The organism is Ruegeria sp. YTSA135 (genome assembly GCF_059610165.1).
Genome location: NZ_JBXWNC010000008.1, coordinates 56805 through 112433 on the forward strand (window position 1 = coordinate 56805; position 55629 = coordinate 112433).

The window sequence follows — 55629 nt, forward strand, 5'->3', positions numbered from 1 at the left end:
AGAAGTCGCAGGGTTTGGCGGTGGCGGCTATCACGGTTACAACGCGCTTGAAGGCTCGTTTCTGGGCGGCTGCATCTTTTCAGGCCGCAATGCCGGACGATCAAGAGCCATCGCGTAACCTTCAAGCTTTATTGGGTGCGGGTAAAGGTAGCAATTGGTTCGCCCGCTGCGTCCAGAAAAGCCATCGCATCCCCTTCCATTGCGTAGGTGGTAACCTCTTGCAGCAATGCAAAGAACTGGCGTTCGACCTCTTCAAGGTCCGGGGGGCAGGCCATAAGCGTCGCTGCCATATTGTCCGGGAATGAGATATTCGCGCCCGAGATTTCAGCCTGGCCATTGAATCGGTTGCACCCACCGCTACCGGAAAAAGCCCCGCCCTCGGCAAAGGAAATCTCGGGGCGGCGCTCTGCCTCAATCTTCGTGCCATTCATGGCGACGGCGGTCCATTGCGTGTTCTCAAGCATGGCGGCCCCTTGCACCTGCACCAAAACCAGATCGGTAGAGTTTCCCGCACCATCCGTCAGAACAGGATATGCCGTATCCGTGGTAAACAGCAGCTTGCCGCCCTGGTTGATTGAGGCGCGCACAACATAGCGGCGACCGTCCTTGATCAGGTTATCGTCGAAAACCAACTCGAACTGCGCAGGCACGCCGCTCATCGCGTAGCGTTTGGTGGCAAGCGACACTGCGGGCGCATCCGCCCGCGACACGTCCTGAAGTTCGACATACAGCGTGGCATCAGGTGGCACGGCGATCCGTTCGCGATAGGTCGCTGTCCCTTCGATTGTGCCCGCAGTTGCGGCGGCGCTTAGCGCAACCGAAAATGAGGCAACTGCCAATGCTGCCTTACCGGTTCCGAGCATGGGGGTGCTCCTTCCTTCAAAATCACTTGATGAAACATTGTATTTGCATGTGATTTTACAAGGACTGTGCCGAAAAACCAGCGGTTCCGCGCTGACGTCACAGCGGCCAGAGCAGCGGAATCAATAGCGATGCCAAAAACCCAACTGTAAGGTTCAGTGGAATTCCGACTTTCATGAAGTCTAAAAACCTGTAACCCCCCGGGCCATAGACCATCATGTTCGTTTGATACCCAATCGGCGTCGCAAACGAAGCCGAAGCCGCCACCATCACAGCAACCACCAGCGGGCGTGGGTCGATCCCTACCGCCTGCGCCAAGCCGATGGCAATTGGCGTTACCACCACGGCCACAGCGTTGTTTGAAACAAGCTCTGTCAGCACCGAAGTCAGCAGGTAAACGGCCCAGACAATCAGGAAAGGCGGCAGCTGACTAAGGCTTGGCGCAATCGTTTCGACGATCAGCGACACAGCACCTGATTTATCCAGCGCCGCGCCAATCGCCAGCATTGAAAAGATCAACGCCAGCAAGCGGCCTTCGATAAATGAAAACGCCTCATCCGCGTCAATACAGCGGGTCAGCAGTACAACTGCCACTGCCAGAACCGACAGCAAAAGGATTGGGGCTACCCCCAATGCGGCGAGCGCCACGATGCCAATAAGTGCGCCAATCGCAATCGGCGCATGTGAGCGCCGGAACGCGCGCGCCGACGGTTGCGTGACATCAACCATTTCCATATCGGCGGCCAGTTTCTGAATATCTCCCGGAGCGCCTTCCAGCAGCAGGGTATCACCAACCCGCACGACCAGTTGATCCAGCTGTCTTCCAATATTCTGGTTTCGACGGTGTACAGCCAGCACATAAACACCATAGCGACGCCGCAGGCGCATCGCACCCAACGTCCGCCCGACCATGCGACAGCCAGGCGTAATCAGGACCTCAACGGTCTTGGTCTCAACCGCGGAAACCTGATCGACACGTTTTAGTTCCTTATTGCGCTGAAGGCCCAGGAGTTCGGTCATTTCGGTACGCAGAACCACCCTGTCGCCCAACTTCAACTCCACACCCTTCAGGTTGCGGCGCAGCGACTCGTCCCCCCGGATCACGTCAATCAGGCGGACACCCGGGCGTTTGAACAGTTGAACGCCCGTCACCTCGCGCCCTATCAGGTTGCTTTCAGGGGGAATGACGGCTTCGGTAAAGAACTTCATTCTGGACCGGTCCGACAGAAGCGAGGCCATGCTATCGCGTTCCGGTAGCAGGCGCGGCGCGATGAACCGCAAATAGATCATACCGTAGATCACCAGCGCGATGCCCAAAGGGGTGACTTCAAATATCGTGAACGGCTGCATCCCTTGCGACCGGGCCACACCATCCACCAAAAGATTGGTCGAGGTTCCGATCAGGGTCAGAGTACCCCCCAGTATCGCTGCATAACTCAACGGGATCAGCAGTTTCGAGGCCGCCACGTTCAGTGTGCGCGCGATCTGCACAAATACCGGGATCATTACAACCACGACCGGAGTATTCGACACCACGGCAGAGGCCAGCACGACGAACGCCATCAACAATCCGATGGCAATCCGCGGGTTCACCTGCGCCTGTTTCTGCGCGACCGATGTAAACGCGTCCAGCGCACCGGTGCGGACGAGCGCACCCATGATGATGAACATCGCCGCAATGGTCCACGGGGCTGGGTTAGACAGCACCGCCAGAGCACTCTGATACGGCAAAATCCCCGTAACCAGCATAAACGCAACACCACCGATGGCGACAACCTCGGTTGGGTACACCTCGCGCAGGAACAGCGCAAACATGCCAGCGACCACCAAAAGCGCCAGAATTGCGCTGCCCGTTTCTGTCAGTAGAAGGAATTCCATTCTTGGTATTCTGTCCGAACCCTGGCCAGGCTTGCGCGCCCATCGGGCAGTTTCACGCATTGCGCGCGACAGAGCAAGCCTGACGTGACCCTATTGCAGTCGTGTCTCTTGCAAACGCCCACCAACGCGCACCATTTGTACGGATTTTGCCTGCCCACCGCGATCATCGGTCTCGACGAACACGCCGCTCAGCGTCGCCTCGCCATCAGCAGGAGAGAACCGTGCCTTGGGCATTCCCGTTATGAACCGGCGCATTGGTTCGACCTTGTCCATCCCGATGATCGAGTCATAATCGCCGCACATCCCGGCATCTGTCAGATAGGCCGTACCACCGTTCAATATCTGCGCATCCGCAGTCGGTATGTGGGTATGAGTGCCAACGACGAGGCTGGCGCGTTTATCGCAATAGTGCCCCATGGCCATCTTCTCGGACGTCGCTTCGCAATGCATGTCAACGATGATCGCCTGCGCCTGACCTCCGCGCGGATGGGATTTCAGGATCGGTTCGATCGCCGAGAACGGGTCATCGAAGGGCCGCTTCATAAAGACCTGCCCCAGCACCTGCACCACCAGCACCTTGCGCCCGCCCGGCGCTGTATACAGGCGATGCCCCCGCCCCGGTGCACCCTTGGCAAAATTCACCGGGCGCACAATCCGGGGCTCATTCTCGATGAATTGCAGCATGTCTTTCTGGTCGAATGCGTGATCACCCAGCGTCAGGCAATCTGCGCCTGCGTCCAGCAACAGCTTGGCGTGATCGCCGGTCAGACCCATGCCGTTTGATGCATTCTCGCCATTGACTACAACGAAATCCAGCCGCCATTCATCGCGCAGACGCGGCAGATGCTGTTGAACGGCCGTGCGTCCCGCACGACCCATGACGTCACCCAGAAATAGTATTCTCATTCCACCTGTCCTACGTGTGGCATTAACCGAGTACAAGCGCTTAAGCTGCCTGTACAAACCGCCAAAGCGAATTGAAGGAAGTTTCTTGATGAGCCGCGCCCTGATAGCCTTGATTGGACTGACTACACTCGCAGCCTGCGATGACACCCCGCCCCCCAATACAACCGCCGAATTGGCAAACCCTGCCGCTACTTTCTGCGTCGAAAGCGGCGCGCAATACGAAATCCGCGACGGCGAGAACGGGCAGTCAGGCGTATGCATCCTATCCGATGGGGGCGAAGTCGATGCGTGGGAGTATTTCCGTGAAAACAACCCGGGCTAAAGAGATCAGGCAGGAAAGGTCAGAACCCTACTTTCAGTAACGACCATATCCAGCGGTTGATCCGTCGGCTCAAGGGGCAGCCCGTCCGCCTCTTGCGCGTCAAAAGCAAACCCGATTGCCAGCGTAGGCCGCTTGGCGCGCAATCCTTCCAGCGTTCGGTCATAGAAGCCGCCGCCATAGCCCAGCCGCCCGCCCCGGGCATCAAAGGCAACCAGTGGGACGATCAGGATTTCAGGATCAAAATAATCATCGACCTCGGGAATCTTGGCGCCGAACGGGCCGTCTTTCAGGATGCCTTCGGGCGTCCAGCGAGAAAACTTCAATGGCTGACCTGCTGCCTGAATCACCGGCACGCCAACGGGCCCATAAGCCGAAGCTTCGGCCATCGCGGCCACGGGATCAATCTCGGTGCGGATCGGCATGTAGCCGGAAAGCGGCACGCCCCGGTGCCCTGCCAGCACCTCGGACAAACGTCCTGCCGCGCCAGGCGGGCGCGCGTCAAACGCGGCCTTGCGGCGCGCAAAGGCCGCCTTGCGCGCGGCGGCCTTGATTGCAGTCATATCGGTCACAAGAGTACCACGCTGGCAAGCCCAAGGAACAGGAAGAACCCCATGACATCCGTTGTGGTCGTCACAAAGGTACCGGACGCAAGCGCAGGGTCAGCACCCAGACGGTCCAGCACCACAGGTATTACCGTACCAACGAAACCCGCGATGACCATATTTACGACCAAGGCGGCCCCTATCACGACACCCAGCAGCGGAGAGTGGAACCAGAGCATGCCAACCACGCCCATCACGATTGCAAAACAAATCCCGTTCAGCATCCCAACCAGCAACTCCCTGCGGATCACGCGCAATACGTTTGCGCCCGTCAGGTCACGCGTTGCCAATGCGCGCACCGCGACCGTCAGGGACTGTGTCCCCGCGTTGCCGCCCATCGACGCCACGATCGGCATCAAAACGGCCAGCGCAACCAACTGATCAATCGACGCCTCGAACTGCGAAATCACCAATGAGGCACAAATCGCCGTGCACAAGTTCACCGCCAGCCACGGCAGACGCCGACGACTGGTTGCCGCCACGCTGTCCGAGATCGAGCTCTCGTCGCTTACACCCGCAAGGCGCAGGATGTCCTCTTCGTGCTCTTCATCCAGAACGACCATCGCATCGTCGATGGTGATCACGCCGACCAACCGCCCATCCGCGTCTACAACTGGGGCCGAGATCAGGTGATACTGGTTGAAGGCATAGGCCACGTCTTCCTCGTCCTGGTCGACGGGGATTGTGTGAAACTCATCTTCGGCGATGTCCCGCAATGCAACCTCGCGCCGTGTGGCCATCAGCTTACCCAGCGTGACCTGCGCGACGGGTTTGAGCCGCGGGTCCACCAGAACGACATGATAAAACTGCTCGGGCAGATCATCATTTGCGCGCATGAAGTCGATGGCCTGTCCGACCGACCAATGCTCGGGCGCCATGACCACCTCGCGCTGCATAAGTCGACCGGCTGAGTTTTCGGGATATGAAAGCGCCTGCTCGGCCGCGACCCTCTCGGAATCCTCCAGCGCGCGAAGGATCGCTTCTTGTTGCGGTTCCTCGAGATCCTCCAGCAGGTCGACAACGTCGTCGCTTTCCATCTCGCGCACGGCGTCGGCCAAAACGTCCGGACGCAGAACACCGATGACTTCTTCGCGAATGGCTTCATCCAGCTCTGACAGGATGTCACCGTCGAATTCCTTATCATACAGACGAATCAGGCGGGCGCGGTCGTAGGCATTGATCTGCTCCAGCAGGTCGGCGATGTCAGCCGGGTGCAACGGCTCCATCAGTTCGACCAGCTTGTCGCGGTCGTCTACATCGACCGCGTATAGAATGGCAGCCACGGTCCGCCGATCCAATGCGTAGGCGGCCTCGTCACTGGCGGACTCGGTTGCGGGTTTTTCATAGCCTGTCGTCATGTCCGCCCCCGTTTCTTTGGTCATTGCCCCCTAATTAGAGGAAGCAGCTACCGGAAAACAATGACAATGCACCGATTTACCGGCAGGTTTCGCGAGCCTATGCTGTTTCGCAGTCCCATACAGGCGGAGATGACGAAAAATGGCGCAAAAAACGCTGCTGAAAGGGCGCGTTCTAAGCTTTACGGGGTCCCCTTTCGAAGGCGAACCAACCGAAGCCGTAAAAATCCACGAGGCGGTTCTGATCAAGGACGGCCGCATATCCGCAGTTGCTGATATCGACAGTCTACGCGCTGTCTATCCAGACGCAACCGTTGTGGACCAGGGCTCGCACGTGATCATGGCCGGTTTCGTGGATGCGCATGTACATTACCCGCAAACCGCCATGATCGCCAGCTGGGGCAAGCGCCTGATCGACTGGCTGAATACCTATACCTTCCCCGAAGAGATGAAGTTTGGCGATCCCGACTATGCCTCTGAAATCGCCACCCGCTACCTGGACCTGACAGCGGCGCATGGCACCACAACAATGTGCAGCTTCTGCACCATCCACCCCGAAAGCGTCGACGCTTTTTTTACGGCTTCACAGCTCCGCAATCAGCGTGTCGTCGCGGGCAAAACCTGCATGGACCGCAACGCGCCCGATGGCCTGCGGGACACAGCGCAAACGGCTTATGACCAATCCGCAGCCTTGCTTGAGAAATGGCACGGCATCGACCGCCTGTCTTACGCCATAACGCCACGCTTTTCGCCCACCTCGACGCCAGAACAGCTTGAGGCGATGGGTGCGCTTTGGGCCGAGCATCCTCATTGCCTGATGCAAACCCATCTGAGCGAACAAACCGATGAAATCTCATGGGTTCGCGAGCTGTTTCCTGAGGCACGGGATTACCTCGACACTTACGAGAAATTTGGCCTTTTGGGTCCAAATGGCGTTTACGGCCACGTCATCCACCTTGAGGCGCGTGAGCGTCACCGCCTGCGCGAGGTTGACGCCGCGCTGATCCACTGCCCGACCTCGAACACCTTCATCGGCTCGGGCCTGTTCGACATGGACGGGCTGATGCGCGACGGGCACCGAGTCGGGCTGGCAACGGATACCGGTGGCGGGTCGAGCTTTTCGATGCTGCGCACAATGGCAGCAGCTTATGAGATCGGACAATTGCGCGGGGCACCGCTGCACGCTGCGCAATTGTTGTGGCTGGGAACTGTCGGATCAGCAAGGTCCCTGCGGTTGGATAATTGCATTGGCAACGTCGTACCGGGGATGGAGGCTGATCTGATCGCCCTCGACCTTGCCTCAACCCCCGCCATCGCCCAGCGCGAAGCCTGTGCGGAGGACCTGTGGGAGGCGATCTTTCCCACCATCATGATGGGTGATGACCGCGCTATCGCTGCCGTTTGGATCGGCGGAGAACGCGTCACGCTGTAAAGAGAGGGGCCGTCCAAGCCGCTGGGCTATAGTTTTAGCCCCATTTTTCGGGCCCTTCGTTTCTTCTGTGATTTGAACCTGTCGCCCTTCAGAAGGCCTCTGTCGCCAGACATCGACCACCACTCGGTTTCATCTGGCCAACTGCGCCAGATCGACCCGTCCGGCGCGACCACGTGTTCGATACAAACAACACCGTCTGACTTTGAACGTATGGACTCACCTTCAGGCCAGTGCCATGTGATTTCACGGCAAACGCGCGCGTTGCGATCAACTCGCCATGTCCCAAGGGCCACGATGTGTTTGTGTTTTCTGCACCATGCGCTCGCTTGGCCGTCGGTTCCGTAGTACAAACCGCCCCCGCAGACTTTCCAGATTTGTGTTTTTCCAAGATACAGTTCGATAACCCTATTGGGGTCTGCCGCTTTCGCGCCCCTTGGTTTCGGATCGGCCCACGCTATTCCGTGGGTGAAAACAGTCACAACAGCGGCATTCACTAAAAGAACTCGTAAAAACATCAAGCCACACCATCACTACAGAGCAGAAAGATACCATAAAGCGCGCCGTTTCCCAAAAACCACTGCAATTATGGCCAGAGCTCGCAGGTCGCGTGGCATCTTGCTTTGCAGGCAGGACATGGGCCAGCCACTTGGCCGGGACGACAAATCGCCCCTAGTGTTGGAGCGCGCGGGCCAGAGTGTTTTGGCGTTCAACCGTTTTTGGCAGGTCTATCGTTGCGATCTGTCCGTCACGCACGATCTGGCGACCTTCGACAAACAGGTGCTTCACCTTCATTGGCCCGGCAAGCAGTAGCGCTACCGGGTCCCAACTGCCCGCGCTTTCAACGCAACGTGTGTCCCAGATTGCAATGTCGGCGCGTTTTCCCGACTCCAAACGCCCGCATTCAGGGCGGTTTAGAACGTCAGCCCCGCCGCGCGTCGCAATTTCCAGTGCTTCCCGCGACGACATCGCGTCGGCACCATTCACAACACGCTGAAGCAGCATCGCTTGTCGTGCTTCGAGGATGAGACTGCCGTTGTCATTGCTTGCCGAACCATCCGCACCCAGCCCAACCGGCACACCCCGGTCGCGCATGGTTCTTACCGGTGCGATACCCGACCCCAGACGGCAATTCGAACACGGGCAATGGGCGACGCCGGTCTGCGTTCTGGCGAACAAGTCGATTTCGGCCCCATCCAGCTTGACGCAATGGGCATGCCATACATCTGAACCGGTCCATCCCAACTCTTCGGCATATTGTCCCGGCCGACATCCGAACTGCGCCTGCGAATAGGCGATATCCTCGTCATTCTCGGCAAGATGGGTGTGCAGCATGACACCCTTGTCCCGCGCCAGAACGGCCGCATCGTGCATCAGCTCGCGACTGACCGAGAACGGGGAACACGGTGCCAGACCAACCCGGCACATTGCGCCGTCTGACGGGTCATGAAACGCATCAACCACGCGGATCATGTCATTCAGGATTGCTTCTTCAGCCTCAACCAAAGCATCCGGGGGCAGGCCGCCATCGCTCTCACCTATGCTCATCGCACCGCGTGTCGGATGAAACCGCAGGCCGATCTCGGCTGCGGCGGCTATCGTATCATCCAACCTGGCACCATTGGGATACAGGTACAGATGATCGGAACTGAGCGTGCAACCGGACAACGCCAGCTCGGCTAGGCCAATTTGGGCCGAAACGAACATTTCCTCAGGCCCGAAACGCGACCAGATGGGGTAAAGTGTTTTCAGCCAGCCAAACAACAACGCATCCTGCCCACCGGGAACAGCGCGCGTCAGGGTTTGATACAGGTGATGATGGGTGTTCACCAGACCCGGCGTCACCACGCAGCCCGCGGCGTCATGCACCTCGCCCGTCGTTTGCAGACCTCGGCCCACCTTGTCGATCTGCCCATTGCGTATCAGAATGTCCGCATTGGACAACTCGCGGCGCGTATCGTCCATCGTCAGGATGGTGTCTGCATTTTTAATCAGGATTTCGGTCATTTCGGGCCCCTTGCAACAGCCCGTTTCGTGCAAGATGGCAAGGGCTGGCGGAAAACGGACGTAAGAACCAGCCGGTCAAAGCATATCTGACTGGCCTAAACCCGGCAACCAGTTTCAAGCGTCGCGCAATAGTGCCAGCGCAGCCGCGTGGAGGCTTGCGTTCGCTGCGGCAAGCACGCGCCCGCCTTCATGGGCCGGACCGCCTTGCCAATCAGTGACGATACCGCCTGCAGCATGGATCACAGCAATCGGCGCATGAATGTCATAGGCGTTCAGGCCAGCTTCGATCACAAGGTCCACCTGACCTGCTGCCAACAGAGCATAGGCGTAACAATCCATGCCGTAACGTGTCAGGCGTACCTTCTGTGCCACGGCTTCGAAGCCTGAGCGTTCGTCAGGCGTGCCAACTTCGGGGAAGGTGGTAAAAAGAATGGCCTCGTTCAAGTTCAGCGTCGGACGGGTTTTCAATGACATCGACCCTGCCGGGCCGATTGCTTTTGCGATATCCGCAGATCCCACAAAACGCTCACCGATGTAGGGCTGATCAATGACCCCCATCACAGGGCCATCACGGGTGCTAAGCGCAATAAGAACGCCCCACGTGGGCGTGCCGCTGATAAATCCACGCGTGCCGTCGATCGGGTCCAGTACCCAAGTCCGGCCAGAGCTGCCCTCGACCTGGCCAAACTCTTCCCCAAAGATACCGTCATCGGGGCGGTGCAAGGCCAAGACATCGCGCATGGCTTTCTCGGCATTGCGATCAGCGACCGTGACCGGATCAAAGCCTTTTGACAGCTTGTTGACTGTTTCGATGTTCGATTGTCTGAAAAACGGCAGAATGGCCGCCCGCGCAGCGTCGGCCATTTCTTCAGCAACTTCCAGATCGGTCAGAGTGGTCTCTTGCATGCGCTACCCGTGAGGTCCGCGCGCAGCAGAGTCAACCCCGTTCGCTTATGCAACGTCGCTGAGGACCCTTGCCAGTTCGAATAGGCGGCGGCGCTGGTTTTCGGGAATCGCATAGTAAGAGCGCACCAGATCCAACGCCTCTTTGTCGCCCATCAGATCCGCGGGAACCGATTTCTTTCCGGACGCGTCTTTCTCAGGCTCTTCAAGGCCCTCGAAGAAAAAGCTGACGGGCACATCCAAGGCTTCGGCAATGTCCCACAGGCGTGACGCGCTGATCCGGTTGGCCCCTGTCTCATATTTTTGAATTTGTTGAAACTTGATACCAACCTGTTGCGCCAACTGCTGTTGGGTCATGCCAATCAGCCAGCGGCGATGCCGGACGCGCTTGCCCACATGGACATCGACGTGATGGGTCATTGGTATTCTCCTCTAACTAAACACACAACCAATTCGGGCGTGCGACATGCATCTACTACCGCAACACTAGCAAGCCGCACTCTACCAATCCCTAATCAGGACGATGCCCCCCAAATTAGAACTTCACACAATATTGCGCTTTTTAGGTTTTTTTTCAAGAAGGTTGAATCTGTTTTGGCGAACAAAGGACTGCGGTTGTGTCAGATTGACATGTTGCACGTGGTTTCCGTCAGGGCAGCTTCCACGACTGGCCGGACCGACTTTTCAAGCCCCAAGAGGAAGTGATTGACATTCCCCAAACCGCACGAACCATTGCGAACCGTGACAGGAGCACGCGTATGCTGGCGTATCGAATTACTAACAAAGGCGAGGCACCCAGGCTTTGCGAAATCGACCTGCCCCACCCGCAGGACGGTCAGGTGCGGGTTGCAATCAAAGCCTGTGGTTTGAACTTCGCTGATCTGCTGATGCAGAAAGGGACGTATCAGGATACTCCCACCGCTCCGTTTACGCAGGGGATGGAGGTGGCTGGCGTGGTCGATGCCATCGGACCCGGCGTTGCGCATCTGAAAGCCGGAGATCGGATTGCGGTATATGCCGGCCAGGGCGGTCTGGCGGAGTATGGCGTTTTTGACGCCGAACGCGCGATTCCATTGCCTGATGCCGTGAGCTTTGAAGAGGCTGCTGCCATCCAGATCGCTTATGGCACCAGTCACCTTGCTCTGGATCACCGCGCCCACCTGCAAGCCGGGGAAACCTTGCTGGTCACAGGTGCGGCGGGTGGTGTCGGGCTAACGGCTGTCGAGATCGGCAAGCTGATGGGCGCGACCGTGATAGCGCAGGCCCGAGGCGCGGACAAACTGGCCGTCGCTAAAGCCGCTGGTGCCGATCACTTGATTGACGCATCTGAGGATCTACGCACGCGCGTCAAGGAGTTGGGCGGAGCAGATGTGGTCTATGACGCCATCGGCGGCGACGTTTTCAAGGCGGCCTTCCGCGCCACCAACCCCGAAGGTCGCTTGCTGCCAATCGGCTTTGTGGGTGGAGACGTGCCGCAAATCCCCGCCAATCACCTGTTGGTCAAAAACCTGACTGTCATCGGCTTTTACATCGGCGGCTATTTGACGTTCCGCCCTCAGATCGTGCGGGACAGTTTTGAAACGCTGTTTCACTGGTGCGCCGACGGACGGATCAAGCCCCATATTAGCCATCTACTGCCCCTGTCGGAGACCGAGAAAGGTCTGCAATTGCTGCGGGATCGCAAGGTAACCGGCAAGGTTGTGATTACGCCCTAACCTACGACGGCCTTCAGCGGTGAACTGCCCAGCATGCGGAAGTTCTGGCGGACTAAGGTCGCCAGCGCCTCAAGCAAAGGACCCCGGCCAGAGTCCCCTCCGTACAGGTTGATCACATGCGCGGGCAGCTTGGGCAACGCGCCGCCATCGTCAATCTGGACCAGATGCGCAGCTTCGGTTCCGTCCAACACGGCGTGAACGGCAAGGTCAGCGGCCACGGTGGCCTCGATGGTCCGGTCATTTTCGGTTTCCACCGCCAGCTCCCACGGGATGCCAGCCTCATCCAGCGCCGCGATAACCTGCGGCCGGAACATGCAACGGCGACCCATTGCAATTGGAATCGGCCGCTTACGCCACGCCGACCCACCCGGTGCCCCAATCCAGCGCAACGGTAGCTGGGCAACGGTTTCCGCCGCCTCACTGCTGTTGGCCTCGGTCGTCAGGATCAGATCGCATTCGCCGCGTTTGTACATTTCTTTCAATTGAAGCGAGTAGGAAGACACCAGCTGCACCCGCACCCGAGGGAAATCCACGTTGAAGCGTTGCAAGACACGAGGGATCGCGGGATAAACAATATCGTGCGGCACACCTAGAACGACTTCCCCTTCATACGCCTGGTCGGTCAGTTTCGCGATCACCTCATCATTCAGGGCAATCATGCGACGGGCATAAGCCAAGAGTTGTTCTCCGGACGCGGTCAGCGCGATGGTTCGGCCGCTGCGGTCCAGCAACTCAAGCCCCAAAAGCTCCTCCAACCGTTTCAACTGCATCGAAACGGCGGATTGGGTCAGGTGCAGGAATCCAGCCGCGCGCGTCACGCCGCCCTGATCCGCAACCGCCACAAAAGACCGCAAGGTGGTAATGTCCAAATTTCGCATCTTCACGAATCCTTATGGATCACTTCATAAACATTCATTTTTAAAATGTGTCATGTCGCGCCATATAAATCAAGGAATTTGATGAGAGACAAGGAACTCATCGAATGCAGATGAAAGGACAAAGACTATGACCCATATTGCAATTCACAGACCGCGTCCGCCGCATCGTGGTTTTGGCCCGTCTCTGTTGTGGGATGCGCTTGCGCTGCGCCGTCAGCGTCGCACCCTTGCAAAGCTGGACGACAGAGCACTGGAAGACATTGGAATCACGCGCGAACAAGCGAGGGCCGAGGCCGCTCGCCCAGTATGGGATGCACCGGAATACTGGCAAAAATGACTCTGAAATTCATCTTTTTTCATCAAATGGCGGCCTCCACCCAAAGGTCGCCATTTTTTGTTGCCTGATTTTGGGCGGATTCCGCCGCTAAAGCCTTGAAACATTGCCCGCAGTTGCCGATATTTGCGGGGAACGGGGTTTGATTTTCAAACCACGAAAAGAATGATTTGAAGGGAGACCCTTATATGGCACAATTTGACACAATCCGGACGGCGGCCGGTGCGCGCGCTGCCCAGATTGACGAGGGCCTACGCGCCCATATGAATAAAGTCTACGGCACGATGTCCGTGGGCATGTTGATCACCGCGCTTGCGGCATGGGCTATTGCCGGACTCGCCGTAACCTCTGACCCAACCAATGCCGTGGCGCAAATCGGTGCAGACCGTTACCTGACCAGCTTGGGCGGCGCTCTGTTCCTGTCGCCGCTGAAATGGGTCGTGATGTTCGCACCGCTTGGTTTCCTGCTGTTTGGCTGGGGCGCTCTGATGCGGCGCGGCTCTGCGGCGGCGGTCCAACTGGGCTTTTTCATATTCGCCGCTGTAATGGGCGTGTCGATGAGCTCGATCTTCATGATCTTTACCCCCTACTCGATCACGCAGACCTTCTTGGTGACGGCCATCGCCTTCGCGGGTCTCAGCCTGTTTGGCTACACCACCAAGCGTGACCTGAGCGGTATGGGTACATTCTTGATCATGGGTGTCATCGGCTTGCTGGTTGCTATGGTCATCAACCTGTTCCTGCAATCGGGCCCGATGATGCTGGCGATCTCGGCCATTGGTCTGCTGATCTTCGCCGGTCTGACCGCGTTCTATACACAGGACATAAAGAACACCTACGTTGCACACGCAACCCACGGTGATCAGGAATGGCTGGACAAAGCTGCCATTGATGGCGCGCTGAGCCTGTACATCTCGTTCCTGAACATGTTCCAGTTCCTGCTGATGTTCATGGGGCAGCAAGAATAGCGCTTACTGCTCATTATGGATAGCGGGCGGGTCGACAACGACCCGCCTTTTTTTGTGAAACAAGTACGTTGATTTGTACGCGACAAAGCATCCAGTGCTTGAAAAATAAGGCCCCGTCCGCTTGGACGAGGCCAATGTCACAAGAAGAAAACGACCTTAGCTACAGTCCAACAATACGGCAAAACCCGAGCTGCTGCTGGACGAGCCTTTGCGGAAGACTTCCCCCGCTGGCAGGCAACCGGTGAATTGCTCCGCATTGCGGCCAAAGCCCGAACCGATCCTGTTATCGACGCGCGTGCTGTTGCTCTCGGTGCGCAAAACGCCATAAAGGGCACCGTTCACGGTGACCGTGCTTAGGAAAAGGTTGGTGTCTTGGCCAGTCAGGACAACCGAGTCCGTGTCGCTGCGCCCACCATTGTCGATTGCAACCCTGGCAACCTTCTCGGCCTCAACCTGATCCGTCGCCACTGCAATCGTGGGCAAAGCCGCCAGTTCTGCGGGCACGTTTGTTGCAGGGGGAAGGAAGGCAACCGCCCCGGGCACATCTGCCAAAGTGCGGGGTTCACCATCGATCCCGGTGAAACCGATACCTTCACGGTTATACGGGTCTTCACAAGCCGCAAGGGCCAGGATGGTCACTGTGGATAACAAGATTTTTTTCATGACGGCCAACATTTTGGATCGGATTGTTGAACCGTAGGGTCAAGCCATTCCAAAAAGCAACCCGCGGCGACCCCGATTGGTTTACCCGCTGATGCTTCGTTGCAACGGAGTAATTCGCAAACCGACCAGACCAGTGCTGCGTCGCAAACAAAGAAAAAGGGTCCAGCCGAGGCAGGACCCTTTGGAACTGTCCAAGATGGGCGGCAGATTACTTAATCTTGCCTTCCTTGTACTCGACATGCTTCCGAACAACCGGGTCGTATTTACGAATGGTCATTTTCTCGGTCATGGTGCGCGCGTTTTTCTTGGTCACGTAGAAGTGGCCCGTGCCCGCGGTCGAGTTCAGACGGATCTTGATTGTCGTCGGCTTCGCCATGGTTATCTCCTGCGTCCGAAAAGGCAGGGGCCTTTCGGTTGAATTCCTATGAGCGTGCGCTTTTACGCGCTGCACCGCTCGTGTCAAGGGGTATTGCACCCTCTGCGCAGGGTAAGGTGGACTGATGTTACGCAGGCAGGGTTGGCGCCCCCATATAGGCATGAATCTGATCGCGTTCAGCCTTTGACAGGCCCAAGGCCCCAGCCAGTTGCTTCAGGTAGGATGCCTCGGCCTCGTTGTCCAGACGAATCGCCGCCAACGAGGTGGCATAAATCTGAGTCTTCATGGGTGCTCCGGAATCAGCGGCAAGGCCCATCACATCAATCGGGGCGTTCAGTTGCTCTTGCACAAAGGCGCGCTCTTCGGCGCTGATGTCGTCACCCAGCTCTGCCAGGATTGTTTCCTTTTCATGCGCGTCCAATTCACCATCTGCCTTGGCAGCCTGAATCATCGCGCGCAGCATCAGCTTGGCCTGCTCTTCCATGACAGCACCGCCCGGAGAGCCCTTGAACACGGTTTCCATCATGTCGACCGTTTGCTGGCTGCCGGTTTTGGCTGCGCTTTGCATGGCGTTCATGAGCCCACCCAACCCGGCAGCGCCGGCAGTATTGGTCATTCCCAGTTTTCCCATCATGCCCTGCAGACCAGCGGCCCCACCGGGCATTCCGAATTGCTCGGCCATTTTGCCAAGCTGATCCATGCCAAAGCCCCCGCCCGACCCCTGCATCATGTCTTGCAAACCAGCCATGCCGCCCATTTTCTTGTATTTCTCCAACCCCTTGGCGGCGGCAAATCCAACGGCGACCGAGGCAAGTGCTTTCATAAAACTCATGACAATCCTCCCAACTTTTAAAGTATCTTGCTTCATCCCAGCGGACGAAACTGAACCTAGATTTCAAACCTTCGCCCACGATATCGGGCTTTAGACATCCAGATCAGACTATCCGAAACATGGCTACGCGGTGGGGATTTCGAAAATCAGCCTGCAAACAAGCACTTTCCCGCACATATTGGCCCTGAAATTTGAACGGACCGCGAAATCATGATAGGCTCGTGTGAGTTTTTGGCCAGAAAAACCTTTTTGGGGTTCGGTCCGGAGGCATCACAGACAGGCAAACACCTCTGTCAGCAGAGTGTTAATGCATGTTTTGGGGGCTATCATGACCGAATGGGAAATTCAGGGCGAAGAACTGGCCAATTGCAACTGCAACTTCGGTTGCCCGTGTCAATTCAGTGTTCTTCCATCCCACGGCAATTGCGAAGCGGTTGTCGTGTTCGATATCAAAACCGGTCACTATGGCGACACCGATCTTGCCGGGGTGAGGGCTGCCGGAGTCTACCACTGGCCGGGACCAATCCATGAAGGCAATGGCCAGATGCAGTTGATCGTGGACGAAGGCGCCAGCACCGACCAACGCGCGGCGATCGAGGCTATCATGAAAGGTGAAGACACCGACGAGATGGCAACCATGTGGTACGTCTTCAGCGCCATGGCACCGACCAAGCATGAAACGCTGTATGTTCCGATCGAACTTGACTGGAATCGGGACGAGCGCACCGGATACGCCAAGGTCTCAGACGTATTCGAAGTCGAAGTCAGTCCGATCCCGCATATCGTTTCTGGCATGCCGCACCGTGCCTCAATCCACCTTCCCAACGGATTTGAATATCGCCATGCCGAGGCAGCCTCGGGCAGTGCCAAAACGAAGGGCGGAGCAATCAGCCTGACGTTTGATGCGACGCATGCGCATTTGGCGCATCTCAACATATCAGGTCACGGCGTCCTTGGCGCTTGATCCGGGACTGACATGGCAACGACCCCACCCCGCACCGGTGTAGTGGACCGAATGCTGCGACGTGACAGCGGCATTGTTCTGGTTTGCGTTGCGGTAATAATCCTAGGGGCTTGCTGGTACACGATTGCGGGCATCGGCATGAACATGACCGCCATCGACATGACCAGAATGGCCGGACCCGTCGGCAACCCGATGCGGATGGCGTCCGAGGTTCATTGGACACTGACCTACACCATCCTGATCTTCCTGATGTGGTGGGTCATGATGATTGCAATGATGACACCCAGCGCGGCACCAACCGTGCTGTTGTTCACAGCTCTCAAACGCGTCGGACCAGATGCGGCGCGCGCCACAAGGCTCAGCCTGTATTTTCTGGCAGGCTATCTGGTGGTCTGGGCTGTGTTCAGTGCCATGGCAACAGCAGGTCAGTGGGGGCTGGAACTGATCGGATTGTCAGATGGGCCGATGATGACGATCCGGTCGGAGGTCTTTGCGGGATGTGTGCTGATCGCTGCTGGGCTGTACCAGCTGTCCAGTCTGAAATCTGCTTGCCTACGCCATTGCCGCAGCCCTGCACGGTTTCTGGCCGAACACAACCGCCCCGGACCCTATGGCGCGTTTCGCACAGGTGCCTTGCATGGCGCGTATTGCCTGGGGTGTTGTTGGGCGCTGATGCTTCTCCTGTTCGTGGGCGGCGTGATGAACCTCTACTGGATTGTTGGAATCGCTATCTATGTCGCGCTTGAAAAGCTGCTGACGCGCGCGCGGTGGCTGGTTCCACTGACCGGGGTGGTGCTGATCCTAGCGGGCCTCTGGTTGATTGCAGAGTCGGCAACCACTGTTGGTTGACATACGCGGACAGGCCAAGGGACCCGGCCCAAGAAAGGGTCCCACTTCAAACTGAAACAGGAGGTCGACATGCCTATCTTCATTACCTACGCGTCGTATTCGCCCGAGGGGGTCAAGGGCATGCTGAAAAAACCCAAAGACCGCACAGCGCCCGTTCGCGCGTTGCTGAAAAAGATGGGAGGCAAGATGCTGGCGTTTTACATGACTACCGGCGACAATGATGTTGTCGTCATAAGCGAAGCCCCCGATGGCACAGACGCCGTCGCCGTGGGCATGGCAGTTGCCGCATCAGGCGCAGTGTCGAGGCTCGAGACTGTTCAGGCTTGGAAAGCGAAAGATTTTGCAGCCATTGCGAAAAAGGCAGCCAAACTGACCGGCGCTTACACGCCACCGGGTCGCTGATCAGGAAATACGCGCGGAGGGCCTGTAAGCCGGATCTTGTTCCGGGGTTGCCCCCTTCGATGACCATTCCTCTAGGCCGTGCATTGCTGCGCGGCTCAAGCTGCCAACCCGGTCCCTCTCGGCCAAGACGCGCTTAGCGGCGGTATCGGCTTGCGCCGACCGGCCCGCGCGGGGACCCTATTTGGCATTGCTCCCGGTGGGGCTTGCCGTGCCGCCGCTGTTGCCAGCGGCGCGGTGGGCTCTTACCCCACCGTTTCACCCTTACCCCGGGCCGAAACCCAAGGCGGTTTGATTTCTGTGGCGCTTTCCGTCGGGTTGCCCCGCCCGGGCGTTACCCGGCACCGTTGTCTTGTGGAGTCCGGACTTTCCTCTCGGGCTGACGCCCCAGCGGCCATCCGGCCCTCCGCGCAAAAGCGCCTCTATACTTCCGCTCGGATACCGTCAAGGCGTTCCACTAACGCGGCCAGTCTTTCGATGTCGCCCATGTCCTTTTTGGACAGCGGACCGCGCCGCGATGGGGCAAACCGGCTTCTGAACGCTTTCAGTAAATTCTCGGTGGTGGCCTCTGGATAGCCTACTCTCATCCCAACAGACGCGAAGTGTTCTTCATTTGGCGGCATTTCATCAAGGCAAATACCCTTAAGGACAGTTGGTCCGATAGCCAGCCGGCGATGCGCCAGGCGGTCCCAATCAAACTTGGGCCCTGGATCAAGCTTTCGCTGCGGAGCCATATCCGAATGCCCGATTACATTCCATGGCCGGATCCCAAGGCGGTCTTGAATATCCGATAACAAATTTTCCAGAGCAGCCATTTGCGGCTCTGAAAACGGGATCTGTCCCGCGTTATCAAGCTCAATCCCAATGGAACGCGAATTGATATCAGTTCGCCCGCGCCAACTGCCCGCACCCGCGTGCCACGCACGTTCTTCCTCGTTGACCATCTGCCAAAGCGTCCCGTCCGCACCGACAAGGTAATGCGCGGACACCTCGTGGGTTCGATCACAAAGTCGATCCAGCGCGGCCTGAGCGCTGTTCATCGCGGTATAGTGGATCACGACCATTGACGGCACCAAACCATCCCGACGCGGGCCGAAATTGGGCGAAGGGTGCCAGATCGGTTTCAGCGGTTCAGTTGCTGACGGCACTGCGGAACGGGCTTGGATCCCAGCTACACGCATATCCATCCCCATCCGGATCAAGACCCTTGCGATCGCGCTGTGGACCTCCGTTTGCCAGGAACTCAATCTGAGCCTGATCGGGCGACGGGTACCGTGCGCAGTTGCGCTGCGCCTTGGCTTGCAGGTTGAACCCTGCACGGCTGTACAACTGGGTTCCCACCGGGTTCGACGTATCCAGCGCGTATTGCACGATATTGGGCTGACCCTCCGCTCCGCGCTGCGGAACGGCAGTAGGTGTGACGACCTCATAGGTCTGGCGATTCTGCTCAATCCGGGCCGCGTCCGACTCAATTGTGCGACGGCCCGAGACTGCTTCGAAATCTTGTTCGTCGGATATTCCCGTGTTGATGGGATCTTCGACAGGCGACGCAACGGGTGTTATCGTGGCTTGCCCGGACGTGCTGGCCAAGGCCGCTGCCGTTGCCGACGCTATATCGGCATTGTCACCGCTTGGCAGCGTTCCATCTGCACCGGGTGCTCCAAGCGGCTGTTCAGACACGTCAACCGGACCAAGCAGAGGGTTTCCAGTGAACCCCTGCCCCGCCAATTGTGCCTCACGCTGGGCTTGGTAGGCGGGCGTGTTGAAGTCCGTGCCACTCACGGGGGCCACCGTATCACAGGCGGCCAACAATCCGATTGCGGGGATCAGAAGCGAAAAGCGCATCCAGCTGCTCCGTCTTGTGTTGTCTTGCCTGATGTCAGGATTACCACCATTTTACCGGCTTGGCCACAAATCCGGCGGCATTCTCCAGCGCATAAGCCGTGTTCAGCAGGTCGCCCTCTTCCCACGGACGCCCGATCAGCTGCAAGCCAAGGGGCAAACCCTGCTTGTCGAGACCCGCAGGAACCGAAACACCCGGCAAACCGGCAAGGTTCACCGTTACGGTGAATACGTCGTTGAGGTACATTTGAACAGGGTCCGCCTCGGTCATTTCTCCCAAGCCAAACGAGGCTGATGGCGTCGCCGGGGTCAGGATCGCATCAACACCCGCTGCGAAGACATCCTCAAAGTCCTTTTTGATCAGCGTCCGCACCTTGCGCGCCCGGTTGTAATAGGCATCGTAGAAGCCTGCCGACAGAACGTAGGTTCCGATCATCACGCGGCGCTGCACTTCGTGGCCAAAACCCTCGGCGCGGGTCTTTTCGTACATCTCGGTTATGCCGTCCCCCTGTGCCAACTGCGCGCGGCGGCCATAGCGGACACCGTCGTAGCGGGCGAGGTTCGAGGACGCCTCAGCCGGGGCAATCACGTAATAGGCAGGCAGCGCGTATTTGGTATGCGGCAATGAGATATCGACGATCTCGGCGCCCGCATCTTTCAGCATCTCCGCGCCATCGGCCCAAAGCTTTTCGATCTCGGCGGGCATGCCGTCCATGCGGTACTCTTTCGGGATGCCGATTTTCTTGCCGTTGATATCGCCGGTCAGCATCGCCTCGAAATTCGGGACAGCCAGTTCTGCACTGGTAGAGTCTTTGGGATCGTGACCGCACATTGCCTCAAGCATGATGGCCGCATCGCGCACGTTCTTGGTCATCGGGCCAGCCTGATCCAGCGAGGACGCAAAGGCTACGATACCCCAGCGCGAGCAGCGCCCGTATGTCGGCTTGATGCCAGTGATGCCGGTGAAGGCAGCAGGCTGACGGATTGAGCCGCCGGTGTCGGTGCCGGTTGCAGCCAGACAGAGGTCAGCAGCGACAGCCGAAGCCGAACCACCGGACGAGCCGCCCGGTGTCAGTTGCGCGTCGTCATTGCCACGGCGCCACGGGCTGACCGCGTTGCCATAGACGGATGTCTCGTTGGACGAGCCCATGGCGAATTCGTCCATGTTCAGTTTGCCCAGCATGACGGCACCGGCATCGGCCAGTTGCTGCGACACGGTGGATTCGTATTCGGGTTTGAAGCCTTCCAGAATCTTCGAGGCTGCTTGCGACGGCACGCCCTTGGTGCAGAACAGATCCTTGATGCCGATCGGCAGACCACACATTGACGGCGCGTCGCCGCCCTTAATCCGATCATCCGCAGCCTTGGCACGTTCCAAGGCGATCTCGGGCGTCTTGTGAACGAAGGCATTCAGCGCATCGGCAGCGTCAATCGCCGTGAGACAGGATTCTGTCAACTCGACCGAGGTCACGTCACCCTTGCGCAGCGCATCGCGGGCCTCGGCCAGGCCCAGTTTGTTCAGATCGCTCATGTCTTACTCCACCACTTTGGGGACTGCGAAAAACCCCTCGCGCGCATCGGGGGCGTTGGCCAGAACCTTGTCCTGCTGGTTGCCATCGGTCACCACATCCTGCCGACGTTTCAAACGCATCGGCTCGACCGAAACCATCGGCTCGACGCCTTCGACATCCACTTCGTTCAGTTGCTCGATGAACCCAAGGATGGTGTTGAATTCGGATGCCAGCGCAGGCAGCGCGTCATCCTCGACCTTGATCCGGGCCAGTTTGGCCACCTTGGCGGCAGTGCTTTGGTCAATCGACATCGGAAAACCTCATATGCGTTAGGGGGCGTTTACCCGTCTGGTGGCCCAGTCGCAAGAGCGTGCAGTGGTGGATATAGCCCCCTTGGGCTGGGAACCGGCGGTCAACCATTCAAAATTGAATGACCTTTAAACGCAAAAATAAACCGAACAGTTCAGTTTATCACTTGAAAAACTAAACTGTACTGTTCACTTCATACCCATGGCACAGCCAAAACCCGGAGAAAGACAATGAAATCCTTCCTGACCGCAGCCCTCTTGACCGCAACCATCCTTGGCACACCGGCCATGGCCTTTGGCGTCAGCACGCATAACTTGATCCCTAACCTTTCTTTCCCGACGTCCGACGCACAAACGGTCACTCAAAACTCCGCCAAAACCGGCAAATAAGGTGACAAACACGGCCGGGCCAGATTTCCCCATTGGCCCGGTCAGGATGCAATTGACTGCTGCATCCGACAGAACACGCCGCTACGATGTCAAAAACTAAGCCGGACTGCATCAAGTCCGGCAATCCAACGGAGCGGAACATGAGCGCACGCAAACAAGCGGTTTTCGACGCAATAGATGCGGCCAATAAGCAAGACCCTAATCTTGAAGACGGTCAGCCCGCCGAACTGCTTTATGGTCAGCGAATGAGCGCGGAACTGGACAGGCTTTTCCCCGGCGCCGCAGAAATCTTGCAGATCGCCGCGCGCGGCCAGCACGTGGAACGCTGGAAACTGGCGCGCAGCGAATACCCCGACGGTCGAGCGGGATACCTGGCCTGGCGCAAGGCGCAGGGTGTCCACCATGCCGAAGTCGTTGCTGAGATGATGACTCAGGCCGGCTACGGCACGGAAGAGGTCGAATCCGCCGCACGTATGCTGCGAAAGCAGGGCATCAAACGCGATGATGATGTTCAGGCGCTGGAAGACGTCATCTGTTTCGTTTTCCTCAAGTGGTATTTCGCCCCTTTCGCGGAAAAGCACTCGACCGAAAAAATCCAACGAATTGTTGAGAAAACCGCGCGCAAGATGTCGGCAGATGGTCGGGCGCGGGTTTTGGCTGAGTTCGATCTTCCAGACCAGCTTGCCGCGGCGTTTCAGGACTGAGGCGCGCGGGTTATGTGCCTGCGATAAACCTCGATCATCCAACCCAGCATCGTGGCGTTCAGGATGTGCCACATGAAATGTGTCCCCAGTGGCACCTGTGGGCAAATCGGTTCGTCCAAAGCGCGAAAAGTGATCGAGGCGATCAGAATCGCAGCCCCAATGGCCAACCCTCGGGCGGTATCTGGTACGCGATTCCGCAGCAGGAACGCGTAGATCAGGATCAGCAACGGCACCGGCGCATAAGCCGCTGATCCGCCAAGCCCCGGAACGTATTGAAACAACGGTACAGTAGCCGCGGCATAGGTAAAAAACAGGCTGGTCACGAACCCGGCTGTTAGCGGATTCATATGCCAAACGTCGCGATTTATCGCGAATATGTAGACCAGAATGTACAACAGAATCGGCACGACATCCGCCATCGCGGCCCAGACCTGAGCATGCGTGTGGAACAAATAGCTGCCGCCTCCAATGGCAGCCAGTATCACGACCAACACCATCGCCAGCGGCATTCCCTGCCCCCGCACCCGTCGCCACATGACAAAAGCCGCGATCAGAAAAGCTGCGTTTGTTACGGCGTTGATCGGTTCAGCCCAATAATCAGGCGATAACCGTTCACAATACCCGTCAATTTCCTGAAACCAATCCATGAACTTTTACATAGCTGATGCTAAGTTGATGCCAACAGTTTGTTTTGGGAGGACGATTTCATGAAAATAATCTGGCTGGGGCATGGCAGTTTCCGCATTGAAACCGGGGGGCAGGTTTTGCTGATCGACCCTTGGTTGACAGGAAATCCGGTGCTGTCAGAAGATCACCACGACACCGCCGTAAATGGCGCAACCCATATCCTGCTGACCCACACTCATTTCGACCATGTGGTCGACGTTCTCCCGCTGGCTAAGCACCTGAAGGTGCCGGTTGTCGGCCAATACGATCTTATGGGCTATTGGAGCGAGGCCGAGGAACTGGAAACCATCGGTTTCAACAAGGGTGGTACGGTGAACCTGAACGGTGTGATGGTGTCGATGGTGCCTGCCTCTCACAGCTCGACCTTTTCAACGCCGGACGGTCTGCGGACCGGAGGCAGCGAGGTCGGCTTCATGATAACCTCGGAAGGGCACACGCTGTATGTGTCGGGTGACACCGATATCATGGCCGATATGGATTGGATGGGTGATTATTACAAACCCGACATCGGCATCCTGTCGGCGGGCGGGCATTTCACCATGGACATGAAGGGCACGGCCTATGCAGCCAAGCGGTACTTTGACTTCAAGACGGTGATCCCCTGCCACTACAAGACCTTCCCGATTCTGGAGCAGTCTGCACAGGCATTGATTGATGGTCTGCCAGGGGTGGATGTGATTGAGCCAGAAGTGATGAAACCTATCACTCTCTAGGGTCACGCCGCTCAGCGAAGAAGGTTTTCAAAAGTTCGGCGGCCTCTTGTCCCGCGATGCCGTCGTAAACTTCGGGAACATGGTGCGCTTGTTTATGCGTAAACACCCGCGCGCCATGCGCCACCCCGCCTGATTTCGGATCGGCTGCGCCGTAATATATGCGCCCGATTCGCGCTGCGGCCAAAGCCGCTGCACACATCGCGCAGGGTTCCAGCGTGACATAAAGATCATGACCGGGCAGCCGCTCGGACCCGGCGTCGGCGCAGGCCGCGCGCAACGCAAGAATCTCGGCATGGGCTGTGGGATCGTTCATCTCACGCGTCCGGTTCCCGGCTGCCGCCACAACGCTGCCATCAGGCGCGACAATCACGGCTCCTACCGGAACCTCGCCGCGATCTGCGGCAGCGCGCGCCTCGTCCAGCGCCTTGTCCATATGCGATTTGAACACCATGACCCTCACTGCATCAGAAACCTGCCTTTCGCAAGCGGGCGGGATGCGCTATGGGCTGCGGATGAGCAAAACCCCTCCTCCCGGCGACCGGATCGCCAAAGTCCTTGCCCGCGCGGGCATTGCCTCGCGCCGTGAAGCCGAACGCATGATCGAAACTGGTCGTGTGAGTGTGAATGGCAAGACCATCACCAGCCCTGCCCTGAATGTCACCGGTAAAGAAAAGATCACCGTCGACGGCAAACCGGTATCCGAGCCCGAACCCTCGCGCCTGTGGCTGTATCACAAGCCGCCCGGGCTGGTTACGACAACGCGCGACGAGAAAGGCCGCGCAACCATCTTTGACAACCTTCCCGAGGATATGCCGCGCGTCATGAGCGTTGGGCGGTTGGACCTGAACTCGGAAGGGTTGTTGTTGCTGACAAATGACGGCGGCATCAAGCGAAAGCTCGAATTGCCCTCGACAGGCTGGCTGCGCAAATACCGCGTGCGGGTAAACGGACGCCCCAAGGACGAGGATTTCGCGCCTTTGCGAAAGGGGTTGGTGATCGAGGGCGAGCGGTTTCTGCCCATGGAGGTCTCGCTCGACCGACAGCAAGGAGCAAACGCATGGCTGACCATCGGTCTGCGCGAGGGCAAGAATCGTGAAATTCGCCGCGCGATCGAAGATATCGGCTTTGCCGTGAACCGCTTGCTGCGCGTGTCCTATGGCCCGTTCCAACTGGGCAGCCTGAAACCCGGCGAGGTCGAGGAAATTCGCCGCCGCGTGATGCGGGATCAGTTGGGGCTGGACGCGGAACCCGGTGAGAAACCCAAACGCCCGCCCCGACCGCAAAGAAAACGGGCACCGGTTGGCAAGAAATCACGCAAGTGACGCCGGTTTCGCAACCTTCCCCCTAGCGCCAAGCCCGCGCTTCCCTTAAATTTTCTGCAAGCTACTGTTCAGGGGGGCGCCATGTCAGGAACCGGAGTGCAAAAACTGGCCTACGCGGCCCTTTTGGTGCTGCTGTTTGGTGTCTGCACCGGCGTGCTGGGGGGCCTGTAGCACATGGCAAAACAGTATGGCGGAAAATTCAGTCCCGAAGGCGGCGGGTCCGATGGTGATCAGTCGCAGCGTGGGCAGTTTCACGGTGCGCGGGTTGAACCCGCAGGCGCCCGTGCAAACATTCTGTTTGTTCCAGCCATTCCCTTGGTCTTTCTGTCGCTGAACGACGGCGCAATCGGGATGACCATTGGTCTGATCGCAGCGGGTCTGCTTACAGCGGCGGCGTTTCTGTTGCGCGAAGGATTGCGCGCCGAAGCAGAATACAACGCGCGCCGCACCGCGCGTCGCCCGGCGTTTCCCCGCAAGATTTTCGCAAGCGTTTTTACCGGGCTCGGGGCCGCGCTTGCCGCGTACCGGACCGAGTATCTGGATGCCGAGACGGCCGCACAAGCCAGTCTGCTGGCTCCGATCCTGTTCGGAGTGGTCGCAACGGCATTGCATTCCGTGTCTTTCGGCCTGGACCCGATGAAAGACAAGGGTATGGAAGGGATTGATACGTTTCAGCAGGACCGCGTTGTCCGCGTGCTTAAAGACGCTGAAACGCACCTTACCGCGATGACCGACGCGGTCAAACGGGCGGGCGACCGGCGGGTTGAGGCGCGGGTCGAACGGTTTCAGAACACCGCCCGCGATCTTTTCCGCACGGTCGAAGAAGACCCGCGAGATCTGGCCGGAGCGCGCAAATACCTGACCGTCTACCTGCAAGGCGCGCGGGACGCGACGGTGAAGTTTGCCGACGTCTATGCCCGGACCCGTGATCCCCAGGCCTTGGCTGATTACACGTCCCTTCTGGACGATCTCGAACAAAATTTCGCGGCCCGCACCCGAAAAATGCTATTGGATGACCGCAGTGATCTGACGGTTGAAATTGACGTGTTGCGCGAACGGCTGCAGCGCGAAGGTGTTCGGCTGGATTAGCCGTACCGTTTTTTGAGAGAGGATTTTCCCCATGTCCGATGAGATCAAGAATAAGGCTGTCGAAGCTGAAACGCTGGTGCAGGAGGTGACGGCCGTCGCTCTGCCGGAACCCAAGGCAGAGCTTATCTCGCTTGAAGGGGCTGACGAACCCGTCAGCGCCGAAATTCGCAAGCGCATGGATGAGATCGACATGGGCAACACCAATTCGATCGTTTCTTTCGGATCGTCCGCTCAGGCGGAGTTGCAGGAAATCAGCCAGGCGATGTTGGCGGATGTCCGCAACAAGGATGTTGGTCCCGCCGGGGACAGCCTACGCAGCATCGTGACCACCATCCGGGGGTTTTCGGTCAGCGAATTGGACGTGCGCCGCGAACGTAGCTGGTGGGAGAAGTTGCTAGGCAGAGCCGCCCCTTTCGCCAAGTTTACCGCTCAATACGAAGAGGTTCAGGGCCAGATCGACAGGATCACTGACAACCTGCTCAGCCATGAACACACGCTGCTGAAGGATATCAAGTCTCTGGACCTGTTGTATGAAAAAACGCTTGGGTTCTATGACGAACTGGCACTCTACATCGCGGCAGGCGAAGAGAGGCTGACCGAGCTGGACAGCCATGACATCCCGGAAAAAGAGGCCGAGGTTCAGGCCGCGCCCGAAGACGAACAGGTAATGAAAGCGCAAGAGTTACGCGATATGCGCGCCGCACGCGACGATCTGGAACGCCGTGTGCATGACCTGAAGTTGACGCGTCAGGTAACGATGCAGTCACTGCCCTCGATCCGCCTTGTGCAGGAAAATGACAAATCTCTGGTGACCAAGATCAACTCCACCCTGGTTAATACGGTGCCGCTTTGGGAAACCCAATTGGCGCAAGCTGTCACGATCCAGCGCAGTGCCGAGGCCGCCTCGGCGGTGCGTGACGCCAATGATCTGACCAATGAACTGCTGACTTCGAACGCGGCCAATCTGCGCCAATCCAACAAGATGATCCGCGAGGAAATGGAACGCGGTGTGTTCGACATCGAAGCCGTCAAGAAAGCCAATGCCGATCTTATCGGTACCATCAATGAAAGCCTCGCCATTGCGGATGAAGGCAAGGCCAAGCGCGCCGCAGCCGAGCAGGAATTGCAGAAGATGGAGGCCGAACTGCGCGACACTCTTGCAGCTGCAAAAGCACGACAAGACGGGATCGGCGAAAATGCCGGCACGGCAATTCCAAGCTAACGGCGGGCGACGGGTGCGGGTATCGGGATATCACAAGCCATTTCTGGGCTTGGCGTTGCTGTTGGCCCTGGCCAATTGCGATGAGACACTGACGTCTTCCGTGGCTCCGCAACCACGCCCGGTTGCTCTTGCACCTGAACCGATTGCCTATGTCCCCCCCTCTGCGGCCAGTCAGGATCTGGCCCGGTTTTATCAACGGGTCGAGCGTGATCTGCTGACTCGCGGCCTTTTGCGCATAGATGGTGGTGGCCCGGACGCGCCTTATGATGCCGACGATCTGGCGCGCAACTTTGAGGTTATTGCCTTCTACAGCGAATACCCCGACCACGCGGTGACCGTGTCATCCCGGCAAACAGACGGGCAACTTAGCCGCTGGACCGGTCCGGTCCGCATTCAGGCCGAGTTCGCCCCGTCCGTTGCACCCGCCGCGCGCGAACAGGATGCCGCACAGATCGAAGCCTATGCCGCAAGGTTGGCAAGGCTGACGGATCATCCGATTTCGGTTGTGAACCGCAAGGCGAATTTCCACGTGTTTTTCGCGGGCAAAGATGACAGCGCGTTCGTGGTAACGCGCCTCAAACAGCTGATCCCGAATATCAGCCAAGCCTTGCTGGACCTTGTCGCCAATCCGCGCGCGAACATTGACTGTTTTGTTTTTGCCTCGGCCACCAGCACCGCACCGCACCGCTATGTTCGGGCGGTGACGCTGATCCGGACCGAGTTGCCCGACCTGCTGCGACAAAGCTGCATTCACGAAGAGATCGCGCAAGGTTTGGGGCTATCGAATGACAGCCCTGCCGCGCGCCCTTCGATTTTCAACGATGATGACGAGTTTGCGCTGCTGACCAGCCATGACGAGAAACTGCTGACAATGCTCTATGACCCGCGTCTTCAGCCGGGCGTGACGGTTGAGGCCGCCCGCCCCGTGGTTCGTATCATTGCGCGAGAATTGATGGGCCAACAGCTCTGAGCCCGAGCAAAGGAGATCCAGATGGGTATTTTCGATTTTCTGAGTGGAGAATTTATCGACGTCATTCACTGGGTCGATGACACCCGTGACACCATGGTCTGGCGGTTTCAGCGGGAAGGCCATGAAATCAAATACGGTGCCAAACTGACCGTGCGCGAAGGTCAGGCTGCGGTGTTCGTGCATGAGGGGCAACTGGCGGATGTATTCACGCCGGGCCTTTACATGCTTGAAACCAACAACATGCCGATCATGACAACATTGCAGCATTGGGATCATGGCTTTCGGTCTCCGTTCAAGTCCGAGATCTATTTCGTCAACACGACCCGGTTCAATGATCTGAAATGGGGCACCAAGAACCCGATCATGTTGCGCGATCCCGAATTCGGCCCAACGCGTATTCGGGCCTTTGGCACCTACACGATCCGGGTCAAGGATCCAGCCCGGTTCATGGTCGAGATCGTGGGCACCGATGGTGAATTCACGATGGATGAGATCAGTTTTCAGATCCGCAATATCATCGTGCAGGAATTCAGCCGCGTGATCGCTGGGTCGGGTATCCCAGTTCTGGACATGGCCGCCAACACAGCCGATCTGGGCAAGCTGATCGCGGCCCAGGTTTCGCCGGTTCTGGACGGCTACGGCCTTGAAATGCCTGAGTTCTACATCGAAAATATCTCACTGCCGCCTGCGGTTGAGGCGGCGCTGGACAAGCGGACATCGATGGGGTTGGCGGGCGACTTGGGCAAGTTCACCCAGTATTCCGCCGCTGAGGCAATGACAGCCGCAGCCAACAACCCGGGCCAGAGCGGTGGCATGGGCGCCGGTCTTGGCATGGGTATGGGGATGGCGATGGCCAACCAGATGTCAAACATGGCAGCGGGTCAACCAAGCGGCCCCTGGGGCGGTTCCGCCCCCGCTGCCCCGCAACCGGCAGCGCATGCGGCACCGCCGCCTCCTCCGCCAGTTGAGCATGTCTGGCACATCGCGGTGGATGGTCAGACCAGTGGCCCCTTCTCGAAGGCCAAGATGGGGCGGATGGCCACGGATGGGGAAATCACACGCGACACCCATGTCTGGACTGCTGGTCAGGACGGCTGGAAAAAGGCCGGAGATGTTCAGGAGCTGGCGCAGTTGTTCACGATACTGCCGCCGCCACCGCCCGGAGCCTAATCTTTCAGACGTCAGCGCAAGAACAGGGCTGCCCGATGACCGAAGAGCACAGATTCCCTTGCGAGCAATGTGGCGCTGATTACCGGTTCAACCCCGGTGACGGCAGTTTGACCTGCGACCACTGCGGGCATACCGAGGCAATCGGTGCCGGTCCCTGGGGCGGTGCCAGCCTGAAAGAGCTGGATTTCGATGCGGCTATTGCGGATCGGTTACCGGACAGTGAGATCGAGGAAACCCGTGTTCTGTCCTGCCCCAATTGCGCGGCGCAGGTCGAGTTCGACCCTACCACCCACGCGGCTGAATGCCCGTTCTGTGCAACACCAGTCGTTACGGATACCGGGGTCAATCGGCACATAAAACCGAAGGGCGTGTTGCCGTTTGCCTTGGATGAGCGTGCGGCACACAAGGCGATGGGAGATTGGCTGGGGCGTCTTTGGTTTGCACCCAACGGGTTGAAGGACTACGCCCGTAAGGGCCGAAAGATGCAAGGTATCTATGTCCCCTATTGGACGTTTGATGCAGACACGCAGTCCAGCTATCACGGTGAGCGTGGCACCGTTTACTACGAAACACGCACCGTCATGCGTGATGGAAAACGCGTACAGCAACAGGTGCCCAAAGTCCGGTGGTCTCCGAAATCCGGGCGGGTAAAGCGGTTCTTTGACGATGTTCTGGTTCTTGCGTCCCAGTCTTTGCCAAAAACCTACACCGATGCGCTGGAACCCTGGGATTTACCCGCGCTGGAGCCTTATCAACCAGAATACCTGGCCGGGTTCCGTGCCGAGGCCTACACGGTTGAATTGCCGGACGGTTATACAGAGGCGCGCGGATACATGACGCGGGTGATCGAACGGGACGTTCGCTTTGACATAGGTGGGGACCGTCAGCGCATACACGCGATTGACACGGATGTGCGCAACGTGACCTTCAAGCACATCCTGTTGCCCGTCTGGATGGCCGCTTACAAGTTTCGCGGTCAGACTTATCGGTTTGTCGTAAACGGGCGCACCGGCCGCGTTCAGGGGGAACGGCCCTGGTCGGCGATCAAGATCACTATCGCTGTTGTACTGGGGCTGCTTCTTGCCGCTGGCATCGGCTATCTTGTGGCAACGGGCCAATAAGGCTGGCACAACCCGTCGCATCTAAAACAAGCGATCTTCACGCTTGAACTTCTCGTGACCCGGGGCCATTCTGCGCCGCGTCAACGCTGAGGGAGAGGCCAGAGTGACGCTATCTGATCTGAACCGATTGCTGACTGCGCGCCACTCTTGCAGGGCGTTTCTCTCTGACCCGGTTCCAAAAGATCAGATCGAACAAATTCTGAACAGCGCGACACGCGTTCCCAGTTGGTGCAACGCGCAACCTTGGCACGTCATCGTCACCAGCGGGGAAGAAACCGATCGGTTCCGGACAGCCATGCTTGCCGAGGCGGCGGCTGGCACGCCCTCTCCGGACCTGCCCTTTCCAACTTCTTATAGTGGTATGTACCAGGACCGCCGCCGCGCTTGCGGTTGGGCTTTGTACGAGGCGGTGGGCGTTGAGCGTGGTGATCGTGCAGCCTCGGCCCGGCAGATGATGGAGAACTTTTCGCTGTTTGGGGCGCCTCATTGCGCCATCCTCACCAGCCCGGCAGAGCTTGGGGGCTACGGTGCGCTGGATTGCGGCGGTTTCATCACCGTTTTCTGCCTGGCCGCGCAGGCGCTTGGAGTGGCCACAATCCCGCAGGCAGCACTGGCAACCTACAGTCCCTTCTTGCGGCGGTATTTCGATATTCCGGAAGATCGAATGATTTTGTGCGCAATATCCTTTGGCTATGCGGATACAGACCACCCCGCCAACAGTTTTCGCACTGACCGTGCTGATCTGGCCGAGGTCGTCGATTGGGTCGGATAGAATAAACCAAGCGGAGAACGCCTGTGCGCGCAATTCTACAAAGAGTTTCTAAGGCCAGTGTATCGGTTGACGGCCAGGTAATCGGCCAGACAGGGCCGGGTCTGATGATCCTCGTCTGTGCGATGCAGGGCGATGATGAGGCAAAGGCAGAGCAGCTTGCCGTCAAGGTATCCAGGCTGCGTATCTTCAAGGATGACGCCGGAAAAATGAACCGGTCGGTGGTTGATATCAAAGGCTCGGCTTTGGTGATCAGCCAGTTCACACTGGCCGCCGATACGTCACGCGGCAACAGGCCCGGCTTTTCCGGGGCTGCGCCGCCGGATATCGGCAAACACCTGTACGAAGTGTTTGCACAGCGGCTGCAGGCCCACAGCATACCTGTCAAAACGGGGCAATTCGGCGCGGATATGGCGGTTGAACTAGTCAATGATGGGCCGGTCACCATTTGGATAGAGAGTTGATGAACAAAAGGGAACAGGCAGTTCGTATCTGGCAGGCTGGTGTTGACGCTGTCAGTGGCCACGCCGCAACAAGCAAGGTTTTGCAGGGCATCCCTGAACCGGATCAGATACTGGCAGTCGGCAAACCCGCAGCGGCCATGGCGCGCGCGGCGCTGGAACACTTCGGGGCGCGCCCAACCTTGGTTGTCACCAAGGACGACCATGGGCGTGACCTACCAGACCATGTCACCGTGATCGAGGCTGCGCACCCCATCCCCGATTCCCGCAGCCTTCAGGGCGGTCGGGCCTTGCGTGAATCGGTCGAGGCCATGGGTCCGGGCTCGCATCTGCTGTTGCTGGTGTCAGGCGGTGCTTCGTCCTTGGCCGAGGATCTGCTGCCGGGAAAAACGCTGGCCGATCTTGAGCAGTTGAACAAAAGGCTGCTGGCCGAAGGGTTGGACATCACGGCGATGAATGCGGAACGGCGCAAGTTGTCCCGGATCAAGGGCGGCGGGCTGCTGTCGCATTTCAAGGGGGAACTGGCGACCATCTTGGCGATTTCCGATGTGCCGGGTGACGACCTGAATGTTGTGGGTTCAGGAATTGGCGCGCTACCGGATGAGTTTGGCTTTCAGGCCAGCACGCAGATTGTGGCGTCGAACGCGCATGCCCGCGCGGCAGCTGTTGAAATCGCGCAAAGCGAAGGCCTTGCGGTGCACGCCAACGAAGAATCCCTGCATGATGACGTCCTTCGCGTCGCTGAAACGCTTGGAAAACGCCTTCGCGACATGCCAAGCGGTGTCATGGTGTTTGGTGGAGAGCCTACGGTCGTCCTGCCAGAAAATCCGGGGCGTGGTGGGCGCAACCAAGCCCTTGCGCTCGCCTTGGCGCGTGAGATTTCGGGCCGTGAAGGCATAACCGTGGTTGTCGGCGGCACAGATGGCACAGACGGCCCAACCCGTGCCGCGGGCGCGGTGATTGATGGCACCACTTGGGACGAAGGCGCTGAAGAGGCTTTGCAGCAGGCCGACAGCGGCACCTATCTGGACAATGCGGGTGCACTGCTGGTGACCGGGCCAACGGGAACGAATGTAATGGACCTGCTTGTCGCAATCCGTGACTGATCTGACGATTTTGATACCACCCAGATCGCAAACCCTCGGGAGAGTACAGCAATGACGGCACCTGCAAACACGCTCCGCGATATCGAAGACCTTCCCGATGTCGGCATTGAAATGCCTGATGGCTGCCGCCTGTCCGCGCGGGTTTGGCGTCCGACGGATGCGGCGGAAAACCCGGTGCCGGCTATTCTGGAGTTTCTACCCTACCGTAAACGCGACGGAACCACGGTACGGGACGCGCTGACGCATCCGTGGTTCGCTGAACGCGGCTATGCCTGCATCCGTGTGGATATGCGCGGCAATGGCGACAGCGAAGGATTGATGGAGGATGAATACACCCAGCAAGAGCTGGACGATGCTGTTGCAACCATTCAATGGCTGGCCGCACAGCCTTGGTGCACCGGTCACGTCGGAATGATGGGCATAAGCTGGGGTGGTTTCAACGCCTTGCAAGTTGCGGCGATGCGGCCCGAGCCACTGAAGGCAATCATAACCTTGTGCTCGACCGCCGATCGTTATGCGGACGACATCCATTATAAGGGCGGTTGTCTGCTGAACGAAAACCTGGGCTGGGGCGCGACCATGTGGTCGTACTCATCCCGCCCGCCGGACCCGGACCTGCGCCCGAACTGGCGCGCGCTGTGGTTGGACCGCCTAGAACATGAGCCCTTTCTGCCATCTGTCTGGCTGCGTCATCAAAGACGGGACGCGTATTGGAAACATGGTTCTGTTTGTGAGGACTTTGGCGCGATCCAGGCGGCGACCCTGGCTGTGGGCGGCTGGGGCGATGCGTACAAGAATACCGTACCGCTGCTGGTCGAAAAACTGGATGCTCCGGTCAAGGGCATCGTCGGCCCCTGGGTGCATAAATACCCTCATTTCGCGGTTCCGGAACCTCGGATCGGATTCTTGCAAGAGGCTCTGCGCTGGTGGGATCACTGGCTGAAAGGTCTCGACACTGGTGTTGAGAATGACCCCGACTATCGCGCCTATCTGATGGACGGGGTGAGACCGCAGCGTTGGTACAGCGAACGGGCGGGACGCTGGATAACAGAACAGAACGGCGCCACCTCTCACCTGCCGGGCCTGACGTTGCAATTGTCGGATATTGGTCTGGGTCAGGACGGCCCGCTGGATACAAAAATAAGCTCGCCGCAAACCTGCGGGATAGAGAGCGGTGAATATTGCGCCATTTGGCTAGGCCCGGACATGCCGGGAGATCAACGTGCCGATGACGCGTTATCGGCGTGTTTCGATGGCGACCCACTGACCGAGGATCTGGATATCGTCGGCGCACCCAGCATTCGCCTTCGCCTAAGTTCGGATCGGCCGCAAGCTCAAATTGCCGTGCGTCTGAACCATCTGCATCCCGATGGCGCTTCGACCCGCATCACATATGGTGTACTGAATCTGACCCATCGAGACAGCCATGCTGAACCTAAACCTCTGACGCCAGGCAAGGTTTATGATATCTCATTGGAGCTGGACCATGTCGCCTATCGCGTGCCCAAGGGGCATAGGTTGCGAGTTGCGATCTCAACCGCTTATTGGCCCCTCATCTGGCCCTCACCGGAAAAAGCCGAACTTCACCTGACCGGGGGGGACGTGACAGTGCCGCAGCGTCCGGCGGGCGATGACTCATATGTCTTCCCGCCTCCGTCATCTGCTGCGCCACTTGGGCAGACGATTTTGCGAAGCTCGCAAAACTCAAGGCGGGTTGATGTCGATATGAACTCAGGCCAAACCCAAATGATCATTGAAGATGATTTTGGTCTGGTTCGAAACGCAGACCACGGTTTGATTCACGGCGGTACAGCCCATGAGCGTTGGGAAATACACCCCAATGACCCCCTTTCCGCGCGTGGCATTTGCAGCTGGACGCAAGAGATCCGCCGAAACGACATCCATCTGCGCACCGAGACGTCCTGTGAAATGTGGGCCGACAAGACAACCTTTTACCTAAAAGCAATGATGAAAGCCTATGACGGCGAAAACCTAGTCTCAACAAAGGAACAGGAGGAATCGATACCACGTGATCTGATATGAATTTCGGATCAATCCGGGCCAGAGATTTCTCCTTGCCCGCCCGACCGAAATACGCCTACTTTGACTCATGCGTCAAAAAAAACCCCTCAAGGGCTTATAATCCATTCAACCGGGAGATCTTTGAATGAACGAACAAATCACTCACATGGCCGAACAGGTTACAGCCGGCAAGCTGACCCGCCGCGAATTCATGGGCAAAGCGACGGCTCTGGGTGTCTCGGCGGCGATGGCCAGCACGATGTTCGCAAACGCCGCGCGCGCGGCTGGCCCAAAGAAGGGCGGCGACCTTAAATTTGGTCTGCAAGGCGGTGAGTCTACCAACTCGCTGGACCCGGCAACCTATGCCAGCTCGGTTCCGTTTCAGAACGGCAAGCAGTTCGGTGACCAACTGGTCGAGGTTGCGCCCGATGGCTCGATCGAACCCCGCCTTGCAGAAAGTGTGGAAGGTAGCGCCGATGCCAAGGTCTGGACGTTCAAGCTGCGTCAGGGTGTTGAGTTCCACAACGGCAAAACCATGACCAGCGAAGACGTGCTGAAGACTATGGAGCGTCACTCGAACGAAGACTCGAAGTCTGGTGCTCTGGGCATCATGCAGGGCATCGAGTCTATGAAGGCCGATGGCGACAACTTCCAAGTTACGCTTACCGAGCCGAACGCCGACTTGCCCTATCTGATGGCGGACTATCACCTGATCATACAGCCAAACGGCGGCATGGACGACCCGGGGGCTGGTATCGGCACTGGACCATACAAGGTCGAAGTGGACGAGCCCGGTGTGCGTCACCTGTATACAAAGTTCGAAAATCACTGGAATCCGGATTTCGGGAATTTCGACAGTGTCGAGGTTGTTGTGATCAACGACGCAACGGCCCGTACCGCAGCGTTGCAGTCAGGGCAAGTACACGCAATCAACCGTGTGGAGCCAAAAGTCGCTGATCTGCTGGGTCGCGCGCCCAACTTGACGGTGCACTCGACGGCCGGTCGCGGACACTACGTGTTCATCATGCACTGCGACACCGCGCCATTTGATCAAAACGAGCTGCGCATGGCGCTGAAATTCGCAATCAACCGTCAAGATTTGGTTGATAAGATTTTGCGTGGGTACGGAACTGTGGGCAACGACATGCCTGTAAACGCGGCTTATCCGCTGTTTGACGGATCTATCCCGCAACGCGAGTTCAACCTTGAGAAGGCAGCCGAGCACTACAAAAAGTCCGGCCATGACGGATCGCCGATCATCCTTCGTGTTGCTGATGGTGCCTTCCCGGGTGCCGTGGATGCGGCAGCCCTGTTCCAGCAGACCGCTGCTCAGGCGGGTATCCCGCTGGAGATCAAGCGTGAGCCTAACGATGGCTACTGGTCCGAGGTCTGGAACGTTCAACCCTTCTGTGCATCTTACTGGGGCGGTCGTCCGGTGCAGGATCAGATGTACTCGACCGCGTATCTGTCGACGGCCGACTGGAATGACACCCGCTTCAAGGTTCCGGAATTCGACGAGATGCTGTTTGCAGCACGCGCCGAGTTGGACAACGACAAGCGCAAGGACATCTACAGCAAAATGGGTATGATGGTGCGTGATCAGGGCGGCCTGATTTGCCCGATGTTCAACGACTTCATCGAAGGGGTCAGCAATCAGTTGCAAGGCTGGGAAAGTGACCCAACCCAAGAGATGATGAATGGCAACATGTCCCGCAAAATGTGGTTTGCCTGATACGGAAGACGGATTATGCATCCCATCATCAAACTGGTTTCCCAGCGCCTTGCGCTGGGTTTCCTGTTACTCTTTGGTGCATCGGCTCTGATTTTCGGCCTCACCGAAGCCCTTCCCGGGGACGCCGCGCAAGCGGTCCTTGGTCAAGCCGCAACCCCCGAAGCCCTTGCAAACCTTCGCGAAGAAATGGGGCTGAACCGTCCTGCCCTGACCCGCTATTTTGAATGGCTGGGCGGTATTGTTCAGGGCGATCTGGGGACATCGCTTACAAATAAACTGGATATCGCCGAGTCGGTTGGAAACCGATTGGGCAATACGCTATTCTTGGCATTCTGGGCCGCCATTGTATCGGTGCCGTTGGCGATCTTTCTGGGCTTGCTGGCCGTGCGCTACCGCAACCGCTGGCCCGACAAATTGATTTCGGCTGTAACGCTTACAACCATTTCGATCCCGGAGTTTCTGATCGGCTATGTGCTGGTCTATTTCGTCGCCGTGAAACTGGGCATGTTCTCACCGCTGGCGATGATCAATGAAAGCATGACGCTGGGGCAAAAACTGAACTCGATTGCCTTACCGGTCATTGTTCTGACACTCGTTGTACTGGCGCATATGATGCGCATGACACGGGCCGCAATCCTGAACGTGATGCAGTCGGCTTACGTGGAAACCGCTGAACTAAAAGGCCTGAGCAGTTTTCAAGTCATCTATCGCCACGCCTTCCCCAATGCAGTCGCGCCTATCGTCAACGTCGTGATGCTGAACCTGGCTTATCTGGTCGTCGGCGTTGTCGTGGTTGAGGTTGTGTTCGTCTATCCCGGTATGGGGCAGTACCTTGTGGACCACGTGACCAAGCGCGACGTTCCTGTGGTGCTGGCCTGCGGCGTTATCTTTGCCGCGATCTATATCGGGTTGAACATGGTTGCAGACATCGTTGCCATTCTGGCCAACCCAAGGCTGAGGCATCCGAAATGAAGAACATCCCAATCTCGGCTTTAATCGGGCTGGCCTTCACGGCGCTGTACTTTTTTATCGCAATCTTTGCCCCTCTGCTGGCGCCATATGGCATGGCTGAAGTTGTTGGAGACGTATGGGAACCCTCCAGCGCGCGATTCTGGCTGGGTACTGACAATATCGGACGCGATCTTCTCAGCCGCATGATCTATGGCGGGCGGACGACGATCTTTATTGCCACTGCAGCCACGATCCTTAGCTTTGTGACCGGCTCGATCCTTGGATTTCTGGCCGCTGTCCTGGGCGGCTGGGCGGACCAGGTCATGTCACGTGCAGTGGACCTGATCATGTCGATCCCTACGCTGATCTTTGCGCTGGTGGTTCTGGCGATGGTGCCTGTAACCGTACCGGTCCTGATCGTCGTCATGGGTTTGCTGGATTCAACGCGCGTCTATCGTCTTGCCCGAGCGGTCGCGGTCGATATCGCCGTCATGGACTATGTCGAAGCCGCAAGGCTGCGCGGTGAAGGCCAAGGCTGGATCATCTTCCGTGAAATTCTGCCGAACGCATTGTCCCCACTGGTTGCGGAACTGGGCCTGCGGTTCATCTTCATGGTTCTGTTTGTCTCGACCCTGTCCTTCCTGGGCCTTGGTGTTCAGCCGCCGCTGGCGGATTGGGGTGGTATCGTCAAAGAGAACAAGGACGGCATCGTTTACGGTATCGGTGCGGCGTTGTACCCCGCAGTCGCGATTGCCACGCTGGCTATCTCAGTCAACCTTGTGGCTGATTGGGTTTTGAACCGGACAACATCACTGAAAGGAGGCCGGGGATGAGCGATACACTTCTTAAGGTCCGCGACCTCAAAATCGGCGCGACTGTTTATCCGCCGGGTGAGAAGCCCCATGACATCGAGATCGTGCACGGGGTCAGCTTTGACCTAGAACGCGGCAAGGTGTTGGGGTTGATTGGTGAATCCGGGGCCGGGAAATCCACCATTGGTCTGGCTTCAATGGCCTATGGTCGCGGCGGCGTTGAGATCACCGGCGGCGAGGTCTGGGTTAACGGACGCGACATTCTGAAAACATCTACGGGCGACATCCGCAAGCTGCGCGGGGGTGAGGTGACCTATGTGTCGCAATCCGCCGCGGCCTCCTTTAACCCCGCCAAAAAGATCATGGACCAGGTCGTCGAGGCTGCGGTTGAACAGAGAAAGTTCAGCCGCAAACAGGCCGAAACCCGTGCACGTGAGCTGTTTGCCAAGCTGGGTCTGCCCGACCCAGACAACATCGGCGAGCGTTACCCGCACCAGGTGTCCGGTGGTCAGTTGCAACGCTGCATGACCGCTTTGGCGCTGTGCCCTGAACCTGATTTGGTGGTCTTCGATGAACCCACCACGGCGTTGGACGTGACCACCCAGATCGACGTTCTGATGGCGATCAAAGAGGCCATTGCGGACACCGGCGTCGCCGCGCTCTACATCACGCATGATCTGGCTGTCGTGGCACAGGTGAGCGATGACATCATGGTTCTGCGCATGGGCAATACGGTCGAATACGGCCACACCGACCAGATCATCAACAGCCCGCAAGAGGAATATACCCAGGCTCTGGTTTCTGTGCGCTCGATCGAGCATGAGGAAAAGCAACCGACGCCGGAACCCGTACTCAGCGTCGAAGGTATCACCGCCCGCTACAAGGGGTTGAACTTCGATGTGCTGCACAACGTCAATGTCGATCTTCATCCGGGGCAGACACTGGCCGTAGTGGGTGAATCCGGGTCCGGCAAGTCGACACTGGCGCGGGTGATAACCGGCCTGCTGCCACCGCGCGATGGTGAGATCACGTTTGCCGGGCGCAAGCTCTCAGCTGATTTGAAAGGCAGGACACGCGAAGACCTGCGCGAGTTGCAGATGATCTACCAGATGGCGGATGTGGCGATGAACCCGCGCCAGACCGTGGGTACGATCATCGGCCGCCCGTTGGAGTTTTACTTCAACATGCGCGGCGCAGAAAAACGCAAGCGGATCATCGAACTGCTGGATGAGATCGAACTGGGCGAGACCTTTATGGATCGCTATCCGGCAGAACTGTCGGGTGGCCAGAAACAGCGTGTATGTATCGCGCGGTCACTGGCGGCCAAACCCAAGATGATCATCTGTGATGAGGTCACTTCGGCCCTTGATCCGCTGGTTGCGGACGGCATCCTGAAACTGCTGCTGAACCTGCAAAAGATCGAGGATGTCGCATACCTTTTCATCACCCACGATCTGGCGACCGTCCGCGCGATCAGCGACAGTATCGCGGTGATGTATCAGGGCCGCGTGGTGCGCTACGGGTCCAAGTCCGAGGTGCTTAGCCCGCCATTCGACGACTATACCGACCTCCTTCTCAGCTCGGTCCCCGAGATGCAACTGGGCTGGCTGGAAGAGGTTGTCGCCCATCGCAAGATGGAAAGCGCAGGGAACTGACCCACCTCTTTGCGACATCGCGACCAGACACGGAATTCCCGGCGTTACACCTTTGGATTGGCGTCGGGAATTTTCCGTTTTGGACGCAAATGGATGACCGAAATAAATGCGGTTGCGTAAGATTATCCGCAAGACAACCGACCAAAGGGCCGAAGCATGGACCGTAAAGTTCTTTTGATCATTCTGGACGGCGTACCATGGCGCAACTTCCGCCGCTTGTTCGGCAATCTCGAAGGCTGGGTGGACAGCGGCCACGCGCGCGTTTGGAAAAACTGCTCGGTGCTGCCGTCAATTTCGGCCAGTTGCTATGCCTCGATCCACACAGGTGTTCCCCCGCAGGAACATGGCTGCACCGGGAACGGCAACGTTTTTCGACTAAGCCACAAGGATGTGTTCAGCCAGGTGCGTGAGGCCGGAGGTGTGACCGGGGCCGTCACCCACAGCTTTTGGTCGGAATTCTTCAACCGTCACCCCTTCGACTACGTCCGCGACATTGAATATGACGAACCCGAAAGCACGACGATAAACCACGGCCGGTTTCACACGATGACGGGTTATGGCAAGGCAAATCAGATGACGCCATCGGATGTTGATCTTTTTGGCACATTGACCAACCTCTGTATGCGTTTCGGGTTGGACTACGGCGTACTCCACACCTGCACGCTGGACAGCATGGGCCACCGGTTCTTCCACGATTGCGAAGAAATGGACCACGCCTGTTTCGTCGTGGACGAGATGCTGGCCCCCTTTATTCCCCGTTGGCGTCAAATGGGCTATGAGGTCATTGTGACCGCCGACCACGGTCAGGATGAGCGCGGTCATCATGGCGGGCGCAGTACGTTGCAACAGGAAACCGCACTGTACTATTTCGGAGACGCTGACGGCCCCGAGGCAGGTGCAACGATCGACCAGTTGCAGCTTGCACCCACGATCTTGCATCGTATGGGCGCGCCGATTGCCGACACGATGAGGGCCACGCCTTTCCTGAACTGAAGGATCAGTCGTAAGGCCAGACCTGCTGGCCCAGTGCCTCAATCGCGACCGAGATGCGTTCAAAACTATCTGCGGCGCGTTTCACTGAACTTCGTGCGCGCAGGTACCCGTGCACAAGGCCGGGTTCGTTGACCCAATAGGCCCTTCCGCCTGTGTTGGTGATCTTTTCACAGTAGGTCGCGCCATCATCGCGCAGCGGATCGCAATCAGCAGTAAACACGACGGTAGGCGGCAGGCCTGAAAAATCACGATCCTGCAACGGCGCAAATGTTGGGTCATTTTTTGGGACGTCGCCGGCGCAGCGCACCTTTTCATAGAAATGAATCTCTTCCAGCGTCAAAAGAGGCGCGTGCGCATGCACCAGATATGAACCAGCGGTCGCGTCCCCGCCCAGCCCCGGATAGATCAGAACCTGGCCCAGCAGTGACCCAAGCCGCCCTCGCGCATAATGCGCAACGGTAGCAGCCAGGTTGCCGCCAGCGCTATCCCCGGCAAGAATCAAAGGATCGTTGAATTCCTGTTCCACCCATTTCGTCGCCGTCCAACTGTCCTGAAATTGCGCTGGATGGACGTGTTCGGGGCACAGGCGGTAGTCGACAGCAGCAACCCGATACCCGGACTGAATGCAAATCTCGGCGCAAACGTCGTCGTGGCTTTCAAGCCCACCAACCACGAAACCGCCACCGTGAAAATAGACGACGGTTCGTGTTGGATCTCCGGCTGTGTAGACCCGAACCGGGACACCATCAGCGGATTTGTCCAACACATCTACTCCGTCGGGTCGGGGCTGGCGAAAATCCTGACACATGGTATTGTACAACCGACGCTGATCTTCAATGGAAAGATCAACCGCATCGTCAGGATAGCTTTCAGCCGTGCGCCTTATGAACGCCCATGTTTCCTCATCAATCAGACGTTCATAATCCATTATCCCTCCCGGTCAGGCGACCCATTCCCATGGCCGAGTATACGATCCCAGCACTTTGCTGACATCGTCCTCTGCCGAGCCGTTCGCGTCAAGCTGCGCGACGAGGCCGCGCTTTTTGTCGTCGATCACGCTTACGACACGCGCGGTCAGCCCAGCCTCTTCCAATGCGCCATTGTATACGCGGGTGATGGCCTGTTTACGCAGCTCAGGCTTGAACACCTTTCCAACTGCAGTCTTTGGAAGTTCATTCAGAATGGTCATATGCTTGGGCTGCGCCGCACGTTCGTGAACTTGCACCTTGCAATACTCCATCAACTCTTTCTCGGTGACGCTGGCCCCGTCGACCAATTCGACAAAGGCGCAAGGCACCTCACCTGAATACGCGTCAGGCTGGCCAATGGCCCCTGCAAAGGCAACTGCGTCATGGCCCAGCAGGGCCTCTTCAATTTCGGCCGGGTCGATGTTGTGGCCGCCACGAATAATCAGATCTTTCGCGCGCCCAGTGATCCAAAGATAGCCGTCTTCGTCAAACCGCCCCAAATCGCCCGTTCGCAGATATTTGTCTAAATGGTAGAGGTTTTGGTTCTTGTCCGCCTCTGTATAGGTGTTGCCGACATACACACCCGGATTCGACACACAGATTTCACCAATCTCGTCCAGGCCACACTCCTTAGGCCCATCCGGTCCGTCTTGCAGGATTTTGACATCCGTGTAGGGGAAGGGAAATCCGATTGAACCGATCTTCTTTTCTCCGTCAACCGGGTTGCAGGAAACCAGACAGGTCGCTTCGGTCAGGCCATAGCCTTCGACGATGGTCACACCGGTTGCTTCTTCAAAACGCCGAAACAGTTCGACAGGCAGCGGGGCCGAACCCGAGAAAGCGGTTCTGACGCTTGAGATATCAGCATCTACCGGGCGTTGCATCTTGGCGGCAATCGCGGTTGGAACGGTGATAATGAAGCTGACTTTCCAGCGTTCGATCAGTTTCCAGAAATTGTCGAACACACCATCGCCGCGATACCCGGCTGGGGTTGGGAAGACCACATGCGCGCCAGACGACACGGCGGCCATCATGATCACATGCACCGCAAAAACGTGGAACATGGGCAACGGGCACATAATGACGTCTTCTTCCGAGAACAAGAGCGTGTGACCCAACCAGCCATTATAGATCAGGCCGGAATACGTATGCTGCGCCACCTTGGGCATGCCCGTCGTTCCACCTGTGTGGAAATAGCAGGCGACGCGGTCCTCTTTGCTGTCCTCAAAGGTCAGTGTCGTGGGCTGCTTGGCCAGTTCTTTATTAAAGCTTTTGTAATCCGCATGGGCCAATTGTTCCTTATCCCCCATTTTGGGGCGTAAGAACGGCACCAACCAGGATTTTGGCGGCGTGAGATAGCGGTTGAGGTCAATTTCCAGAATGGTTTTAACCTTGGGTGCGTGGCGAACTGCTTCTTCGACCTTTTGCGCCACATCCGCCTTCGGGAACGGCTTGAGCGTGACCACAACCTTGGCCCCGGTTTCACGCAGGATCGCAGCGATCTGCTCGGGTTCCAACAACGGGTTGATCGGGTTCACGATACCGGCAACGGCACCGCCCATCAATGCAACCAGCGTCTCATTGCAATTGGGCAGAACGTAGGCAACAACATCTTTTTCACCGATACCAAGTGAGCGGAACAGGTTCGCCGCCTGGTTGACCTTGCCCAACAGCGCGGACCACGTCAGTGTTTCAGCCTTGTCCGTCGGACCAGATAACAGCTGAAAGCTGATCGCATTGCTGTTTGGAAAATTTCCGGCTGTTCGCGACAGCATCTGGTGGAGGGTGACCGGAACATCTCGGTCCTCCCATGGCATTTCCTGCTCCATTCTCACCTTGTCTTCCAAACCCACAAAAGCCATCTGGTTCCTCCCTTATCTCTCCCATGTCCGGCACAGGTTTTGTCTCCACCGCCAAGATGGAAGCAAAACCGCGCAGGTTCAATAAATGCCTTAACTGTGAAGACCCTGAAGGGATAGAATTACGCTGCGGAGCGAATTGTGTTACCCCTGCGTCACGTCATTCGGCAGCCATGCCATCGGTGAATTGCAGACGCGCCAACCTCGCGTACAGCCCGCCCTGTGACACCAGATCATCATGTGTGCCCTGGGCCACGATACGCCCTGCCTCTAACACAACGATCCGATCAGCCTTTTTGACGGTTGCCAGCCGATGCGCCACGATCAGAGTGGTGCGCCCGGCGCGCATCTTGTCCACGGCGCCTTGCACCGCACGTTCGCTTTCCGCGTCCAAGGCCGAGGTCGCCTCGTCCAACAGAAGGACCGGCGCGTCCCGCAGAATTGCACGGGCAATCGCGATACGTTGCTTTTGACCACCTGACAGCATGACACCCCGCTCACCAACGAAACTGTCATAGCCTTCTGGCAAGGCCACGATAAAATCATGTGCCGCGGCGGCGCGGGCAGCAGCTTCAACCTCAGCATCGGTCGCGTCGAGACGCCCAAAACGGATGTTTTCGCGTGCCGAGGCGGCAAAGATCACCGGGTCCTGCGGCACAAGCGCCATATGACGACGGAAATCCGCCCTGTCGATGTCGCGAAGATCGACACCATCCAGAGTGACCTTCCCCGAAGCCGGATCATAGAACCGCTGGATCATCTGGATGACGGTTGTCTTGCCTGCCCCTGACGGCCCGACAAAGGCAACGGTTTCGCCGGGCTTAATGTGCAAGGTCAAGTGCTCAAGCGCCACGACCTCGGGGCGCGAGGGATAACGAAAAGTCACGTCATCAAAGTGGATTTCACCCTTTACCGGCGTAGGCAGGGCAATGGGCTTTGCAGGATCGCTGACTGTGTCCTGCGCATTCAACAGTTCGACCAGCCGTTCGGTCGCTCCTGCGGCACGCTGAAGCTCGCTCCAGATTTCTGACAAGGCCGCCACGGAGCCGGCCATGATGATCGAATAGATCACGAACTGAATCAGAACGCCTTCTGTCATCACACCGTCGCGAACATCATTGGCCCCCATCCACAGCACGCCAACAATTCCCGAAAAGACCAGAAAGATCACAATCACCGTCAGCACAGCACGTGTTCGAATGCGGCGCAGCGAGACAGTGTAAGACGTTTCAGTCATGTCCGAAAACTGCATGCGGCTGGCCTGTTCGTGGGTAAAGGCCTGCACTGTTTGCACGGCACTCAACGCCTCGCCCGCGTTGCCGGAGGACGCAGCAATCCAATCCTGGTTTTCCCGGCTGATCACCCGTAGCCGACGCCCCAACAGCAGGATAGGCACCACCACCAACGGGATCAGCAACAACACCATGCCGGTCAGCTTAGCCGAGGTCAGCAGCATCAGCGCCAAACCACCAACGAACAGCAGGACGTTGCGCAATGCGATGGAAACAGACGAGCCAAGAACAGACTGGATCAGCGTCGTATCCGTAGTAATCCGGCTCAGGACCTCTCCGGTCATGATACGTTCGTAGAATTCGGGGCTCATGCCGATAACGCGGCTGAACACGGCCTTGCGGATATCGGCCACGACACGCTCGCCCAATCGCGTCACCAGCGCATAGCGCAGACCAGTTCCAACGGCCAGAAAGGCGGCGATGCCAAGGGCCGCTAGAAAGTACCAATCCAGCAGCTCACCGTCTTCAATACGGAAATTGTCGACCACACGCCGCACGGCCAGTGGCAGCGTCAGGGTCATGCCTGCCGTCAGAACCAACGCCACCATCGCACTGACCATCAACAGACGATACGGTCGCATAAACGGCCACAGCGACGCCAGAACGCCAATTTTCTTCGATCCGGCGCGTTCTTCGCTTGCTCCGGGTGCAGATTGCTGTGCCGGACTGGCTGAGGCGGTTCTTGCCATGCGTGGCCTTTTAATCATGTTCGCGTTTGAGTGATCGCTTCTTGGCGGCAGCAAACGGCGGGGTCAAGCCGCGCGTCATTAATAGGCATCCCGCAAGGGCCATTTGACGCAGGATTTTAAGGCTGACTTGGAGCGGGCGGCGGGAATCGAACCCGCTTCATCAGCTTGGAAGGCTGAGGTAATAGCCAGTATACGACGCCCGCTCAGCGAAGGTCGGTTTAAGCGAAGCGCCAAGTGTCGTCAAGCGCAGTTCGCGGCTTGAAAGCAATTTCTGCGCCCTGCCCACTCCGCGCATGAGACAAGGCCGTTGCCGACCGGTTAGCCGTTCTCAGACAGCCATGCGCAGGAGGAAAAATCCGACGCTATCCGGATCATCGAAGCGAATCGCAACGGCTGCACAATGGGCTGCCCGATCAGGGATGCCGGATATGTCGTCGCAGCAGCCAGCGCGTCCTGCAACGAAACACCGACCTGAGTCACCAAGACTCGAATGGCCGTGGTCAGATCCAAATCGGCCCCAGCCAGCGTTCCATCCTCAAGCGTCAGGCGTCCGTTGGCCCGCGTGATTCGACGGCCCTCCAGATCAAACGAGGCGTGATCCGTGCCTGCAACGGCCATGGCGTCACTTACCAGAAAGATCTGACCGGGTGCGGTTTTGGCGGCCCAGGCTGCACGCATCACCGCGGGGTGGACATGGATGCCATCAGCGATCATCCCCGCCGACACCCCCCCACTGGCAAGGCACGCCCCGACCAGACCGGGTTCGCGGTTTCCCATCTGGCTCATCGCGTTGAACAAATGGGTGACACAGCGCGCGCCCGCCTTGGCATAGCGCTGGCATGTCGCGAAATCTGCGTTGGTATGGCCCAACGACACCAGAACACCCGCCTCACACAAGGCTTGAACCTGCTGCTCCGAGACGGTTTCGGGTGCCAGCGTCACTTTCAGGCAGGGCAAGTTCTCTGCCGCCTGAATCAGCGCTGCCAAATCCGCATCCTCCATAGGCCGGATCAAGGCACCATCATGCGCCCCCTTGCGCGCCACCGACAGGTGCGGCCCTTCAAGGTGTAGCCCGACCACCCCCGGAACGCCGGCCTGGACCGCCTGTATAGCCGCAGCGATGGCAGCTTCGGTTTTTTCGGGCGTGTCGGTGATCAGTGTTGGTAGCAGCGCCGCGACCCCCAACCGCCGATGTGCCTCGGCGATCCGCCGTATGGTTTCGACCGAGGGGTCATCGTTGAACATCACTCCGTCGCCGCCATTTACCTGCAGATCAACGAAACCCGGGCAAAGGATATCGCCGTTGAGGTCGATGACCTGCCCTTCCGGGCTTCCCGTCTGGTCGGGTATGATCGCTGACAGCGTGCCGTCGCGAAAGGTGATCGCATGGTTGAAGTGCACAGATTCGCCATCGAACACAGCACCGTTGCGATATGTCACTGAACCTAGGGTCATACCGTCTCTGTCACTTTCCTGAGATGCCGCGGTGCGTCGGGGTCAATTCCACGGGCAAGCGCGACGGCTTCGACCATACTGTAAAACGAGGTGATGGTGGCAATGGGGTCGGTCAGCCAGTGACCAGTACGTATCACGGGCAGGCTTTTAGCCTTGGTCACCTTTTCGGTCGCAGCAAACACAGCAGCCCCCTTGCCCGCCAACGCATCGGCGGCCTCGGCCGTTGCCTGCTCTGCGGCGTCGGCTGCTGCGAAAACGATCGTTGGGAACCCCTCTTCGACGATTGAGACCGGACCGTGCAGCACTTCGGCGGCCGAATAGCTTTCTGCGTGAATCTGACAGGTTTCCTTGATCTTCAGCGCAGCCTCATTGGACATGGCAAAGGACGGACCCCGGCCCAAGGTAAACAACGATCGGCCCGTGATCGCCATTGCCGCAGCAGACCAGTCGCACTGCGCGGCCTGCTCCAGATGGGCCGGCAAGAAGCGGATCGCCGTTATCAATTCACCATCGCCCTTGACCTCGGCCAACACCCATAGACCCGCGACCAGTGAGGTGACGAATGTTTTGGTTGCAGCCACGCTAAGCTCTGGACCCGCATGAAGGGGCAGGACCGCATCCGCCACCTCGGCAAGGCGTGAAGTCGTGTTGTTGGTAATCGCAACGGTCGCCCCCCCCGAGGACTTCAACGATCGGGTCATTCCCACAATGTCCGGGCTTTGACCTGACTGCGACACCGACAGGCAAACCGCACCATCTGCGCGCAGATCAACACCATAGATCGAATTGACCGATGGCCCGACCGAGGCCACAGGCAGGTTCAACAGCAACTCGCTGGCATATTTCAGATAGGTGCAGGCGTGATCCGACGACCCCCGCGCCACGGTGATCAAAAACCGGGGGTCGGCCTCTTTCATCAGATTCGACGCGGCCTGAATGTTGGCGGCCCCCTGGCTTAGCAACCGATCAACCGCGTCGGGGATTTCCGAAATCTCCTGCCGCATTTTCGAGCTGTTTTCTGACATGCTTTTCCGGCCTTTCCGGTTACAACCGCAATTCGGCGACAAAGTCATAGGTGTCGCCCCGATAAAGGGATCGGGTCAGTTCCGCGACCCGCCCGTTTTTCAGGAATGAAATTCGTTCGATGTTCAGCCCAGCGGCCCCTTCGGGAACGTCCAGCAATTCTGCCTCGGGCGCAGCAAGATTGATGGCAGAGATTTTTTGCACCGCACGCACGGGCCGCCGACCCAAATCGTCCAGAACCTCATAGAGCGAGGTGGTGACCTCGATAGGATTGGGCAGAATGTCGAGCGGCAGCGCGGCGCGTTCCAGCGCCAGCGGACGCCCGTCGGCTTCGCGCAGGCGGTAGATGCGCGAAATCTGCTCACCTTCTGCAAGGCTCAACGCCTCGATTTCCTCGGGGGTCGGTGCAAAGACGCCGCGCTCCAGCCATTTGGACGTGGTGCGCATTCCGCGGCTGGCCATGTCCTCGGTGAACGAAGTCAAGTGTGTCAGCGATTGCTCGACCCGCGGCATACGATCACGAATGAACGACCCCGATCCCTGACGCTGTTCGATCAAACCTTCCTGCACCAGCTCTTGAATGGCCTTGCGAACTGTTACCCGAGAAAGGTCCGTGATTTCAACCAGTTCCCGTTCCGATGGCAGCGAAGAGTTGGGTGGCAGAACACCACTGTCGATGCCTTCCTGCAAACGATGCCGCAACTGAACATAGCGCGGGCCTTTGTCCGGACTCAGCCACAAGTCAGACCGCAAAAAGTCAGAGATGCTCATGCCGGACCTCCTTTGCCAAAGCCAACGCGCCGGTCAGCGGCTCACCCAGCGGCGGGCGAATGGCGGACCTCATGTCATCTGGCAGGTAGTCGGCGTAGTGCCCCGCTATCCCTCCGGTCAGACAGATCGCCTGACCTCTCTGCCACCCTAAGCGCCTTGCCGTTCCTTCAAGATAGCCCGCCCCGGCTTGCATGATTTCAACAGCAGCGGTATCGCCGGTTTGCACTGCGGATGTGACCGCAGGAGCAAGCGCCCCGAACTGGGCGGGTGTGGCCGTTCCGGCAAATCGCACAATGCCCGCCGTGCCGTGCAATTCACACAGCAGCTTTCGCGTTAAATCCGTCTCAATCCGCGTTCCATCCACGGCGCACAGCGTTTCAGCCAATGCTCGGCGCCCGACCCATTGGGCCGAGGCCTCATCCCCCAGAACCGACCCCCACCCCCCGGCGAAACGCATTGCGCCGTGTATTTGGATGGCAAGGAAGGATCCGGTTCCGCAATGTGCAATCAAGCCATCTTGCGCGCCCAATGCCCCGCGCACTGCGGCGGGCCGGTCATCTTCGACCCGCGCGCAGGTTAACCCCAACGCATCCCGCAGCCGCTGCGCAATCTGCTTGTCAGTAACGCCCGCCAGACCGACATAGGCCGGAAAATCCAGCATCTTGGCCCCTAGAACACCAATTCGATCCGACACCTGATCTAAACCCGACCGAATCTGCACAAGCGCGCCATCAAAATCGGTTGAGACATTGGCCGCTCCGGTCTCGACGGAATGGACCACGCCATTAATCATACAGGCAACACGACATCGCGTTCCCCCACCATCAACAGCCAAAACGGCGTTATTCCGAGACTCAGTCATGACAATACCATTATAATACCTTTAAGCTCCGTGAAAGCCCTAATTCGTGAATATTGGCTCGTAAAGACGAAAAAAATGCCTGAACAACGCGACAAAATTGGAAGAAAATAAAATCTGGACAAGTGGTATTAAATAGGTATTGTATATGCAGAACCGGGGAGGATTCTCTTGACGCTGCCGCCTACAGAACAACTGCATCCTGATGCCGAACACTTGACCCAAGGCGACTTGGCTATAGCTGCACGCGCGCTGGCCGAGGGTCAGATCGCTGCCGCCGCGGTCGTTCGCGACGCTTTGGGCTGCATCGCTCAAGGGGCCGCAGCGATGGCGGAAACCATACGCGGCGAAGGTGTGCTGCACTATGTGGCCGCCGGATCATCCGGCCTGATGGCCGCAGCCGATGCGCAGGAATTGGGCGGCACATTCTCGATCCCGCCTGCCCGTCTGCGCATTCACATGGCTGGCGGCCTGCCCACCGGGGTCGAGATGCCCGGCGACTCGGAAGACGCAACCGAAGGCTTGAAACAGGCGCTGAGTACAATCGAGGCCAAGGACACAGTGATCGCGGTTTCCGCAAGCGGGTCTACGCCCTACACTTTGGCCGCCGTGAATATCGCCCGCGCGCAGGGGGCGACTGTAATTGGGATCGCCAACAACGCAGACAGCCCTTTGTTGTTGGGCGCGGACATTCCAGTTCTTCTAGCCACGCCGCCCGAACTGATTTCGGGCTCTACACGCATGGGTGCTGGCACAGCGCAAAAGATTGCATTGAACATGCTGTCCTCGCTGATGGCGGTCGAACTTGGTCACGTGCATCGTGGCATGATGGTCAATTTGCGCTCCGACAATCACAAGCTGAGGGCACGCGCCGCCGGAATCGTTGCCCGGATCGCAGAAGTGGATACTGCCACCGCGCAACAGGCGTTGGACACCGCGCACGGGGACGTGAAACCCGCCATTCTTATTGCCGCCAAAGCCCTGTCACTGGACGAGGCACATGTACGCCTTCGGGCGACAAACGGACTCATGAATGTCGCACTGGCACGGGACTGAAACCTAAAAAACGGGAGAGAGAGAAATGAAACACAGAAACCTGAAGATAGCCTTGCTGGGTACGACCCTGATGGCGACAACCGCTTATGCAGAAGACGTGACGCTAACGATCGAAAGTTGGCGCAACGATGACCTGACCCTGTGGCAGGAGCAGATCATTCCGGCGTTCGAAGCACAGTACCCTGGAATCAAGGTGGAATTCACGCCATCCGCCCCGGCAGAATACAACGCTGTTCTCAATTCCAAGCTTGACGCGGGCTCGGCTGGCGACCTGATCACCTGCCGCCCGTTCGACGCCTCGCTGGCGCTGTATGAGGCGGGCCACCTGTCCGATCTGTCCTCGGTCGAAGCGATGAGCAATTTCTCGGACGTTGCGAAATCGGCCTGGCAGACCGACGATGGTTCGGTCACTTTCTGCGTGCCGATGGCCTCGGTGATCCACGGTTTCATCTACAATAAAGAGGCCTTTGCCGAGCTGGGCATCGAAGTTCCCACCACCGAGGACGAGTTCTTTGCCGCGCTGGAAAAGATCAAGGAAGACGGCACCTACATCCCGCTGGCCATGGGTACGAATGATCAGTGGGAAGCCGCCACGATGGGCTACAACAACATCGGCCCGAACTACTGGAAGGGTGAGGAAGGCAGACAAGCCCTGATCGCCGGTGAGCAAAAGCTGACAGATGAGCCGTGGACAGCGCCTTTCGCAACCCTTGCCCGCTGGGCAGAGTATATGGGTGATGGGTTTGAGGCGCAGACCTATCCCGACAGCCAGAACATTTTCACACTTGGCCGCGCCGCCATTTATCCGGCCGGATCGTGGGAGATTTCGGGCTTTAACGCGCAGGCCGATTTCGAAATGGGTGCCTTCAAGCCGCCTGTTCGCAGTGCAGGAGACACGTGCTACATCTCGGACCACACTGATATCGGAATTGGAATGAACGCCGCCACGGAACACCCCGAGGCCGCCGAAACCTTCCTGACCTGGGTTGCAAGCCCCGAATTTGCTGAGATTTTCGGCAACGCCCTGCCGGGTTTTTTCCCGCTGTCCAGCACTCCGGTCGAATTGCAGGACCCGTTGGCCAAGGAAATCGCAGAGTGGCGGGACGAGTGTGAGTCCACCATCCGCTCGACCTATCAAATTCTGTCGCGCGGAACACCGAACCTTGAGAATGAGACCTGGGGCGCGTCGGTTGCTGCGATCAAGGGTGCCAAGTCGCCCGAGGAACTGGGTGCTGAGCTGCAGGAAGGCCTTTCCAGCTGGTACGCGCCGCACCAGTAACGCATGACCCAACCTACTCGGGCGGCGCGGGTCGCCCGGGTACTCCTGACAACCCTTTGAAAGCGATACCATGAACCGCCCACGCTTCCGCTGGCATATCGTCGTGTTTCTTGCACCTGCCGTGCTTGTCTACACCGCAGTGATGATTTTTCCGCTGTTCAACACGCTTCGGCTGGCGCTGTACACCGAGGTCGATCAGAGCCGGGTGTTCGTCGGATTGCAAAACTTTCAGACGTTGTTTTTTGACCCGATCTGGTCCAAGCAGTTCTGGAACGCGCTGGGAAACAACTTCTGGTTTTTCCTGATCCACATGCTTGTTCAGAACCCCATCGGCATCGCGTTGGCTGCACTGCTCAGCCACCCGCGCCTGCGGCTTGCGGCGCTGTATCGGTCAGCGATCTTTATCCCCACGATCCTGAGCTTTGTGATCGTAGGGTTCGCATGGAAACTGATCCTGTCACCGATCTGGGGCATCGCGCCTTCGATGCTGGACGCGATCGGTCTGAAATCCCTTTTTGCGCCGTGGTTGGGGAAAGAAGAATACGCGCTGACCACGCTGGCGCTGATTTCGGTTTGGCAGTTCGTCGGTATTCCGATGATGCTGATCTATGCCGCCCTGCTGACCATTCCCGAGGAAATCCTTGAGGCCGGCGAGATCGACGGTATCACCGGCGCAGCGGCTTTCTGGAAGATCAAGCTGCCTTTGATCCTTCCCTCGATCGGCATTATCTCAATCCTTACTTTCGTAGGAAATTTCAACGCGTTCGACCTGATCTATGCAGCGCAGGGCGCGCTGGCCGGACCTGATTTTTCAACCGATATTCTGGGCACATTCATGTACCGCACGTTCTTTGGCTTCCAGTTGCAACTGGGTGATCCGCATATGGGATCAGCTATCGCAGGGGCCATGTTCGCGATCATCCTGGTCGGTGTCTGCATCTACCTATTCGGCATCCAGACCCGGATGCGCCGCTATCAACTGTGAGGGTCCAGTGATGAACAAAGCACGCCACAACCCCCTAAACACCGCCGCGATGCACGGAGCGTTGATCCTGTACACGCTGATCGCGCTTTTCCCGGTCTTCGTCATCCTGATCAACAGCTTCAAATCCCGCCGTGCGATCTTTCGCGAGCCTTTGGCCTTGCCCAGCGCCGACAGCTTCTCACTGGTCGGGTACGAGACGGTGATGAAACAGGGGGATTTCTTCCTGTATTTCCAGAACTCAATGATCGTTACTGTTGCGTCATTATTCTTTGTTTTGCTGTTCGGGGCCATGGCGGCCTACGCCTTGTCGGAGTACCGGTTCAAGGGCAACCTTGTGATGGGCCTTTATCTTGCATTGGGGATCATGATTCCGATCCGCATCGGCACCGTCGCGATCCTTGAGATGATGGTTGCAACCGGGTTTGTGAACACGCTCTGGGCATTGATCCTTGTGTACACGGCGCAAGGGTTGCCGTTGGCGGTGTTCATCCTGTCCGAATTCATGCGGCAGGTGAGTGACGACCTGAAAAACGCCGGCCGGATCGACGGCCTGTCGGAATACACGATCTTTTTCCGGCTGGTTCTGCCTTTGGTCCGGCCTGCGATGGCGACGGTTGCCGTGTTCAACATGATCCCGATCTGGAATGACTTGTGGTTCCCGCTGATCCTTGCCCCAGCCGAGGAAACCAAGACGCTGACGCTGGGCAGTCAGGTCTTTATCGGTCAGTTCGTAACCGACTGGAACGCGGTTCTGTCGGCCCTGTCGATGGCAATCCTGCCGGTGCTTGTCCTCTACGTCATCTTCTCGCGTCAACTGATCCGAGGCATCACGTCAGGAGCTGTCAAATGACCAAAGTTCTGATCGCTGGCCTTGGCAATATGGGGCTGAGCCACGCCTTGGCCCATCACAACCACCCGGACGCAGAAATCGTCGGGCTGGTGAACCGATCCGGTCGTGTGGATCACCCTGACCTCGCAGGCTATCGCACCTATTCTGATTTCGAGGCCGCGCTGGCCGAGACTAACCCCGATCTGGTCGTGATCGCCACCTATTCTGACAGCCACGCGGATTTCGCCTGCGCCGCAATGGAGGCTGGCGCGCATGTATTCGTGGAAAAGCCCTTGGCGACCAACGTGGCGGATGCGCGGCGCGTGGTGGAAACCGCCACACGGCTGAATCGAAAGCTGGTGGTCGGCTATATCCTACGCCACCACCCCTCATGGATACGCCTGATTACTGAGGCGCGCGATTTGGGTGGACCATATGTTTTCCGCCTAAACCTGAACCAACAATCCTCGGGTGCGGAGTGGGAAACGCACAAGGCACTCATGCAAACGACCTCACCCATCGTAGATTGCGGCGTTCACTATGTTGATGTGATGTGCCAGATCACAGACGCGCAGCCTGTCCGCGTGCATGGGATGGGTCTGCGCCTGTCTGACGAGATCGCCCCGGACATGTACAACTATGGACAGTTTCAGGTGATCTTCGAGGATGGATCAGTCGGCTGGTACGAGGCGGGCTGGGGTCCGATGATGTCGGAAACCGCATTCTTTGTGAAAGACATCGTCTCGCCCAACGGGTCGGTTTCGATCACGGAC

General features: G+C 58.1%; 58 protein-coding genes, 1 tRNA gene and 1 other RNA gene (2 of these 60 running past the window's edge). 32 read left to right on the forward strand and 28 right to left on the reverse strand.

Features of this window, described 5'->3' with window-relative positions:
• A protein-coding gene (locus AC2FIT_RS12175) for an FAD-binding dehydrogenase (protein WP_496829787.1) crosses the window boundary here: on the forward strand, positions 1–118 show its final stretch. It extends 1544 nt beyond the left edge of the window; only the last 118 of its 1662 coding nucleotides appear in the window; its start codon lies beyond the left edge, outside the window; it ends in the stop codon at positions 116–118.
• Between the two features lie 10 nt (positions 119–128).
• On the opposite strand, the gene AC2FIT_RS12180 is transcribed toward AC2FIT_RS12175, so the two are convergent.
• The 3 genes from AC2FIT_RS12180 to AC2FIT_RS12190 all read right to left on the reverse strand — a co-directional run bounded on the left by AC2FIT_RS12180 (position 129) and on the right by AC2FIT_RS12190 (position 3645).
• Complete coding sequence (locus AC2FIT_RS12180; RefSeq protein WP_496829789.1) at positions 129–863, reverse strand: YbaY family lipoprotein; 735 nt, start codon at positions 861–863, stop codon at positions 129–131.
• 97 nt (positions 864–960) lie between these two features.
• Positions 961–2739, reverse strand: a complete 1779-nt coding sequence (locus tag AC2FIT_RS12185; protein ID WP_496829791.1) for an SLC13 family permease — start codon at positions 2737–2739, stop codon at positions 961–963.
• A gap of 90 nt (positions 2740–2829) precedes the next feature.
• Entirely contained in the window at positions 2830–3645 is an 816-nt protein-coding gene (locus AC2FIT_RS12190; protein ID WP_496829793.1) for a TIGR00282 family metallophosphoesterase, read from the reverse strand.
• An 88-nt stretch (positions 3646–3733) separates the two neighbouring features.
• Here AC2FIT_RS12190 and AC2FIT_RS12195 point away from each other — a divergent pair, with 88 nt between their 5' ends.
• The gene (locus tag AC2FIT_RS12195) at positions 3734–3967 is read left to right on the forward strand and encodes a putative hemolysin (protein WP_496829795.1); all 234 of its coding nucleotides are present in this window, start codon (positions 3734–3736) and stop codon (positions 3965–3967) included.
• A 5-nt stretch (positions 3968–3972) separates the two neighbouring features.
• Here AC2FIT_RS12195 and AC2FIT_RS12200 read toward each other — a convergent pair whose 3' ends face one another.
• Together AC2FIT_RS12200 and mgtE are read right to left on the reverse strand one after the other, a co-directional pair.
• A complete protein-coding gene (locus AC2FIT_RS12200) occupies positions 3973–4536 on the reverse strand; it encodes a 5-formyltetrahydrofolate cyclo-ligase (protein ID WP_496829797.1) in 564 nt (187 codons plus the stop codon).
• Positions 4533–5927, reverse strand: coding sequence for a magnesium transporter (mgtE, locus tag AC2FIT_RS12205; protein ID WP_496830071.1), 1395 nt, complete (start codon positions 5925–5927; stop codon positions 4533–4535). The genes AC2FIT_RS12200 and mgtE overlap by 4 nt, the downstream gene beginning before the upstream one ends.
• A gap of 139 nt (positions 5928–6066) precedes the next feature.
• Between mgtE and guaD the strand changes: the two genes are divergently transcribed.
• Positions 6067–7356, forward strand: a complete 1290-nt coding sequence (guaD, locus tag AC2FIT_RS12210; RefSeq protein ID WP_496829798.1) for a guanine deaminase — start codon at positions 6067–6069, stop codon at positions 7354–7356.
• A 26-nt stretch (positions 7357–7382) separates the two neighbouring features.
• Here the strand turns inward: guaD and AC2FIT_RS12215 are convergent, their stop codons facing one another.
• The 4 genes from AC2FIT_RS12215 to AC2FIT_RS12230 all read right to left on the reverse strand — a co-directional run bounded on the left by AC2FIT_RS12215 (position 7383) and on the right by AC2FIT_RS12230 (position 10683).
• The gene (locus tag AC2FIT_RS12215) at positions 7383–7871 is read right to left on the reverse strand and encodes a DUF995 domain-containing protein (protein WP_496829800.1); all 489 of its coding nucleotides are present in this window, start codon (positions 7869–7871) and stop codon (positions 7383–7385) included.
• A gap of 154 nt (positions 7872–8025) precedes the next feature.
• On the reverse strand, positions 8026–9360 hold the full coding sequence (locus AC2FIT_RS12220; protein ID WP_496829802.1) for an 8-oxoguanine deaminase: 1335 nt from the start codon (positions 9358–9360) through the stop codon (positions 8026–8028).
• 114 nt (positions 9361–9474) lie between these two features.
• A complete protein-coding gene (gene hisN, locus AC2FIT_RS12225; RefSeq protein WP_496829804.1) occupies positions 9475–10266 on the reverse strand; it encodes a histidinol-phosphatase in 792 nt (263 codons plus the stop codon).
• Between the two features lie 45 nt (positions 10267–10311).
• Positions 10312–10683 carry a helix-turn-helix domain-containing protein gene (locus tag AC2FIT_RS12230; RefSeq protein WP_068335899.1) on the reverse strand — a complete coding sequence of 124 codons (372 nt, stop codon included), beginning with the start codon at positions 10681–10683 and terminating at the stop codon, positions 10312–10314.
• Between the two features lie 338 nt (positions 10684–11021).
• Here AC2FIT_RS12230 and AC2FIT_RS12235 point away from each other — a divergent pair, with 338 nt between their 5' ends.
• On the forward strand, positions 11022–11978 hold the full coding sequence (locus AC2FIT_RS12235; RefSeq protein ID WP_496829807.1) for an NADPH:quinone oxidoreductase family protein: 957 nt from the start codon (positions 11022–11024) through the stop codon (positions 11976–11978).
• On the opposite strand, the gene AC2FIT_RS12240 is transcribed toward AC2FIT_RS12235, so the two are convergent.
• Positions 11975–12856, reverse strand: a complete 882-nt coding sequence (locus AC2FIT_RS12240; RefSeq protein WP_496829809.1) for a LysR family transcriptional regulator — start codon at positions 12854–12856, stop codon at positions 11975–11977. The genes AC2FIT_RS12235 and AC2FIT_RS12240 overlap by 4 nt on opposite strands.
• 127 nt (positions 12857–12983) lie before the next feature.
• On the opposite strand from AC2FIT_RS12240, the gene AC2FIT_RS12245 reads away from it, so the two are divergent.
• On the forward strand, positions 12984–13193 hold the full coding sequence (locus tag AC2FIT_RS12245) for a DUF1127 domain-containing protein (protein WP_496829811.1): 210 nt from the start codon (positions 12984–12986) through the stop codon (positions 13191–13193).
• Positions 13194–13378: 185 nt separating this feature from the next.
• Entirely contained in the window at positions 13379–14158 is a 780-nt protein-coding gene (locus tag AC2FIT_RS12250) for a Bax inhibitor-1/YccA family protein (protein ID WP_068335910.1), read from the forward strand.
• Between the two features lie 156 nt (positions 14159–14314).
• On the opposite strand, the gene AC2FIT_RS12255 is transcribed toward AC2FIT_RS12250, so the two are convergent.
• The 3 genes from AC2FIT_RS12255 to AC2FIT_RS12265 form a co-directional block, all read right to left on the reverse strand.
• Positions 14315–14821, reverse strand: a complete 507-nt coding sequence (locus AC2FIT_RS12255) for a hypothetical protein (protein WP_496829813.1) — start codon at positions 14819–14821, stop codon at positions 14315–14317.
• 208 nt (positions 14822–15029) lie between these two features.
• Positions 15030–15197, reverse strand: a complete 168-nt coding sequence (gene rpmG / locus AC2FIT_RS12260; protein ID WP_037309480.1) for a 50S ribosomal protein L33 — start codon at positions 15195–15197, stop codon at positions 15030–15032.
• A gap of 127 nt (positions 15198–15324) precedes the next feature.
• Positions 15325–16029 (reverse strand): DUF533 domain-containing protein, encoded by a 705-nt coding sequence (locus tag AC2FIT_RS12265; protein WP_496829815.1) that lies wholly within the window; start codon positions 16027–16029, stop codon positions 15325–15327.
• Between the two features lie 328 nt (positions 16030–16357).
• Between AC2FIT_RS12265 and AC2FIT_RS12270 the strand changes: the two genes are divergently transcribed.
• The 3 genes from AC2FIT_RS12270 to AC2FIT_RS12280 all read left to right on the forward strand — a co-directional run bounded on the left by AC2FIT_RS12270 (position 16358) and on the right by AC2FIT_RS12280 (position 18244).
• Positions 16358–16993, forward strand: coding sequence for a DUF1326 domain-containing protein (locus tag AC2FIT_RS12270; RefSeq protein WP_496829817.1), 636 nt, complete (start codon positions 16358–16360; stop codon positions 16991–16993).
• 12 nt (positions 16994–17005) lie between these two features.
• Complete coding sequence (locus AC2FIT_RS12275) at positions 17006–17842, forward strand: DUF2182 domain-containing protein (protein ID WP_496829819.1); 837 nt, start codon at positions 17006–17008, stop codon at positions 17840–17842.
• 69 nt (positions 17843–17911) lie between these two features.
• Positions 17912–18244: a GYD domain-containing protein gene (locus AC2FIT_RS12280; RefSeq protein ID WP_475179313.1), complete on the forward strand. Its 333-nt coding sequence runs from the start codon at positions 17912–17914 to the stop codon at positions 18242–18244.
• A 9-nt stretch (positions 18245–18253) separates the two neighbouring features.
• Here the strand turns inward: AC2FIT_RS12280 and rnpB are convergent.
• The 5 genes from rnpB to gatC form a co-directional block, all read right to left on the reverse strand.
• Positions 18254–18651: RNase P RNA component class A (gene rnpB, locus AC2FIT_RS12285), an RNA gene on the reverse strand.
• A gap of 12 nt (positions 18652–18663) precedes the next feature.
• Complete coding sequence (locus tag AC2FIT_RS12290) at positions 18664–19422, reverse strand: N-acetylmuramoyl-L-alanine amidase (protein ID WP_496829821.1); 759 nt, start codon at positions 19420–19422, stop codon at positions 18664–18666.
• Positions 19373–20086 carry a hypothetical protein gene (locus tag AC2FIT_RS12295; RefSeq protein ID WP_496829823.1) on the reverse strand — a complete coding sequence of 238 codons (714 nt, stop codon included), beginning with the start codon at positions 20084–20086 and terminating at the stop codon, positions 19373–19375. The genes AC2FIT_RS12290 and AC2FIT_RS12295 overlap by 50 nt, the downstream gene beginning before the upstream one ends.
• A 40-nt stretch (positions 20087–20126) precedes the next feature.
• A complete protein-coding gene (gatA, locus tag AC2FIT_RS12300; RefSeq protein WP_496829825.1) occupies positions 20127–21614 on the reverse strand; it encodes an Asp-tRNA(Asn)/Glu-tRNA(Gln) amidotransferase subunit GatA in 1488 nt (495 codons plus the stop codon).
• Positions 21615–21617: 3 nt separating this feature from the next.
• Positions 21618–21905 carry an Asp-tRNA(Asn)/Glu-tRNA(Gln) amidotransferase subunit GatC gene (gene gatC / locus AC2FIT_RS12305; RefSeq protein ID WP_068335936.1) on the reverse strand — a complete coding sequence of 96 codons (288 nt, stop codon included), beginning with the start codon at positions 21903–21905 and terminating at the stop codon, positions 21618–21620.
• Between the two features lie 228 nt (positions 21906–22133).
• Here gatC and AC2FIT_RS12310 point away from each other — a divergent pair, with 228 nt between their 5' ends.
• Entirely contained in the window at positions 22134–22292 is a 159-nt protein-coding gene (locus AC2FIT_RS12310; protein WP_496829827.1) for a hypothetical protein, read from the forward strand.
• Positions 22293–22432: 140 nt separating this feature from the next.
• Complete coding sequence (locus tag AC2FIT_RS12315; RefSeq protein WP_496829829.1) at positions 22433–22996, forward strand: DUF4202 domain-containing protein; 564 nt, start codon at positions 22433–22435, stop codon at positions 22994–22996.
• On the opposite strand, the gene AC2FIT_RS12320 is transcribed toward AC2FIT_RS12315, so the two are convergent.
• Positions 22987–23643, reverse strand: a complete 657-nt coding sequence (locus AC2FIT_RS12320) for a ceramidase domain-containing protein (RefSeq protein ID WP_496829831.1) — start codon at positions 23641–23643, stop codon at positions 22987–22989. The two genes, AC2FIT_RS12315 and AC2FIT_RS12320, sit on opposite strands and share 10 nt — an antisense overlap.
• 60 nt (positions 23644–23703) lie before the next feature.
• Between AC2FIT_RS12320 and AC2FIT_RS12325 the strand changes: the two genes are divergently transcribed.
• A complete protein-coding gene (locus tag AC2FIT_RS12325) occupies positions 23704–24396 on the forward strand; it encodes a metal-dependent hydrolase (protein ID WP_496829833.1) in 693 nt (230 codons plus the stop codon).
• Here AC2FIT_RS12325 and AC2FIT_RS12330 read toward each other — a convergent pair.
• Positions 24386–24847 (reverse strand): nucleoside deaminase, encoded by a 462-nt coding sequence (locus AC2FIT_RS12330; protein WP_496829835.1) that lies wholly within the window; start codon positions 24845–24847, stop codon positions 24386–24388. The genes AC2FIT_RS12325 and AC2FIT_RS12330 overlap by 11 nt on opposite strands.
• Here AC2FIT_RS12330 and AC2FIT_RS12335 point away from each other — a divergent pair.
• From AC2FIT_RS12335 to AC2FIT_RS12405, 15 genes are all read left to right on the forward strand, one after another.
• A complete protein-coding gene (locus AC2FIT_RS12335) occupies positions 24846–25718 on the forward strand; it encodes a pseudouridine synthase (protein WP_496829837.1) in 873 nt (290 codons plus the stop codon). The genes AC2FIT_RS12330 and AC2FIT_RS12335 overlap by 2 nt on opposite strands.
• A gap of 174 nt (positions 25719–25892) precedes the next feature.
• The gene (locus AC2FIT_RS12340) at positions 25893–26807 is read left to right on the forward strand and encodes a 5-bromo-4-chloroindolyl phosphate hydrolysis family protein (protein WP_496829839.1); all 915 of its coding nucleotides are present in this window, start codon (positions 25893–25895) and stop codon (positions 26805–26807) included.
• A 31-nt stretch (positions 26808–26838) separates the two neighbouring features.
• Positions 26839–28029 carry a toxic anion resistance protein gene (locus tag AC2FIT_RS12345; protein WP_496829841.1) on the forward strand — a complete coding sequence of 397 codons (1191 nt, stop codon included), beginning with the start codon at positions 26839–26841 and terminating at the stop codon, positions 28027–28029.
• On the forward strand, positions 28004–28999 hold the full coding sequence (locus AC2FIT_RS12350) for a DUF2927 domain-containing protein (protein WP_496829843.1): 996 nt from the start codon (positions 28004–28006) through the stop codon (positions 28997–28999). Before AC2FIT_RS12345 ends, AC2FIT_RS12350 begins: the two co-directional genes overlap by 26 nt.
• 21 nt (positions 29000–29020) lie before the next feature.
• Positions 29021–30169 carry an SPFH domain-containing protein gene (locus tag AC2FIT_RS12355; protein WP_496829845.1) on the forward strand — a complete coding sequence of 383 codons (1149 nt, stop codon included), beginning with the start codon at positions 29021–29023 and terminating at the stop codon, positions 30167–30169.
• 35 nt (positions 30170–30204) lie between these two features.
• On the forward strand, positions 30205–31290 hold the full coding sequence (locus tag AC2FIT_RS12360) for a TFIIB-type zinc finger domain-containing protein (protein WP_496829847.1): 1086 nt from the start codon (positions 30205–30207) through the stop codon (positions 31288–31290).
• Positions 31291–31393: 103 nt separating this feature from the next.
• On the forward strand, positions 31394–32062 hold the full coding sequence (locus AC2FIT_RS12365; RefSeq protein ID WP_496829849.1) for a nitroreductase: 669 nt from the start codon (positions 31394–31396) through the stop codon (positions 32060–32062).
• Between the two features lie 23 nt (positions 32063–32085).
• Positions 32086–32523: a D-aminoacyl-tRNA deacylase gene (dtd, locus tag AC2FIT_RS12370; RefSeq protein ID WP_496829851.1), complete on the forward strand. Its 438-nt coding sequence runs from the start codon at positions 32086–32088 to the stop codon at positions 32521–32523.
• Entirely contained in the window at positions 32523–33626 is a 1104-nt protein-coding gene (locus tag AC2FIT_RS12375; RefSeq protein WP_496829853.1) for a glycerate kinase type-2 family protein, read from the forward strand. The genes dtd and AC2FIT_RS12375 overlap by 1 nt, the downstream gene beginning before the upstream one ends.
• A gap of 51 nt (positions 33627–33677) precedes the next feature.
• Positions 33678–35669, forward strand: a complete 1992-nt coding sequence (locus AC2FIT_RS12380; RefSeq protein ID WP_496829855.1) for a CocE/NonD family hydrolase — start codon at positions 33678–33680, stop codon at positions 35667–35669.
• A gap of 124 nt (positions 35670–35793) precedes the next feature.
• Positions 35794–37380 (forward strand): ABC transporter substrate-binding protein, encoded by a 1587-nt coding sequence (locus AC2FIT_RS12385; RefSeq protein WP_068335976.1) that lies wholly within the window; start codon positions 35794–35796, stop codon positions 37378–37380.
• Positions 37381–37395: 15 nt separating this feature from the next.
• Entirely contained in the window at positions 37396–38352 is a 957-nt protein-coding gene (locus tag AC2FIT_RS12390; protein WP_496829857.1) for an ABC transporter permease, read from the forward strand.
• Complete coding sequence (locus tag AC2FIT_RS12395) at positions 38349–39164, forward strand: ABC transporter permease (RefSeq protein ID WP_496829859.1); 816 nt, start codon at positions 38349–38351, stop codon at positions 39162–39164. Before AC2FIT_RS12390 ends, AC2FIT_RS12395 begins: the two co-directional genes overlap by 4 nt.
• A complete protein-coding gene (locus AC2FIT_RS12400) occupies positions 39161–40798 on the forward strand; it encodes an ABC transporter ATP-binding protein (protein ID WP_496829861.1) in 1638 nt (545 codons plus the stop codon). Before AC2FIT_RS12395 ends, AC2FIT_RS12400 begins: the two co-directional genes overlap by 4 nt.
• Positions 40799–40954: 156 nt before the next feature.
• Positions 40955–41791, forward strand: coding sequence for an alkaline phosphatase family protein (locus AC2FIT_RS12405; RefSeq protein ID WP_496829863.1), 837 nt, complete (start codon positions 40955–40957; stop codon positions 41789–41791).
• Between the two features lie 4 nt (positions 41792–41795).
• Here AC2FIT_RS12405 and AC2FIT_RS12410 read toward each other — a convergent pair whose 3' ends face one another.
• The 8 genes from AC2FIT_RS12410 to AC2FIT_RS12445 all read right to left on the reverse strand — a co-directional run bounded on the left by AC2FIT_RS12410 (position 41796) and on the right by AC2FIT_RS12445 (position 50710).
• On the reverse strand, positions 41796–42719 hold the full coding sequence (locus tag AC2FIT_RS12410; RefSeq protein ID WP_496829865.1) for an alpha/beta hydrolase: 924 nt from the start codon (positions 42717–42719) through the stop codon (positions 41796–41798).
• Positions 42720–42731: 12 nt separating this feature from the next.
• Complete coding sequence (locus AC2FIT_RS12415) at positions 42732–44621, reverse strand: acyl-CoA synthetase (RefSeq protein WP_496829867.1); 1890 nt, start codon at positions 44619–44621, stop codon at positions 42732–42734.
• Between the two features lie 157 nt (positions 44622–44778).
• Positions 44779–46599 (reverse strand): ABC transporter transmembrane domain-containing protein, encoded by a 1821-nt coding sequence (locus tag AC2FIT_RS12420; protein ID WP_496829869.1) that lies wholly within the window; start codon positions 46597–46599, stop codon positions 44779–44781.
• A 128-nt stretch (positions 46600–46727) separates the two neighbouring features.
• Positions 46728–46802: transfer RNA gene (locus tag AC2FIT_RS12425), tRNA-Gly, on the reverse strand.
• 115 nt (positions 46803–46917) lie between these two features.
• The gene (gene nagA / locus AC2FIT_RS12430) at positions 46918–48054 is read right to left on the reverse strand and encodes an N-acetylglucosamine-6-phosphate deacetylase (protein ID WP_496829870.1); all 1137 of its coding nucleotides are present in this window, start codon (positions 48052–48054) and stop codon (positions 46918–46920) included.
• The gene (locus tag AC2FIT_RS12435) at positions 48051–49079 is read right to left on the reverse strand and encodes an SIS domain-containing protein (protein ID WP_496829872.1); all 1029 of its coding nucleotides are present in this window, start codon (positions 49077–49079) and stop codon (positions 48051–48053) included. The genes nagA and AC2FIT_RS12435 overlap by 4 nt, the downstream gene beginning before the upstream one ends.
• Before the next feature lie 19 nt (positions 49080–49098).
• Positions 49099–49848, reverse strand: coding sequence for a GntR family transcriptional regulator (locus AC2FIT_RS12440; protein WP_496829874.1), 750 nt, complete (start codon positions 49846–49848; stop codon positions 49099–49101).
• On the reverse strand, positions 49835–50710 hold the full coding sequence (locus AC2FIT_RS12445) for a glucosamine kinase nucleotide-binding domain-containing protein (protein WP_496829876.1): 876 nt from the start codon (positions 50708–50710) through the stop codon (positions 49835–49837). The genes AC2FIT_RS12440 and AC2FIT_RS12445 overlap by 14 nt, the downstream gene beginning before the upstream one ends.
• A gap of 168 nt (positions 50711–50878) precedes the next feature.
• Between AC2FIT_RS12445 and AC2FIT_RS12450 the strand changes: the two genes are divergently transcribed.
• The 5 genes from AC2FIT_RS12450 to AC2FIT_RS12470 form a co-directional block, all read left to right on the forward strand.
• Complete coding sequence (locus AC2FIT_RS12450; protein ID WP_496829878.1) at positions 50879–51763, forward strand: N-acetylmuramic acid 6-phosphate etherase; 885 nt, start codon at positions 50879–50881, stop codon at positions 51761–51763.
• A gap of 25 nt (positions 51764–51788) precedes the next feature.
• Positions 51789–53042: an ABC transporter substrate-binding protein gene (locus tag AC2FIT_RS12455; protein ID WP_496829880.1), complete on the forward strand. Its 1254-nt coding sequence runs from the start codon at positions 51789–51791 to the stop codon at positions 53040–53042.
• Positions 53043–53112: 70 nt separating this feature from the next.
• Positions 53113–54027 carry a carbohydrate ABC transporter permease gene (locus tag AC2FIT_RS12460; RefSeq protein WP_496829882.1) on the forward strand — a complete coding sequence of 305 codons (915 nt, stop codon included), beginning with the start codon at positions 53113–53115 and terminating at the stop codon, positions 54025–54027.
• Positions 54028–54037: 10 nt separating this feature from the next.
• Positions 54038–54877 (forward strand): carbohydrate ABC transporter permease, encoded by an 840-nt coding sequence (locus tag AC2FIT_RS12465; protein WP_496829884.1) that lies wholly within the window; start codon positions 54038–54040, stop codon positions 54875–54877.
• Positions 54874–55629: the 5' portion of a Gfo/Idh/MocA family protein gene (locus AC2FIT_RS12470; RefSeq protein ID WP_496829886.1), read on the forward strand. 279 nt of this gene lie beyond the right edge of the window; the window shows 756 of its 1035 coding nt (coding positions 1–756); it begins with the start codon at positions 54874–54876; its stop codon lies off the right edge, out of view. The genes AC2FIT_RS12465 and AC2FIT_RS12470 overlap by 4 nt, the downstream gene beginning before the upstream one ends.

Coding starts and splice junctions, on each gene's coding strand:
- AC2FIT_RS12435 (WP_496829872.1), bottom strand. CDS start 49,079: ATGTCAGAAAACAGCTCGAAAATGCGGCAGGAGATTTCGGAAATCCCC.
- AC2FIT_RS12380 (WP_496829855.1), top strand. CDS start 33,678: ATGACGGCACCTGCAAACACGCTCCGCGATATCGAAGACCTTCCCGAT.
- AC2FIT_RS12355 (WP_496829845.1), top strand. CDS start 29,021: ATGGGTATTTTCGATTTTCTGAGTGGAGAATTTATCGACGTCATTCAC.
- AC2FIT_RS12325 (WP_496829833.1), top strand. CDS start 23,704: ATGAAAATAATCTGGCTGGGGCATGGCAGTTTCCGCATTGAAACCGGG.
- AC2FIT_RS12400 (WP_496829861.1), top strand. CDS start 39,161: ATGAGCGATACACTTCTTAAGGTCCGCGACCTCAAAATCGGCGCGACT.
- AC2FIT_RS12240 (WP_496829809.1), bottom strand. CDS start 12,856: ATGCGAAATTTGGACATTACCACCTTGCGGTCTTTTGTGGCGGTTGCG.
- AC2FIT_RS12315 (WP_496829829.1), top strand. CDS start 22,433: ATGAGCGCACGCAAACAAGCGGTTTTCGACGCAATAGATGCGGCCAAT.
- AC2FIT_RS12310 (WP_496829827.1), top strand. CDS start 22,134: ATGAAATCCTTCCTGACCGCAGCCCTCTTGACCGCAACCATCCTTGGC.
- AC2FIT_RS12215 (WP_496829800.1), bottom strand. CDS start 7,871: ATGTTTTTACGAGTTCTTTTAGTGAATGCCGCTGTTGTGACTGTTTTC.
- AC2FIT_RS12220 (WP_496829802.1), bottom strand. CDS start 9,360: ATGACCGAAATCCTGATTAAAAATGCAGACACCATCCTGACGATGGAC.
- AC2FIT_RS12275 (WP_496829819.1), top strand. CDS start 17,006: ATGGCAACGACCCCACCCCGCACCGGTGTAGTGGACCGAATGCTGCGA.
- AC2FIT_RS12245 (WP_496829811.1), top strand. CDS start 12,984: ATGACCCATATTGCAATTCACAGACCGCGTCCGCCGCATCGTGGTTTT.
- AC2FIT_RS12255 (WP_496829813.1), bottom strand. CDS start 14,821: ATGAAAAAAATCTTGTTATCCACAGTGACCATCCTGGCCCTTGCGGCT.
- AC2FIT_RS12465 (WP_496829884.1), top strand. CDS start 54,038: ATGAACAAAGCACGCCACAACCCCCTAAACACCGCCGCGATGCACGGA.
- AC2FIT_RS12235 (WP_496829807.1), top strand. CDS start 11,022: ATGCTGGCGTATCGAATTACTAACAAAGGCGAGGCACCCAGGCTTTGC.
- AC2FIT_RS12360 (WP_496829847.1), top strand. CDS start 30,205: ATGACCGAAGAGCACAGATTCCCTTGCGAGCAATGTGGCGCTGATTAC.
- AC2FIT_RS12195 (WP_496829795.1), top strand. CDS start 3,734: ATGAGCCGCGCCCTGATAGCCTTGATTGGACTGACTACACTCGCAGCC.
- AC2FIT_RS12345 (WP_496829841.1), top strand. CDS start 26,839: ATGTCCGATGAGATCAAGAATAAGGCTGTCGAAGCTGAAACGCTGGTG.
- AC2FIT_RS12330 (WP_496829835.1), bottom strand. CDS start 24,847: ATGGTGTTCAAATCGCATATGGACAAGGCGCTGGACGAGGCGCGCGCT.
- AC2FIT_RS12410 (WP_496829865.1), bottom strand. CDS start 42,719: ATGGATTATGAACGTCTGATTGATGAGGAAACATGGGCGTTCATAAGG.
- AC2FIT_RS12295 (WP_496829823.1), bottom strand. CDS start 20,086: ATGCGCTTTTCGCTTCTGATCCCCGCAATCGGATTGTTGGCCGCCTGT.
- AC2FIT_RS12385 (WP_068335976.1), top strand. CDS start 35,794: ATGAACGAACAAATCACTCACATGGCCGAACAGGTTACAGCCGGCAAG.
- nagA (WP_496829870.1), bottom strand. CDS start 48,054: ATGACCCTAGGTTCAGTGACATATCGCAACGGTGCTGTGTTCGATGGC.
- AC2FIT_RS12375 (WP_496829853.1), top strand. CDS start 32,523: ATGAACAAAAGGGAACAGGCAGTTCGTATCTGGCAGGCTGGTGTTGAC.
- AC2FIT_RS12335 (WP_496829837.1), top strand. CDS start 24,846: ATGACCCTCACTGCATCAGAAACCTGCCTTTCGCAAGCGGGCGGGATG.
- mgtE (WP_496830071.1), bottom strand. CDS start 5,927: ATGACGACAGGCTATGAAAAACCCGCAACCGAGTCCGCCAGTGACGAG.
- AC2FIT_RS12390 (WP_496829857.1), top strand. CDS start 37,396: ATGCATCCCATCATCAAACTGGTTTCCCAGCGCCTTGCGCTGGGTTTC.
- AC2FIT_RS12230 (WP_068335899.1), bottom strand. CDS start 10,683: ATGACCCATCACGTCGATGTCCATGTGGGCAAGCGCGTCCGGCATCGC.
- AC2FIT_RS12265 (WP_496829815.1), bottom strand. CDS start 16,029: ATGAGTTTTATGAAAGCACTTGCCTCGGTCGCCGTTGGATTTGCCGCC.
- hisN (WP_496829804.1), bottom strand. CDS start 10,266: ATGCAAGAGACCACTCTGACCGATCTGGAAGTTGCTGAAGAAATGGCC.
- AC2FIT_RS12415 (WP_496829867.1), bottom strand. CDS start 44,621: ATGGCTTTTGTGGGTTTGGAAGACAAGGTGAGAATGGAGCAGGAAATG.
- AC2FIT_RS12440 (WP_496829874.1), bottom strand. CDS start 49,848: ATGAGCATCTCTGACTTTTTGCGGTCTGACTTGTGGCTGAGTCCGGAC.
- AC2FIT_RS12270 (WP_496829817.1), top strand. CDS start 16,358: ATGACCGAATGGGAAATTCAGGGCGAAGAACTGGCCAATTGCAACTGC.
- AC2FIT_RS12250 (WP_068335910.1), top strand. CDS start 13,379: ATGGCACAATTTGACACAATCCGGACGGCGGCCGGTGCGCGCGCTGCC.
- AC2FIT_RS12405 (WP_496829863.1), top strand. CDS start 40,955: ATGGACCGTAAAGTTCTTTTGATCATTCTGGACGGCGTACCATGGCGC.
- AC2FIT_RS12190 (WP_496829793.1), bottom strand. CDS start 3,645: ATGAGAATACTATTTCTGGGTGACGTCATGGGTCGTGCGGGACGCACG.
- AC2FIT_RS12420 (WP_496829869.1), bottom strand. CDS start 46,599: ATGGCAAGAACCGCCTCAGCCAGTCCGGCACAGCAATCTGCACCCGGA.
- gatA (WP_496829825.1), bottom strand. CDS start 21,614: ATGAGCGATCTGAACAAACTGGGCCTGGCCGAGGCCCGCGATGCGCTG.
- AC2FIT_RS12180 (WP_496829789.1), bottom strand. CDS start 863: ATGCTCGGAACCGGTAAGGCAGCATTGGCAGTTGCCTCATTTTCGGTT.
- guaD (WP_496829798.1), top strand. CDS start 6,067: ATGGCGCAAAAAACGCTGCTGAAAGGGCGCGTTCTAAGCTTTACGGGG.
- AC2FIT_RS12445 (WP_496829876.1), bottom strand. CDS start 50,710: ATGACTGAGTCTCGGAATAACGCCGTTTTGGCTGTTGATGGTGGGGGA.
- gatC (WP_068335936.1), bottom strand. CDS start 21,905: ATGTCGATTGACCAAAGCACTGCCGCCAAGGTGGCCAAACTGGCCCGG.
- AC2FIT_RS12455 (WP_496829880.1), top strand. CDS start 51,789: ATGAAACACAGAAACCTGAAGATAGCCTTGCTGGGTACGACCCTGATG.
- AC2FIT_RS12280 (WP_475179313.1), top strand. CDS start 17,912: ATGCCTATCTTCATTACCTACGCGTCGTATTCGCCCGAGGGGGTCAAG.
- AC2FIT_RS12460 (WP_496829882.1), top strand. CDS start 53,113: ATGAACCGCCCACGCTTCCGCTGGCATATCGTCGTGTTTCTTGCACCT.
- AC2FIT_RS12350 (WP_496829843.1), top strand. CDS start 28,004: ATGCCGGCACGGCAATTCCAAGCTAACGGCGGGCGACGGGTGCGGGTA.
- AC2FIT_RS12395 (WP_496829859.1), top strand. CDS start 38,349: ATGAAGAACATCCCAATCTCGGCTTTAATCGGGCTGGCCTTCACGGCG.
- rpmG (WP_037309480.1), bottom strand. CDS start 15,197: ATGGCGAAGCCGACGACAATCAAGATCCGTCTGAACTCGACCGCGGGC.
- AC2FIT_RS12185 (WP_496829791.1), bottom strand. CDS start 2,739: ATGGAATTCCTTCTACTGACAGAAACGGGCAGCGCAATTCTGGCGCTT.
- AC2FIT_RS12320 (WP_496829831.1), bottom strand. CDS start 23,643: ATGGATTGGTTTCAGGAAATTGACGGGTATTGTGAACGGTTATCGCCT.
- AC2FIT_RS12340 (WP_496829839.1), top strand. CDS start 25,893: ATGGCAAAACAGTATGGCGGAAAATTCAGTCCCGAAGGCGGCGGGTCC.
- AC2FIT_RS12290 (WP_496829821.1), bottom strand. CDS start 19,422: ATGCGTGTAGCTGGGATCCAAGCCCGTTCCGCAGTGCCGTCAGCAACT.